Source organism: Algimonas arctica (assembly GCF_014652695.1).
GTDB lineage: Bacteria > Pseudomonadota > Alphaproteobacteria > Caulobacterales > Maricaulaceae > Litorimonas > Litorimonas arctica.
In genome coordinates, this window is the sequence record NZ_BMZH01000013.1 from 1 (window position 1) to 57,671 (window position 57,671).

The window sequence follows — 57,671 nt, forward strand, 5'->3', positions numbered from 1 at the left end:
ATATTTCGTAATCGCCGCTGTCAGCGTCGTCTTACCATGGTCAACGTGACCAATGGTGCCGATATTGGCATGTGGCTTATTACGCTCGAACTTTTCCTTAGCCATGAGTGGCTCCTCTTACTCTAAAATTGTTTAAATGACCGGGCGCGTGGTTACGCGCCACCTTGCTTTGAAATCACTTCGTCCATGACGGCTTGCGGTGTGGCTGAATAGTGATCGAAGGTCATTGTGAACTGTGCGCGACCTTGTGATTTGGACCGTAGATCATTGACGTAACCAAACATGTTAGCCAGCGGCACCATCGCGTTAATGACATTCGCATTACCGCGCATTTCAGTGCCTTCGATCATCCCACGGCGGGAGTTCAGATCGCCAATCACATCACCCATATACTCATCAGGCGTCACAACTTCGACCTTCATGATGGGTTCCAGCAGTTTGACTTTGCCTTCAGTTTTGATCTGACGGAACGCAGCACGGGCCGCGATCTCAAATGCCATCACAGAGGAGTCAACATCATGGTAAGCCCCATCATAAAGCTCAGCTTTAAAGTCGATAACCGGGAAACCAGCCAGAAGACCCGTTTCGGCCATCGTGCGGATACCCTTCTCAACACCAGGGATATATTCGCGAGGAACATTACCACCAACAATTGAGTTTTCGAACACGATGCCTGAACCCGGCTCCAACGGCTGGAACTTGATCTTCACGCGACCGAACTGGCCTGAACCACCGGACTGTTTCTTGTGCGTGTAATCAATGTCAACGTCATGCGCGAGCGCTTCACGGTAGGCCACTTGTGGCTGACCGATATTGGCTTCAACGCCAAATTCGCGACGCAAACGATCAACTAGGATGTCGAGGTGCAATTCGCCCATGCCCGCCATGATCGTTTGACCGGATTCGTGGTCAGTCGAGACGCGGAAAGAGGGATCCTCAGCCGCCAAGCGTTGCAGGCCAATGCCCAGCTTTTCTTGGTCAGTTTTGGTTTTAGGCTCAACAGCAATTTCAATCACGGGCTCTGGGAATTCCATCCGCTCGAGAATGACAGGCTTGGATGTATCGCAAAGCGTATCTCCTGTTGTCGTGCCTTTAAGGCCCGCAACCGCGATAATGTCGCCCGCGAAAGCTTCTTGAATGTCTTCACGATCATTCGAGTGCATCATCATCATCCGGCCGACACGCTCTTTACGCTCTTTGACAGAGTTCAAAAGCGTTGTGCCTGTTTCGAGCTTACCCGAATAGATGCGGCAGAATGTCAGCGTACCCACGAATTTGTCGTTCATGATCTTGAAGGCCAGCATCGCGAGCGGCTCTTCATCCGATGAGGGGCGCAAAACTTCTTCGCCAGTCTTGGCGTCGATACCTTTGATCGCTTTAATGTCGAGCGGGCTCGGCAGATAAGCAACAACGGCGTCGAGTAGAGGCTGAACACCTTTGTTCTTAAACGCAGTGCCACAGAAGACAGGAACAACCTTGTTCGCAATTGTCGCCGCACGAACGAGGCGTTGGATAGTCGCGACATCAGGCATTTCGCCTTCGAAGTACTTTTCCATGACCGCATCATCCATCTCAGCCACAGCTTCGATGAGCGCAGTGCGATATTCCGCGACTTTTTCTTTCATGTCCTCAGGGACAGGAACGGTCTCATAGCTCGCACCGAGGTCGGCTTCCGCTTCCCACATGTAAGCAACATTTTTAACCAGATCGACAACACCTTTGAACTGGTCTTCTGACCCGATCGGCAGTTGCATTTCCAGTGCGTTTCCGCCCAAGCGATCTTTCACAGATTGCACGGAGTTATAGAAGCTCGCGCCGATCTTATCCATTTTGTTGATGAAGATCATACGTGGAACTTGGTATTTGTCAGCCTGACGCCAGACAGTCTCTGTCTGTGGCTCAACACCCGCGTTGGCGTCGAGCAGCGCAACCGCACCATCAAGCACGCGCAAAGAACGCTCAACTTCAATCGTGAAGTCAACGTGTCCAGGCGTATCAATGATATTCAGACGCTTGCCGGCCCAGAAACACGTCGTCGCAGCGGACGTAATTGTGATGCCGCGCTCTTGCTCTTGCTCCATCCAATCCATCGTGGCTGCACCATCATGGACTTCGGCAATTTTGTGGTTCTTACCCGTATAGTACAAGATCCGCTCAGTGCAGGTAGTTTTACCCGCATCGATGTGGGCCATGATACCGAAGTTACGGTAGTCCTTCAGTTCGTAGTCGCGTGCCATCTCAGGCTCCAGTAATCAAAATGAATGGGTGAGATGGACCGAAAGATCCACCCCGCCAAAATAAACCGTCTATTACCAACGGTAGTGCGAGAACGCGCGGTTGGCTTCGGCCATCCGGTGTGTGTCTTCGCGCTTTTTAACGGCTGTGCCGCGATTGTTCGACGCATCGAGCAATTCACCCGCGAGACGCTCGCGCATAGTGTTCTCATTGCGGTTGCGCGACGCAGTAACCAACCAACGAATGGCCAGTGCCTGACGGCGTTCAACACGAACTTCGACGGGGACCTGATAGGTCGCACCACCGACACGACGGGAACGAACCTCGACGGACGGTTTGATGTTTTCCAACGCATCGTGGAAGATACGAATCGGCTCTGTCTTGGCCTTGTCTTCGACGATTTCCATCGCCCCATAGACAATGTTTTCGGCAGTGGATTTTTTACCATCAAGCATGATGGCGTTCATAAACTTAGTCAGCACGATATCGCCATATTTGGCGTCCGGCAGGACTTCGCGTTTCTCGGCTCTGTGACGACGGGACATGTTTCTCTACCCTCTTACTTCGGACGCTTCGCGCCGTATTTCGAACGACGCTGACGGCGATCTTTCACGCCTTGTGTATCTAGAACACCACGCAGAACGTGATAACGCACGCCTGGCAAATCTTTCACACGACCGCCACGGATCAGAACAACGGAGTGTTCTTGCAAATTGTGACCTTCACCCGGAATGTAGGATAAAACCTCAAAACCGTTGGTCAGGCGAACTTTCGCCACTTTCCGCAAAGCCGAGTTCGGCTTCTTTGGAGTTGTTGTATAAACGCGCGTACAAACGCCACGTTTTTGCGGACAAGCTTCCAATGCCGGAACCTTGTTGCGTCTGCGCTTATCTTTCCGCGGTTTGCGGATGAGCTGCTGAATTGTTGGCATCAAGCCGTCCTTGTTTTTCATCGCGCGGGAAAAGCCGCGGCTGTCGTTTATATTTATACCGCGCCGGATAAGCGGCGCATTCTCGCAGTATTTCCCACGTAAATGCGGAAAGGTCCTGCACAAAGCGCAGACAACCCACCCTTCCACTTTAGAAGAATCGGAGCCTGCTGAATAAAACTAACCCAGTAGCGTAAACCACCCGGCCAATTTGTGTCTCTAGTTCGTCTCGGTCGAGGTTTCTACGGGAACCCGCAGACAGCACGCCCACTGACGTGCGGGCCTATAGGGATGGCCCATTGCCCCGTCAACTCTCGAATGCGGTATATGCGCGGCCACGGCGTGTGTCGCCGGGGCCGTTCAGTCATGGGCGCGTCGCCGATAGTAACCTCGGCAAAAAGTGTCGAGGATCAGCTTACTTAGCGCCCGCCTCGACCGCTTCCAGCACCCGCAGCAAATTACCGCCCCAGATTTTACCGATCTCGGCTTCACTATAGCCGCGCTTAACCAACTCGGCTGTCACGTTCTCAGTCTCAGACGCATCTTTCCAACCATCAACGCCGCCACCGCCGTCAAAGTCAGACGCGATACCGACATGATCGATTCCCGCAACGCGAACCGCATGATCAATATGATCGACGAAATCAGAGACACTGGCTTCGGGCGCCATTGCCGTGATGATCGCCCGTCGCTTCATATAGGCGTCCTGCTTGGCTTGGGGCCAACCATTGCGATCCCCATATTCAGCGTCCAGCGCCTCCCGGGCTGTCAGTTGCGCCGCCGTTGGCAGCTTCACATAAGCGCCGAGCGCGACCATTTGCGCCACGCCATTGACATCGCGAATTTTACGCAGCTGCTCATCATCCAGATTGCGCGCCGTGTCCGCGACCGCTTTCACGCCGCTATGCGACGCTATGATCGGCGTGCGCGACAGGTCCGCCGCCTGCATCATGGTCAGTTTCCCCGTGTGGGACACATCGACCATAATGCCGAGATCATTGAGACGTCCGACCAGCGATTCGCCGAGTGGCGACAGACCGCCCCACGTGCCGACACCGCCGTCCCGCTCGGGATGCGGGTTAGAGCTATCGCCGAATTGATTATTGCCGAAATGGGTGATCCCAACATAGCGCACGCCGTGATCCGCCCAATGGTCCAACGTGGATAAGTCGGGGCCGAGCGGGAACGCATTTTCCATCCCAATAAGGACGGCATGTTTGCCCGCCCCAACGATTCGCCGCACATCATTCGCCGTGAGCGCCAACTCGAAATTATCCGAATGCGTGTCGGTCAGGGCTTCAATCGCCGTTACGCGCGTACGGGCAATATCGAGCGCCGCCGCGTAACCGGCCTCCGTCATGTCGCCTTGGGGCGTATAGACAATCCAAAAGCCGCTATCGAGCTTACCCGCGGCTAGCTTTGGCAGGTCGACCTGAAGCTCTGTCTGCGCCGACGGATCAATCTCGGTCATATAGGTCAGGGGGATATCAATATGCGTATCCAGCGTCAGCGTTCGGTCATGCACGGTTGAGACGTTGAGAATCTCCGGGGCTGTCGCACAGGCGGCAAGCAAACACGCAGACGAGAGGATGAGAGCAGAACGAAATGTCATGAGTGAGGGTCCTTTTGCATTTTATTGACATTGTTGTCGCACGGTGGCCGCGTGACTTCTACTATGAACATTGCCATTCCGAACATTCCGGCCGACGATGTGCGCACCACCTTCTTGAGCCACCTCGCGGGTGAACGTCGCTTGTCACCCAAAACGGTGGAGGCCTATGGTCGTGATATTCGCGATTTTCAGAGCTTCCTCTCCCGCCACCTCGGCGAGCCGGCCGGACTGCGCGCGCTGGCGGGACTCGTCCCGACCGACTTTCGCGCCTACCTCGCCCACCGGCGGGGCGCGGGGCTCGGCTCTGCCTCGGTGCAACGGTTGCTCTCCGCCCTACGGACATTCTTTCGCTATCTCGAACGTCGTTGGGACGTCGCCAATAGCGCCATCGCCCTGATTAAAGGGCCGCGCGCCAAGCGCCCCGTGCCGAAAGCCTTGTCGATTGAAGGCGCAAAGGATCTTGTCCACGCGGGCTCACAGTCGGATAATTGGGTCGACGCCCGCAATGGCGCCGTGCTCACCCTCGCCTATGGCGCAGGACTGCGGATCAGTGAAGCGCTCGGCCTGACCACTGACGCGCTGCCGCTCGGCGAGACGCTCATCATCGTCGGTAAGGGCGGCAAGTCCCGGCTTGTGCCGCTACTGCCCGCCGTTCGCGATGCCGTCGCCCATTATGTCCATCTCTGCCCGCATCCGCTTGATCCGGGCACGCCGCTGTTTCGCGGCGCCCGGGGCGGTGCCCTCGGCCCGCGAACCGTGCAAGGCGCAGTCCAGCATTTACGCGGCGCACTCGGCCTACCGGAAACCGCCACGCCCCACGCGCTGCGCCACAGTTTTGCCACCCATTTGCTCGCGGGCGGCGGTGATCTGCGCACGATCCAGCAACTGCTCGGCCATGCCAGCCTCTCGACCACGCAGCGCTATACCGATGTGGACGCCGAACGGCTGCGCGCCGTTCACGCGGCGGCGCATCCGCGGGCGCGGCGGGGATAGGCAATAAGTTTAGCGCAAAGCGGCGTCTAACACCTCAAACCGCGCCAAAAACAAAGCCTCCGCAGCGACAACCGGATAGGGATCAATCGTGACATGCACGCCCTTGGGCGGTGTGATAAACAGCTGATCCGCCTCCTCCACCGTGAAGCCCGCAATCTGCGTCGCCTCAAACCAGGCGCAAATCACGTCACACCGTTTGATGCGTTTTTTCAGGCGCGGCGGGGTCTTTGCGGGCAAGTCAAAGCGGCGGTTCACCGCCTCGTCCAAGCGCTGCTCGAACGCTTTATAGTCATAGCCCAGCGCCGCCTTAAACGGGCTGATCATATCGCCGATCACATATTCCGCCGCATCATGCAGCAAGGCCGTCATCCGCTCTTTGGCCGACGCGGTCGGATAAAGCTGCGCATATAAATTTTCGACCACGACACTATGTTCCGCCACTGAAAACGCATGATCACCCGACGTCTGCCCATTCCACCGCGCCACGCGCGCAAGGCCACGCGCGATGTCTTCAATTTCAATATCGAGCGGCGACGGGTCGAGCAGGTCAAGGCGGCGGCCTGACAGCATACGCTGCCACGCGCGCGGAGGTGTGGAGGTCGAGGGCATAGAGGTAGGTTAGCGGGTTCGGCGTGTGTTGGGAATGCGGCTCATAGCAATTGTGAATTTAATAAAAACCCATAGGCAATCAGGGCCTGCCCGCCAAAATAGAGCGCCCATAAAAGCGGGCTCGTCAATAATCGAATGCGGGCGTCCTCTTCGAATTTGAATACTTCCAACGCCACCAGCACATCGGATAAGATGAACATCGCCGCCCCCACTGCCACGAGCGGCGTTCCGATATCTAGCAGGGCCGCCGTCGCGCCCATAAACGCGATGACAGTCGTATAGGCCACGACCGGCCACCGCATGTCCCCGAGCGATTCCCAGAGATACAGAAGGAAGCCTCCGGTTAAGAGGAATACGGCACAGGCAATGGACAGAGTCACACCATCAAGGGGCGCATGGGGCGCCGTCATGAACAGCGCCAGATAGGCGAGGTGGCCGACGAAAAAGGCGAGTAAGCCGGGGAGCAACCACTTTTTCGGATCGCCGGACATGAAGCCGTCACCGAGGGTCCCAAAGGCCAAGGCCGCGACCAGCAACCAAGGCCCGCCGAGAACATAGGCCCAAAGCGTGAGCAAGGCCGTCGCCGCGACTTTAACCACCGTCTTGATGACGCTGGGTCGACGATAACACAATACGACCCCGTACAGAACAGACAAGAGTATGGAGGCGGAGAGAATATAGGTGGGCATGCAAGGGATTTAGAATGGGGCCGTCGATCAAACAAGGACATTACGAACGCAGACCTGATGTGTTCGCGATTGCGGTCGGGAATGGTCCTGTTTTCAGCTGCGGATGTGTCGCGCGCGGAGGAATGGGGGGGGATGGCCTGAATAGGTGCTTGCTATTTTTCACACGGGTTCGATACGCCTCGCATGATCAAACCCGCCCATAAAACGCACACACAAGTCTATATAAAATTTGCCCTGCTCTTGGCGCTCATGCTCGGGTATTTCATCTACCTCACACTGCAGTATGATTTGCTCACGGGCGGGATTGCCGCCTTACTGACGTGGAGTTTTTTCGTCTTTTGTACGCCGATCGCCGATGCGGGTTTCTTGTTGGATTTCCCGCTGCGACTCCTGTTCGGCATTCGCATGGTTGTTTCAGAAATCGCTGTCTGGACGGTGGCTGTTCTCATCAATGCGGGCACGATGACCTTTGCCAGTCACTATTATGACACCACGATCCTAACCAAGCTCTTGCAACAGATAATCACAACGCCTTACCCCTATTGGGGCATTATTCTGCTCTCAGGATTTGGGACATTTCTGTCCATTCGTTTTGGCGATGAGCTGTTAGATGTCTTTCACCATCGAGACCGAAATTTCTTTCACACACATCACTTTAAGCATGAGCTGATTTTATTCGGGTTTTTTATTCTGATTATATTCGGATATTACTATCTCATAAGCACTCTCGGCATTGACGTCAGCACGCAAGCTTAGTCAGCGCATCACGCCGTCGAATCCCCCCAACGCGGACGTTGACTCAGTGTCCTACTTTGAGCGATTTTAAGCCACTCAGAAGAATAGCAAATTCATCCCCATACGTACTAATATCAGGCGCGGTCTGAAGGCTGGCCTAAATAGAGGGTTATCAATAACGCCATAACTTATTTTACGGTTCAAGGCGTGGACGGGACTAAACAGCTATATTGGTCTTCAATCCGCGCCGTCTCCGGTGTGTTGCCTGTTTCTGCATTCACGAAGTCTAGTGAACATGCTCCAGACGCCGTCTCCACCAGCTTTATACGATAGCTCTCACCTGCAACTGGAGTGAACGTTACCCGTGAGCTACAAGTTGTTTTTTGGTCTGTTCTTATCTCATTTACCCCAGCCGAAACATTTTGATCAATCGTCAATGCCGCTATCGTTATCGCCTTCCCGGCTTCAATTTGCTTTGTTTTCGCCTCAGGTCCTATCCATGTGAAATTGGCAAGGAGCTTTGGTGCGTCGCAACTACCAGCATTGGCAGGCGTATTATATTGCTTTGACGTTGATCTACCCAAGCCCAAGCCATCAAAATCACCTTTTTCGAAAGTAACAAGCGCGGTGTCTATGCCTTGCCCGACTTGGTAACCTGTCGCACAAGCTGTAATGCTAAAAGCGGCAAAGCATAGAATAAAAATATGTCGCATTTGGATGTCTCTCACTTCTTATCATAAATCTACGACATAGGTAATATAGTAACCATACAACTTTCCTCAACATAATTCTTGGTCAACACATCATCGAGGTCCAATGCTTCAACACCTTGGCGAGTGGCCTTCTTTGAGCGTTTTAAGACTCCCTTCTATGGTCTGGTTTTGCCCCATAGCGGTCATATCCGGTCGCTCTCCGATTTACTGATAAAAACCAAATCAAACCAAAATAGATACAAAAGATATCAACTTCATCCACCCCAACCCCTCCATATATCACAACCCCCACATCAATCCCAACAACCCCACCCCCGCTGTCCAAAACGCCTGCACTTTACCCTCACCCGCTTCGGACACGAGAGAGGCATTGCTCTTATGCTGGCGGGGGTTTGGTGGGCTGGACGGTGGGCGAGGTAATGCGGCGCGCGCGGTTCCATCCGACAAAGCGATTGATGATGGATTGGGGGCTGTTTGGCATAATGGCGAAAGCCTGAATGTCAGAGGGACACCTAATTTATCGGTAGAGAGGACCAGACCGAAAGTCCGCCATCCTGTCTCACCGTCCCGGACGTGATGAAGATCTGCCGGGTCACAAGGCTTTGTTTGGATGCGCCCCCAAGCGCGCGGGCTCTGCCTTCGTGTAAATCGGTTCTCTATTGCTCTACCCGTCACGGGGGAGCGCCCGCGCTCGTGTCACTTTTCACGATTTGCGACTGTGCCGTTGCCTTGATGCACGGTGGGACGTGGGCGCGTGTTTTGGAGTCAGGTTGGGCCGCGCGGTCCGATGGGGAAATCGTGTCTCACAGAGAATTTGAGATTGACGGCAGCGTGAGGGTGACTATTTTGAGTGAGCTTCGCGGACGACCGCGTGTATCCAGCTTTCATAGGGACGACCCGAAAAATACGCGGAGTCGTTATGTCTTGGATTTTCTTACTGATTGCGAGCCTGTTTGAAATCGCGTGGGTTTACGCCCTCAAACGCGTGACGAGTGTGACCGATTTTTCGGCGATTTTTATCACCCTCAGCCTGCTCCTGCTCAGCATATTTTTCCTATCGCTGGCCGTGCGCACGATCCCGATTAGTGTCGCCTATGCGCTTTGGACCGGGATTGGGATCGTCGGGGCGCTGGTGATCGGCGTGTCGCTCTATAATGAGTCCGTCGACGCCACGCGGATATTTTGTATTGGTTTAATCCTCGCGGGCATCATCGGCATTCATTTGTCCGAGCTTAAGACTTAGTCCGATATCACCGATCCAGCAGACGGTAGGTTGGGGCGACGCGGGATTAAAACGCTTCGTTTTCCGGCAAGAAAATTTCGCGTTTGCCGCCACTGCGGGCCTCGCTGATCATGCCTTCTTGTTCCATCCGGTCGATCAGGTCGGCCGCGCGGTTATAGCCGATGGACAGGCGGCGCTGAATATAGCTGGTTGAGGCTTTGCGGTCATTGGCGACAATCGCCACGGCTTGGTCAAACAAAGACCCGCCGTCTGAGCCGCCCCCGGCGAGGGTGGAATCACTGGGCGCTTCTTCATCGCGCTCTTCCGTCACGGCGTCGAGGTAAGCCGGCGAGCCTTGGGCGCGAACGAAATTAGCGATGCGTTCGACTTCTGAGTCGGACACGAACGGGCCGTGATAGCGTTTCGGACCACTGGTCGAGAGGAACAACATATCGCCTTTGCCGAGCAATTGTTCGCCGCCCATTTCGCCGAGGATGACGCGGCTATCAATCTTGGAGCCGACGCGGAAACAGACTTTGGTGGGGAAGTTGGATTTGATCGTGCCAGTAATAACGTCGGTCGAGGGGCGCTGCGTCGCGACGATAAGGTGGATACCCGCCGCGCGCGCCATTTGTGCGAGACGCTGGATCGAGCCTTCAATATCTTTTTTGGCGACCATCATCAGGTCCGCCATCTCGTCAATAATCACGACGATATAGGGCATGGCTTCGAATTCAAATTCCTGCGTCTCGAACACAGGTTCGCCGGTTTCGTGGTCAAACCCTGTCTGCACGGTCTTGGACAGCGTTTTGCCGGAAGCTTTGGATTCCGCGACTTTTTTGTTGAACGCTTCCATGCCGCGCACATTCACTTGGCTCATTTTGCGGTAGCGGTCTTCCATCTCGCGCACGGCCCATTTCAACGCGACGACAGCCTTGCCCGGCTCCGTCACAACAGGAGCGAGCAAGTGCGGCGCGCCGTCATAAACCGACAGCTCGAGCATTTTCGGATCGATCATAATGAACTTGCACTCATCCGGTGTCAGCTTGGACATCAAGGACAGGATCATGGCATTGACGGCGACGGATTTACCCGACCCGGTCGTGCCCGCAACCAACATATGTGGCATCGCCGCCAGATCTGTGACAAACGGAATGCCGCCAATATCTTCACCCATGATCAACGGCAGACGCGCATCAGAATTTTGGAACTCGTCAGACTCCAGCATTTCGCGCAACCACACGGTCTCGCGCTTGCGGTTCGGCATTTCGACGCCCAGCAAATTACGTCCCGGAACGACGGCGATCCGCGCCGATTGCGCCGACATATTGCGGGCAATATCAGACGCGAGATTGATCACGCGCGACGATTTCACGCCCGGTGCGGGCTCAAATTCAAACATGGTGACAACAGGACCAGGGCGCACATTCCCCATTTCGCCTTCGACGCCATAGTCGCCCATAACGCGATGCAACTGGTCGCTCTGACGCGCCAACATTGCATCATCGCGAATCGTACTGCGCGGCGGTGGCGCGGTGAGTAGATCCGGGGGAGGCAAAACAAATCCGGTCGCATTTGAGAAATCAAACTCAGGCTGTCCCCGTTTCGGACTTGCGACCTTCCGCGCCGCCGCCTGAGGGGCCGCTTTGGGCTTAGGTTTCGGAGCCGGCGTGATGATTTTTGGCGTCGATACAACAACGGGCGCCGGGGCCATAACCGGCGCGGGCGGAACCGCAACATGACCCAACGGCGCGTCTGGAATCGTGCGGATCCCAACATCCTGCGACGCAATGTCCGCATCGTAACTCCGGCGAAAAATTCGCACCAGCCACGCCGCAAGCGTATCGACGGCGACACGAATATACGCCCAGACCAATCCGACCGCGTCGACAATATCAACAACATCGCGGCGCACTATCCCGAAGTGGCGAGCCAAACACGCGCCAAGCCCGATAAAGGTTACGAGCGCGACAAGACCGCCTGACAGCGGAATATTAAAATGATCCAGCCAGTCCTTCAGCCCCAAGTGCATCAAATCGCCAAACCAGCCCCCCAAACCAGAGGCCATTGGCCAATTTTGTGGAATCGGAAACGCTGACAGGGTCGCAGCCCCCAGAAGAACGGCCCCTGTGAATATCAAAGCGCGGCCTGCCCGATCCCCTTTGGATTGCACAAACACTGTTTTGCGGATCAAGCGCCGCAATCCGGAAAAGACGATCAAGGCGCTGGCCAGCAGGCCCCCGAGACCCAATGTCTGCATCGATATATTGGCCATCCATGCGCCAGGGCGGCCGAGCCAATTGGCCAATCCGCCGACGCCCGCCGTATCCATCGTGGCATCAAAAGGAGAATAGCTTATCTGTGCCATCAGCAACATTGCGCCCAGCCCAATCATGGCGATCGCGGCGACGGCACGCTTCCACGCGCTCGCTTGTTCTTGCGTCACAGCATCCATCATCGCCTGAATTGCTTCGGGCGAATATTCCTCATATTGGGCAGTGGCGGCAGGCGGCGGGCTCATTTGGGGTCCGAAAGCTGGGAAACGGGTTAAGGAAGTGTGACGCAGAGGCGTAAAGGCGGGGTTAAAACGAAAGGTCCAGCTGTGGACGAAATGCCGTCTTTCAAAGCCGGCCTCGCAGGATTATGAACGCCATTATGAGTGAACACACACAAATCGCCGTCATTGGCGCAGGTCTATCAGGTTTGCTGGCTGCCCTCACCCTATCCGATAAGACGCAGGGTCCGGGCTGCGAGGTGACGCTGATTGATGCGGGTCAGATCAACAGCACATCAAAAGATGGTCGTGTCACGGCCCTGACGCCGTCGGCCATGCGGATGCTGGCACGGCTTGGTATAGACGGGATCGACGCCACACCCATGACCGGAATGCGCGTCGGTGAAGGATCCGCGGACACGCCGTGGCAGTTCGAGCTACCAGACACTGGCGACGAACCCTTGGCCTATAATGTCGAAAACGAAGCCCTGCGCGCGGCTCTGTTGAAACGCCTTAAAAATAGCGCAGTGGTGCTGCGGGATGAGGTTCGGGTTGACGGCCTTGATCAAGACAGCTTGGCAACTTTGTCGCTCAGTGATGGCACGCAATTGACTGCCGCTTTGGTGGTGGCGGCTGACGGTCGCAATAGCGCGGTGCGCCGGATGGCGGGCCTCTCTGTGACGACGCACGATTTTAAACAACAAGCCTTGGTGACGACAATTATTCACGCGGAACCGCATGACGGTATGGCCTTACAACGATTCCAATCCGTCGGAGCGGTGGCCTCACTCCCGCTCGCGACGACATCTGTGGGTCATCGCTCGCAGATTGTTTGGTCCGACCGGACGGAGGCTGTGAAAGCGGCCCGGTTATTGTCTGAAGACGCGCTAATCGCGCTCATTGATGATCGGCTTTGGCAGGCCTTAGGTGTCACCGGTCTAGACGCGCCAGTTCAGAGCTACCCCCTTATTGCGCAACGCTGCGAAGCCTTGAGCAAAGGCCGTGTCGCCTTGGTCGGTGATGCGGCTCGGGTGATCCATCCCCTCGCGGGCCAAGGATTGAACTTGGGCATTCGCGATATTGCCGCGCTCGCGCAAACGATTGGCGATGCGGTGGCGACTGGCCAAGACATCGGCACAGCCGGATTGATCGGTTATGAGCGGTGGCGTCAGACGGATGAAGCCAGTTTAGGCACGATGACGACGGCCTTCTCGGCAGCCCCATCGCGTGGACCTTTGTCCGTTTTGGGCCATGCCCGCCGGATTGCGTTTGCCATGGTTGATGACCTACCATCCTTACATGGACTCATTCGGCGGGAAGCCGCAGGCGAAACAGGCGAGAGACCCATCCTCCTAAAATAGGGACTAAATCTGACAACCCACAGTGAGCTTCACACCGTAGGCCGTGGATTTCGCACCGTAGGCTAAGGACTCACCTGTTAGTGATGTGGGCTGCTCTGTTGGTGAGTTGAAACGAACCCCATATAGGGTACGTTCATTTTGACGTCGCTAATGCCCGCGCAAAGCAGAATGACCCAACAAAATTGAATATCGGACCCGGACAATGCGCCCCGTTTCGGTTCCGATGCTCCGTCCTTGCTCCGGCAAGGACGGAGCGCTTTTCATTCAGATCGGCTGACCACACTATTGCCAACCTCAAACCATTGCGCCCGGTCGGCAAAATCAGTGAACAGCGCCCGGTCCGTTCCGGTCATAAAGACTTGCAAACCCAAATCGATTAATTCGTCCGATAGCGCTTGGCGGCGTTCCGCATCTAAATGCGCGGCGACCTCATCAAGCAGTAAAATTGGTGAGCGCGTCACCTGAGCGCGAGCATGGGCTAAAATCAGCCCGATCAATAAGGCCTTTTGTTCCCCGGTTGAGCACAGACCCGCGGGCATGGCTTTGCCGTGATGAATGACTTTAATCTCTGAACGGTGCGGTCCCGTCAGCGAGCGCCCTGCCCGCCGATCCATCGCGCGTGTTTCGGCCAAGCGTTCCCGAAAATCATTCTCAGCGTCATCAAGATAGACACCCTCAATAAGCAGTGCCTCAACCGTGCCTTCAATCGAAATTTCGGCTTGCGGGAACGCCGATGTGTCGCGCTCCGCAATCGCTTCACGGAGCCGCTCGATGGTGTCGACGCGGGTTTTAGCAACCTTTGCGCCACACGTGGCCATATCCATTTCCAATGCGTCATACCAAGATACGTCTGAAATTCCGTCAGAGAGCAAACGATTGCGTTCTGCGCGCGCTTTTTCATACCGTATACTGGACACGCCATGCGACGGATCAAACGCGAGCGCGAGACGATCTAAAAATTTACGGCGGTCGCCTTCGGGTCCAGTGAACAAACGATCCTGAGCGGGGGTCAACCATTGGACCGTTAGCAATTCCGCCAATTGCGCCGCGGTGGCATTGGTCCGATTAATACGCACGACCCGACGGCGCGGACTATCTGGCACCTGCCCAACCGAGACGCGAGTTTCATCATCGAGTTCAGCGTTTACGCCCCACGCGGGCGCGGTCTGCCCCGCATTCACGCGGGCAAGCGCATCAATCCCGGCACCGCGCAGCCCCCGCCCCGGCGACAGCAGCGAGATCGCTTCCATGAGGTTGGTTTTGCCGGCCCCGTTCGCCCCGAACAACACAATGGGCCCGGGCGACAAGTCCAAATCAAGCCGGTCATAAGACCGGAAGTCCGTTAATCTGAGCGAAGTGAGCGAGGCCACTGATGGGTCGCGACGCGCCTTTTAGACGCGAAGCGGCATCAACACGAACAGCGCTTGATCATCATCTGAATCTGTCACCAGCGCGGGCGAAGAAGCGGATTCAAGCATAAACGTCGCGTCTTGGCCTTCAATTTGGCCTGCGACATCGAGGAGATATTTGGCATTAAACCCAATTTCGAGCGCTTCATCATCATAATTGACGGGCAAGTCTTCACGCGCCTGTCCGCTCTCGGGGTTATTGACCGAGAGCGCGAGGTTACTGTCGGTTAGCGAGAGTTTGACCGAGCGTGATTTTTCTGCCGAGATCGTCTGGACGCGGTCAACGGCGGATGCAAAAACCTTATTATCCAGCACCAACTCTTTGGTGTTCGTGCGGGGGATCACGCGTTCATAGTCCGGGAATGTCCCATCGATCAGTTTGGACGTCAGCACGACAGTTCCCGTCGTGAACCGGATCTTTGATTCGGATACAGCCACCGACACATCGGCGTTTGTCCCGTCGATGAGCTTGCGTAGCTCGGCAATTGTTTTGCGCGGGATGATCACACCGGGCATGCCGTCAGACCCAGCCGGAAGCGTTTGTTCAGCCAAGGCCAAACGGTGTCCGTCAGTCGCAACCGCCCGCAGCAAACCGTCTTTGGAATGTAAATAAATGCCGTTGAGGTAGTAGCGCGTTTCCTCGGTCGATATCGCAAAGCGTGTTTTGTCGATCAGGCGCGAAAGCTCAGAGGCAGGCAAGGTAAAATCATGAGTAAACCCATCCGCTGTCATTTTTGGGAAGTCACCAGACGGCAGCAAAGGCAGGGTGAAATGCGCAGGCCCCGCATCAATGTCGAGCCGATCATCATCATTAATCGTCAATTGCACTTGTGCGCCATCGGGCAATTTGCGGACAATATCATAGAGTGTGTGCGCGGGGGCCGTCACTTGACCCGGCGCGTCCACGCTGGCGTCGACCGACTCAGACACTTCAATATCCAGATCGGTCGCGACTAAGGTCAGACGACCGCCATCTGCGCCCATGAGGACGTTTGACAAGATCGGGATCGTGTTACGCCGCTCCACAACGGATTGGACATGGGACAGGCCGGTCAGGAGTGCGCTGCGTTCGAGAGTGAGTTTCATCAGGTTTCAGCCGTAATTAATGACTTTGATAGCCGCTTTTATAGAAAAGCAAGCATTATGGAAGCGCTCAGAGAGGAAAAGCCGAGAATGGTTTGTTGTCCTACTCTTCCACCCGCGTCCAGCGCTGAGTCTGGCAGAGAAAGGCGATACAGCCTTTGACCTTTAGCACACCAGGGTCATCGTCAAGCTGGATTGAGGATTTATAGCTTTTGCCGTCTTCTGGGTTATAGATTCGGCCTTTTTTCCATTTATCGCCGCTCTGCTCAAACCCATCGAGCATAGTCAGCCCAATAATGGGTTCATTTCGCTTGGCCGGATCGGCGTTGTTAACATCGGTCGCCGGTTCGCCGTCAGGAATTTCGGCGGTTTCAATGATGCCGCACGGTGTTCCATCCCCGCAATCTGCGACACGGACCGTGCCGGTCCCGGCCTCGGTCAACCAAAGACCATGCACAGAATCAGACGCAAATGCCGGAGCCGAAGCGGCGGATAGAGCAAAGGCAATTACCAAAAGTTTCATAGCTATCTTGTCCAATGTCGAGACGGTAGCGTCAATTGCTCTTCGCATTGATAGTGGTTTACACTATCCAAATAATATTGGTCTACGAATACGACAGGTGCTTGACCGCGCAGGGTGGCTCGCCTATCTAATAACTAACAGCCGTCCGGCTGCACCGTGTGAGCCCGCCTCTTTATGGCCCTCACACGATCGAAGGCTTTGCCTCTCCCATTTAGACTAATAGCCGCTCGGGGTCCTCTCGTGCGCGCTCTACCAAAGATTATACCATGACTGTCGATACACCGATTGACCAACTCGAAACCATCTCGCTGGATGATTTGAAAGCGATGAAACCCGGCGAACTCAACCAGTTTGCTGAAACTGTCGGGATTGAAAACCCCGGATCCATGCGCAAGCAGGATATTTTTTACCAAACACTCAAAGACTTAGCCGAGCGGGGCGTCCTCGTACGCGGACGCGGCGTGTTGGAAGTGCTGCAGGATGGCTTCGGCTTTCTTCGCGCACCAGAAGCCAATTATCTCGCGGGACCTGACGACATTTATGTCAGCCATACGGACATCCGAAAACACGGTCTACGGACCGGCGATACTATCTCTGGCTTGCTTGATGCGCCAAAGAATGACGAACGTTATTTCGCGCTCAATAAAGCGGAAGAAATCAACTATTCGACGCCGGAACAGGCGCGGATGAAAGCCCACTTTGACAACCTCACGCCGCTTTATCCGGATGAGCGTTTCAAAATGGAAATCGAAGATCCAACGTTGAAAGACACATCGGGTCGCGTCATCGATATTGTTGCGCCGATTGGTAAAGGCCAGCGCGCCTTGATCGTGGCCCCACCGCGCACAGGTAAAACAGTGCTGCTGCAAAACATCGCGCACTCTATCGAGCGCAACCACCCAGAATGTTACGTGCTTGTCCTGCTGATCGACGAACGTCCGGAAGAAGTGACCGACATGCAGCGCTCCGTGAAGGGCGAGGTTGTGTCCTCAACCTTTGACGAACCCGCCACACGCCACGTCCAAGTCGCCGAAATGGTGATCCAAAAAGCTAAACGTTTGGTCGAAAGCGGCAAAGATGTCGTCATCTTGCTCGACTCGATCACCAGACTCGGCCGCGCCTATAACACGGTTGTACCAAGCTCTGGTAAAGTGCTGACCGGTGGTGTGGACGCCAACGCGCTACAACGCCCGAAGCGTTTCTTTGGTGCGGCACGGAATATCGAAGATGGCGGCTCGCTGACCATCATCGCCACGGCGCTGATCGATACCGGCTCCAAAATGGACGAAGTTATCTTTGAGGAATTCAAAGGCACGGGTAACTCAGAAATCATTCTTGACCGGAAAGTCGCCGACAAGCGCATCTTCCCCGCGATTGATGTGACCAAGTCCGGCACACGGAAAGAGGAACTCCTCGTCCCGCCATCCGAGCTTACTAAGACCTACATCCTGCGCCGCATCCTCAACCCGATGGGCACGATGGATGCGATTGAATTCCTGCTTGGCAAGTTGAAAGACACGAAGAGCAATAGCGATTTCTTCGACAGCATGAACACGTAAGCGGTTCAATCAATTCAGATAAAAGGCCGCTCATTGAGCGGCCTTTTTTATAGCGACCCGTCGATCAGTTTCATGACGCCCGAAAAGTCCAAACCACCCTCCCCTGCAGCCTCCATCAGCGCGTACATCGCTTCGGCTTGCGCGCCTAACGGTGTCGCCGCCCGCGCGGTGCTCGCCGCTTCTTTCGCGAGCCGCAAATCCTTGAGCATCATCGCGGCGGCAAAACCCGGCTGATAGCCCCTATTACTCGGTGCGCTCGCAACAGGTCCCGGCGCGGGGCAGTAGCTTGTCATCGACCAGTTTTGACCGGACGCGGTGCTGCTGATGTCGTAAAATGTCTGCGCGTCGAGGCCGAGTTTATCCGCCAGGTTAAACGCTTCACACGTCCCGATCATATGGATGCCGAGCAGCATGTTGTTGCAGATCTTGGCGACTTGCCCATTGCCCGCTGCGCCCGCATGGAAGACGTTCTTTCCCATGATGTCGAGCAGGGGTTTGGCACGCGCGTAGGCCTCGTCTGTCCCGCCGCACATGAAAGTCAGCGTGCCGTCGGCCGCGCCTTTGGTGCCGCCGGACACAGGCGCGTCGATCATGTCAAAGCCCGCTTCCGTCGCCTGCGCAATCACGGCGCGGGCGCTGTCCACATCCACCGTCGAACAATCAATCATCAACGTGCCCGGCGCAGCGTGGTTAAACACATCAGCATAGACCGAGCGGACATGCGCGCCCGCCGGAAGCATGGTGACAACTGCGTCGGCGCCAATGACCGCTGCGGCCACTGTATCCGCTTTGGAGCAACCGGATTGCACAGCTTTCGTGAGCGCGACTTCCGACAAATCAAACGCTTTGACGGCATTATCCCTCGCCAAATTCGCGGCCATTCCACCGCCCATATTTCCGAGCCCGATAAACGCAATAATCATGTTAAAAACTCCAAACGGGGGTCGGCGGCCTGTCGAAACATACGCTCAACCTGCTCTACCGTTACACTCTCCACGCCATCATGCGACCAGCCCGGATTGCGGTCTTTGTCGATCAGTTGTGCGCGGATTCCTTCGTAAAAATCCTGAATGGTCAGGAAGTTAAGTGAGAGGTCGAGTTCGGCGCTCATAGCCGCGCGAAAATCGAGGTCCGCGCCCCGGCGCATCGCTTCCAACGTCGTTGCCATGGCCAGCGGGCTTTTGCGACGGATAAGCTTAGCCTGATGTGCGGTCCAGTCTGATCCATCAGAATCCAGAGCGGCGAGAATGTCAGCAACCCGAGTTGCATCAAACATATTCACTGCATCCGGAATATCCTCACATTCGGGTGGCGCTTCGTTGAAATGCTCCAGAACAGCCGCAACATCGTCCGCACCTGATAGGGCCTCGATCATCGCGCCGTGGGTCTGAGTGGGCACGAAATGCGTCGCGACTCCGAGCCCCACAGATTGCGTTGGGCCCAACCGCGCGCCGGTTAAACCCAGCCAATTCCCAACCGCCATGCCCAGTCTCGGCAGAAAGTAAGTCCCGCCCACATCCGGGAAATAACCGATGCCGGTTTCGGGCATTGCAAAGAGGGTCGTATTGCCCGCGACGCGGTACTGTCCATGCACGGACAGGCCAACACCGCCGCCCATGACGATGCCATCGATCAGCGCGATATAGGGCTTGGAATAGCTTTGGATCAGTTCATTGAGCGCATATTCCACGCGCCAGAATGTTTCCGCCCGGCTGTCTTTGGCTTTGCCGCTGTCATGTAACATAATGACGTCGCCGCCCGCGCAAAACGCGCGGTCGCCTTCCCCATCGACAAGCACGGCTTTGACCGTGTCGTCATCCTGCCAGGTAATAAGTGCCTGCGTGATCGCAACGCACATCTCTTCTGTCAGCGCATTGAGCGCCTTGGGGCGATTCAGCGTGATCCGGCCGAGTGAGCCTTCGATCCGAGCGATAATCGTGTCGGTCATAGTCATTCCAAATTCTTCCGTTTATCGACGGGGATGGATCGGTGTTATTGGCGCAACATGCCGCGCGAGATAATCACGCGCATAATGTCGTTCGTGCCTTCGAGGATCTGATGGACGCGTAAATCGCGCACGATCCGTTCGACTTGATAGTCCGCCAGATAGCCATACCCGCCGTGAACCTGCAACGCGTCGTTCGCAATTTTGGAGCAGAGGTCCGTCGCGAACCGTTTGCCCATCGCGCAATACATGCCAGCATTCGGCGCTTTATTATCGATGGCATCCGCACCCCGGTAAATCATCAATCGGGAAGCTTCCAACTCTGTCGCCATATCGGCGAGACGGAATTGTGTGTTTTGGAAATCTGCAATCGCTTTGCCAAATTGCTTGCGTTCTTTCGCATAATCCGTCGCCAGCTTTAGCGCAGCCGACGCCCCGCCGAGCGAACAGGCGCCGATATTAATCCGCCCGCCATCGAGCCCCGCCATGGCAAATTTAAAACCGTCGCCTTCTGCGCCGACTCGGTTTGCGGCGGGAATACGACAATCCTCAAAGATCACTTGCGCGGTCGGTTGGGCATGCCAGCCCATCTTGCGCTCATTCGGACCAAAGGACAGGCCGGGCGCGTCTTTGTCGATGACGAAACAGGAGACACCTTTCGCCCCATCATCCGACGTACGTGCCATCACGACATAGACATCCGACCAACCTGCGCCGGAAATAAACTGCTTGCTCCCGTTGAGGACATAATCATCGCCGTCTCGCACCGCCTTGGTCGATAGCGACGCCGCGTCCGAGCCTGCGCCCGGCTCAGTCAAACAGTATGACGCAATCAGCTCGCCCGCGACCAGCTTAGGAACATAACGCGATTTGAGAGTCGCGTCGCCAAAACGCGAGATCATCCATGTCGCCATATTATGGATTGTCATCATGGCCGTGTGCGACACGTCGCCCGCCGCCAGCTGTTCAAACACCATGGCCGAAGCGAGCCGGGTTAGCCCTGTGCCGCCATCCTCTTCGGGAATATAAATGCCGAGAAACCCGAGGTCGGCCGCCTTCGTGAAAACCGAACGGTCGAGCGCTTTTTCTCGGTCCCAGCGTTCGGCATGGGGCGCGAGCTCAGTTTTGGCGAATTGGGCCGCCATGTCCTGAATCATCGTCAGGTCTTCGGTGAGTTGGAATTGCATGCGCATGATATGCCGCCCACGCGCATGAAATACAACGGGCGAAGATAGCGCAGGGTAGGATGGACATCGCCCGTTCGAGGCTCATTGGGCCATTGACGGGAAACATATTGCGCGCGACCCAATTTGAGCCGGGCGCCGGCTCAAATCATGGCACGCCCCGTAAAGACCCTCCTCAGTCGACGCAGAGCCCGGGACCCGCTTGACCATTCACGACTTCGGAGAAACACCCGAACGGATTGTCATTGGCCTGACAGACGCCACTGACGGAGGCTCCCATTTCGCTGGATAGATCGCCGCGACATTGCCCCTGACACTGGTTTGAATCCGTGCAGACAAGGCCGCCGTCACTAAAGGGGGTCGTACAGCGCTCAGCGCCGAGCATCCCCGCCCGTTCCACATACCCACCGCGTTGCACACAAGCGAGCTTATCGGCTTGGCTTAACGTGCCATTTGGGACGGGGGGAATCGGCGTGTGCGGCTCAGCTGACACTGTCGTCAACGTCTGAAACGGACGCAAATAGTCTCCGCCCACAGCAATCCGAGAGCGTTTAGCGCGCGGTTCCAACGTCACGAACGTGTGGCGCGACGCATCATACAGATAGAGACTGTGCTCATCATAGCCGACGACTTGGAGATGAAACGCCTCACCATTTTCGGTGTTTTGCTCCCAAACCACGTCTGACACCTGCATAAATTGTCCGCCCACATATGTCGCGGACATCAGGTCTTTTGGCAATGGGGCCGACGGATTGACAACCGGAGGCGTCACCACAGGCGGATGTGCAACAGGGGGAGCGACCACAGGAGGTTGAACGACCGGCGGCTGAGTGCCGGGCGTTTGAATGAAGACCATCTGTTCGATCTTCGTGATCGTGTAGATTGGTTTCGGTGCTTGGCCGGGCCATTGCCCTTTGATAATTTTATTCGTCAAATCGACGAATAATTTCACTTGGCCATTGGGCCCTGTCAGTTCAATTGACTGCGCCGTGGACGCCGTTTCAAAGAATTCGTAATTGATGACGCCATTATTTCGCTTTTCAAACCAACGGCCATATTGCTCCGTGCTTTGCACGAGGCGGCCACCGCGAAAATGGATCACGGCGATATCGGTGTTGGGTCTTTGGACCGAAACCTCTGCGCCAGCCGATTGAGCGTAGGTTGCGGACAGGACAAAGCCCATCATGATCAGGGTAAAAAGCCCTATAAATATGCGGATGAATTTCATGGTTGCGTCCTTGTGCTGGAGGCGGTGCACCCCATCGACCCTTTACAATTGGTCGTCCTTCCTAGCACAATAATCTTTCTCAAAATGAACCGGCTTAATTACAAACCGGATGATGACGTCTCCTGCGTTCCGTCAGCGCCTGACGGATGATAGGCTTTACCCTATGCAAAACTTGTTCCAAACGCCCGTAGACATCGAAGACTACCTCATCACGCTCGACGATTTCATTGATGAACAGATCAAACCGTTAGAAAATCAAGACGATAACATCCGTTTCTTTGATCACCGACGAGAGAACGCTCGGACCGATTGGGATCAAGGCGGATTACCCAGCAAAGACTGGGAAGCGCTCCTGACAGTGGCCCGAAAGCGCGCCGATGCTGCAGGTCATTTTCGGTTTCAGCTGCCAAAGGAGTTTGGCGGGCAAAACGGCGGTAATCTCGCCATGGCCCGCATTCGTGAGCATTTCGCCGCCAAAGGGCTCGGCCTGCACAATGATCTTCAAAATGAACATTCCATCGTTGGTAATCTCGTCCAGCCCCTCATGGTGCGCGACTTCGGGACTGAGGCGCAAAAACAATTCATCGAGCCGATGTGCCGGGGGGAAATGTTATGGAGCTTCGGGCTGACGGAAGAAGACCACGGCTCTGACGCCACATGGATGGAAACACGCGCCGTTCGCCACACACAAGACGGCGTTAAAGGCTGGCGTATCAATGGCCATAAAATGTGGACCACCGGCTTGCATGTCGCGACCCATGTCATGTGCTTTGCGCGGCACTCCGGCGAAGACGGAAGCGCCCGCGGGATCGGCTGTTTTGTTGTCGATACACAGGCCCAAGGGTTTGAGGTTGGCGAGTATCTGTGGACGTTCAACATGCCGACTGATCATCCGAAGTGCAGCTTTCATGACGTCTTCGTCCCCGACGATATGGTGCTTGGCGATCTCGATTTCGGCCTCGCCTGCGCGCAGCATTTCGTTCACGAAAACCGGATTCGTCAGGCCGCCAGTTCGCTCGGCGCGGCGCAATATTGTATTGATGAGAGTGTGCGCTACGCCAAGGAACGTGCGCCATTCGGCAAACCCCTCTGGCTCAATCAAGCGATCCAATTCCCACTTGTCGAGCTTCAAACCGAAGCTGAAATGCTGCGCTTACTGATCTATAAAACGGCCCATGAAATGGACGGAATGAGTAAGGTTGAGGTAGCCAAGCGACTGACGGATAAGGTCAGCATGTGTAACTACCGCGCCAACCGCCTTGTCTGTCAGGCGGCGGACCGCGCCATGCAAGTCCATGGCGGCATGGGCTATTCCCGGCACAAACCGTTCGAGCATATTTATCGCCATCACCGCCGCTACCGCATCACCGAAGGGTCTGAGGAAATTCAAATCCGCAAAGTCGCGGCGGTCTTGTTTGGAAAAATCAAGACGACTTAATCAAGACTGACAATAACGGCTGTCGCAGATCGCTCCGCCCTCGCTCGTGCAGCCTCAATCGTCTCTCCGCGCGCCAACGCGACCCCTAATCGGCGCGTCCCCGCTAAGGACGGTTTGCCAAACACGCGGAGCTGCGTGTCAGACTCTGCAAGCGCCGCGTCCACGCCGTCAAAGGCAGGGTTGTTGGACGTGCCATGACCCAGTATAACATGCGACGCGCTCGGTCCAAATTGACGGATGGCGGGGATCGGCAAGCCGAGGATAGCCCGGACGTGCAGCGCAAATTCTGACAGATCTTGGCTGATCAGCGTCACGAGCCCAGTATCATGCGGACGGGGTGAGGCTTCGGAAAAAATAACCACATCACCCTTGATGAACATTTCGACCCCGAACACGCCCCAACCCGGACGATCTCCAACAAGAGCCGCGCAGGCCCGTTCGGCCATCTGTGTGGCCGCCCGGAGTGCGGTATCGCTCATTCGCTGGGGCTGCCAACTTTCGCGGTAATCGCCATCAACTTGGCGATGACCAATCGGCGCGCACACGGTCGTGCGTGTCCCGCCGTGTCCGTCAGAATGGCGAACGGTCAGCAGGGTAATTTCATAATCAAAATCGACAAACCCTTCGACAATAATGCGCGACGCCCCCGTTCGACCGCCGTCTTGGCTATAGCGCCACACATCAGCCATATCAGCGGCGTTCTTGGCTACACTCTGCCCCTTACCTGATGAGCTCATGACCGGTTTAATCACGACAGGGTAGCCAATCGCGTCCGCGGCCTTGCGCGCCTCATCCTCACTATCGGCAAAGCGATAGGGCGATGTCAGCAAACCCAGCTCTTCAGCGGCCATCCGGCGGATGCCTTCACGGTCCATGGTCAATTTCGCGGCCCGCGCCGTTGGTACGACGTGTAAGCCTTCGGCCTCCAGCGTGACCAATAGGTCCGTCGCAATCGCTTCGATCTCAGGGACAACAAGATCGGGACGTTCACGGGCGATCACACCGCGCAAAGCGCGTTCGTCCAGCATATCAATGACATGGCTCCGATGGGCGACCTGCATCGCGGGCGCATTCGCATAACGGTCCACGGCGATGACCTCGACCCCAAGCCGTTGCAGTTCAATCGCGACTTCTTTGCCTAGCTCCCCACTTCCCAGCAGCATCACCCGTGTAGCCCCCCGCGTTTTTGCCGTTCCCAATCTCACCGTCTCTGTCCCCATCTGCTAATCTCCTTCACTTTGCCCTCTAACACCGCATTGCGCGTTTGCCAGTCGCGCGCGCTCCGCTATGGCCCATGTATGAATATTTGTGACCTGCTTATCATTGGCGGCGGCATTAACGGCACGGCGATTGCGCGGGACGCATCAGGCCGTGGCCTGTCTGTTGTATTATGCGAAAAAGATGACCTGGCGCGCCATACGAGCTCCGCGTCGACCAAACTCATTCATGGCGGGCTCCGTTATCTTGAATATTATGAATTTCGATTGGTGCGTGAAGCCCTGATCGAGCGCGAAGTCTTATTGCGCGCTGCGCCGCATATCATTTGGCCCCTTCGGTTTGTGCTTCCCTATGATGAAGGACAGCGCCCGGCATGGATGTTGCGCCTCGGTCTGTTTCTTTATGACAATCTTGGCGGACGGGAACTCTTACCCGGAACCAAGACCGTCGACCTTCGTAAAGCCCCGCATAATAGCGTGCTGGAAAAGCGGCTGAAGACCGGGTTTGAATATAGCGACTGTTGGGTCGAGGATGCGCGGTTGGTCGTGTTGAACGCTGTCGACGCCCAGAATAGAGGCGCTGATATACGTGTCGGCACCGAAGTCATCGCCATCGAAGCCCACCCGGCAGGATATGAGGCGACGCTGTCCGATGGATCAACGATCATAACACGCGGGGTCGTGAATGCCGCTGGCCCGTGGGTTGATGAGGTTCTCTTCAAGATCAAGAAAGATAAAAATGAAGCGGGTCTGCGCTTGATCAAGGGCAGCCATATCGTGACCAAACGGCTATTCCCTGGCGACCACGCCTATATGTTCCAAAACGCCGATAACCGGATCATTTTTGCGATCCCGTATGAGCGTGACTTCACCCTCATCGGCACGACCGATGTGCCGTGGGATGCTGCGCCGGGTCCGATGGAGATTAGCCCTGAGGAAATTGATTATCTCTGTGCCGCAGCGTCAGAATATTTCGTGCATGATATAACGGCCGATGATGTCGTCTGGTCCTATGCCGGCGTCCGGCCGCTCTATGACGATAAAAGCGAAAATGCGTCCGCTGTGACTCGCGATTATGTGTTGGATATTGATGAGCTGTCCGCAGAGCGACCGCTCCTATCGATTTATGGCGGCAAGATCACGACGTCCCGGAAACTCGCGGAGCACGCGTTAGAAAAGCTCGAGAAATATTACGGTGAAGCCGGGGATGACTGGACGGCAGACGCCCAGCTTCCGGGTGGCGATTTTCCAGCCGACGATTTCAAGGGGTTTCTGAAGACGCAATCAGACCGCTACCCCGACGTGCCAAACGATGTGCTATTACACCTCTGTCGCGCCTATGGAACGCGGATCACGCTGGTCTTGGGATCCGGTCCTGATGTTGATCTGGGCCGCTATTTCGGATCGCATCTGTTTGAAGCCGAAGCCCGCTATTTGCGCGCCCATGAATGGGCCCGGACTGCGGAAGATGTTTTGTACCGCCGGACCAAGCTTGGCTTGCACCTGAGTGAGGCCGAACGAGACGCCTTCACGGAGTGGTTTAAAGAAATGTAATGAAACCCAACTGGGCCTTTTTGGAACAACTTTCAGTGTCGTGTCGTTAATTAGGCACAACGCAAATAGAAAGGCCTTTCAAATGGATATCACAAATACACCCACACCCCTCGCCCTAACCAAAGAAGATACAATCGAGGAGCTGAACGATGTGACGCGCCTTATGATTGATAGTTTTAAAGGCTATAAAGATGCCGCCGATGAAGCGGATGATAGCTGGGCTTTGAAAGCCGATTTCGATCAACGCGCAACAGTACGTTCACGACATATTGCCGCCATCCAGAATTATGTCCGCGAGCTTGGGGGTGAACCCTCAACACACGGAACGATGCGTGGTGCTGTCCATCGTGGCTGGATGAATTTTGCCAATGTCTTCCGGGACGATGAAAAAGGCGCCATCGAGTCCGTCGAAAACGGTGAGACGTTCTTAGCCCACCGCATTGAAGACTGTATCGAAGACGGCCAGCTCGACGCTGTCGGCACACAATTACTTAAGCAAGCGCATCAAGACGTTTGCTCATCAGCACGACACTTTGATCGTTTAGACGGCTAATCCGTTTGACACACTCATGACTTTGCCCGCCCGCGCATTCCGCGAGGCGGGCTTTTTTATGGCTTGAATTAAAAGAGTCCGGGCCGAAGAACGCGCACTTCGGACACATTGAGCACGCCAATCCTGCGGTCGAGCATTTTATGCAAACGCTCCAAAGCGGGCTCCAGCACTTCTGCATCACCGATACAAATCACAACGACCATATCTGTGCTTTCGCTGATATCCGTACCGCGCGACCAACGAGTCTTTCCGCCAAAGCCCGCCATTGCAGGAATGACCGTCCATCCCGTGACGCCGCAATCCAGCAATACATCCTCCGCGCGACGCAAAGCTGGGCTTTCGATAATCAGTTCAAGGCGGAGTTTCTTATGATCTTCAGTCATGATCCTATCCTGAAATCAACGAGGCAACGGCGATATAGAGCGGGATACCAATCGCAATATTAAACGGAAAGGTCACGCCGAGCGACAAGGTCAAATAGACCGACGGATCGCTTTCGGGGAGCGCCAGACGCATGGCGGCGGGCACAGCGATATAAGAGGCTGAAGCTGACAGAACCATTAGCAGGGCTAAATCACCGGGACCAATGCCAATGAGTACCCCACAGAGCGCCCCTATCGACGCGCCAATCAGGGGCATATAAAGACCAAAAGCAATCGGTGCGACACCGAGCTTACGCCAACCGCGCCGCAGACCCCGACCTGCATTCAATCCCATATCAAGCATAAACAAGCACAGTACGCCTTGGAACGGCGCTTTGAAGAAAGGGGATAATCGCTCAAAACCATCTTCGCCCGCGATAGCGCCAATGACCAAGGCCCCAAGCAAGACGACGATGGAGGCATTCAACAGAACTTCGCGCGCTAACTCACCCCGATCATGATGGGAGTCCTCATCTGAATTCGCTTTGTTCCCCCGCATCGCGAGCCAAAGCGCCGAAATGATCGCAGGCGTTTCCATGACCGCCGCGACAGCAACGAGATAGCCTGAACTCGGTACACCGGCCATGCGCAGCGCCTCAATCGCAGCGACAAAGGTAACAATCGAGATTGAGCCATAATGTCCGGCCGTCGCCGCCGCATCGACCTTCGACAGGCCGCTCGTGATCCGAAGCGCCGCATAAGCGACAAAGGGCAAGCCAAAGGATAGCAGCGTCGCCGCACCGAAAACGGCGAATACTTGTCCGTCCAATGCGGTTTTGGACATTTCCACTCCGCCTTTGAGGCCGATCGCCATCATTAAATAGATGGCCAAGCCTTTGGCGAAGCTTTGCGGCACGCTCATCGGTGAGCGTAATATCGCCGCAAAGAGGCCGAGTGCGAAAAACAAGACAACGGGCGACAGTAAGGTCGACAGAGCGTTCATACTTCTCCCTCTTCAGTTGCCGAGGCCAGTCGCAAGGCAACGAGGTCGTTCGGTTCACCAACCAATGCAACAATATCGCCGTTTTGGATAACGTTATCAGCCGTTGCGATTCTGGTTTTACCGCCGCGTTCGATCAAGGCCACAACGACATCGCCGAGTCCGATCAAATCCCCAATCGGTTTGCCGATCTGAGCCTTCAGGCGCGGCAGTGTCTCCACCGCAACATGAAGAAAATGGTCATCGCGAACGAGCACGTCATTCAGTTCAGCTTCGCTGCGTGCCGACAGCCAGCGCGGCTCAAACCCTTCGCCTTGAACGATTTCTGCCAAATGTCCGGCAATCCGCATATCCAGACCGGCGGGTTTTAACGGTGACAGGAGAACCATCAACGTATGCAACCCTTCGGAATCCTCTAAGTTCATGTCCAAACGAGATGATGGACCGAAGCGAAAGATGAATAATTCCGGCTCTTTCACCCGCGCATCAACATAGCGTGCCAAACGAACACCATCACTGATCGGGCGGAAAACCGGTGTTTCGGACGCCAATATTTTCCGGGTTACTGTGGGGTCGATACCGTAACGGCTCTCCCCTTCGATCGTCATCAAATCAACCAACAACTCGAAATCATACCGCCCATAGCGGAAGTCAGTCACGAGCGAACGGGCGATCACGGCCTCGTACGAAAGGTTTTCAGCCTGGGTGCGGTCATTGATGATCGTCATCAATTCATGCTCCAGCCCTTCATATGCGTTACGCCCAAGGCGCTCATGAACGTGGAAAATCGCCCCGCGACGGTTCACCCGGCGGCTGGCATAGACATTGTACCAAACGATACAGCCGATCACCATCATACCGGTAAAGGCAATCGCCATCGTCCCCATTTCAATGATAAGCCAGAAACCAATGATGATGCCCGCAATCGGCATCCACGGATATAGCGGCACTTTGAAGCCGGGCTTATACGTCGGAATACGGGACTCCCGCATCACCATCACGGCCGCACAAACCAGCATAAACAAAAGCAGCTGAAAGGCAGAGGCGAGCTTGGCCACTGAGGCAACATCGAAGATATAAATAACCCCGATCATCACAGCCACGGTTAACATGATCGAGAGCGTCGGTGTCTTGAACTTGCCAAGCTCAGCCAACCTTTCCGGTACGAGGCGATCCTTCGCCATGGCATAGGGATAGCGCGAGGCGCTCATAATTCCGGCGTTCCCTGTCGACGCGAACGCGGCGATGGCGGCAACAACGATAAGGATCACGCCGATATCAAATGGCCAATCACCGGCAAAGACGCGGGCGGCATCAGCAATCGGTGTAAGGCTGCCAAATAAGGCTTCGCCGGGCAGGAGCTTGATCAGCACGACCGTGCCGAGTGTGTAAAGGACAGTCGCCGTTGCCAGCGACAGGGTCATCCCAAGCGGGATATTGCGATCCGGATTTTGTACTTCTTCGGCTACAGATGCGACCTTAGTTAGGCCCGCATAAGACACAAAAACAAGGCCGATGGTCGAAACAAAACCGACGAGTCCGCCCTTAAAGAACGCCCCGTATTCTGGATTAAATACGATCAGGGACCCATTTTTTTCTAATGCCGCCTTTAGACCCAAGAGTGTAAAACCGACTAGAATCACAACAAGTGTCACGACCAAGACGCGCTGCAATGTGGTTGTTTCTTTCGCGCCGAAAATGTTGATAGCCCCGAAGGCAATGGCCAAAATAATCGCGGTAATTTCAAATGGTAAATCCAAGTAAATCCCAAGATATGCTCCCATGCCGACAAGCGCGAAGGCCGACTTGAACACAACAGCGATCCATGATCCCAGCCCCCCAATCGTCCCCATGAGCGGACCCATCGCCCTATCGAGGAAATAATAGGTTCCACCCGCTTTGGGCATCGCAGTCGACAATTCCGCCATGCAATACATGGCGGGCATGATCAAAAACCCGGCGAAGAAATAAGCCAAGAAAACCGAGTTCCCCGTCGACGCCGCGGCAATACCCGGCAGAAGGAACAAACCCGACGAAAACATCGCCCCGGTCGACATCGCATAGACATCGAACAAGGTCAGGTCTTTGGCCAGTTTCTTATCGTCAGGGCCGGATGAACCCGCCGCATGGGTGACAGTGTCGGTCATATTCGCTCCAGATCGCTTATACCGTATCGAAAAGGTGAGTGTCGTCTTCGATGTCAGTTTCCGTCTGGGCGTCCGTCTTACAAAAGACGCGAAGCAACATGTAGCCCAACACACCCGAGGCAATTGATCCCATAATCACGCCTAGTCTGACGCCATTTAACTGGGACGCATCACTAAACGCCAACGTGCCAATAAAGAGCGACATGGTGAAGCCAACACCGGTCAAACACGCGACCGCATAAACTTGCAGCCAATTCGCCCCTTCGGGAAGTTTGGCCCATCCGGACTTAACCGCAATCCAGCAGAGGCTGAACACACCGATTTGTTTACCGACGAACAAGCCCAGCGCGATACCAAGAGGCACAGGCGAGAGCAGATCAGACACGGCCAGCCCGTTGAGCGACACGCCCGCATTGGCAAACGCGAAGAGCGGTAAGATTAAGAACGCGACCCAGATATGCAGTCCATGTTCGGCGCGACGCAGCGGCGACGGCGTATGTGCATCAGGGCGCGCCAAGGGTATGGCCAAGGCCGTGATCACACCCGCCAATGTGGCATGCACGCCCGATTTCAGCACGGCCGCCCAGACAAAAATCCCCACCAAGGCATAAGGCAGAATCCGCATCACCCTGAAGCGGTTCATGAGGAACAAAATTACTGTGCCGCCCCCAGCCCAGCCCAACGCGATGAGGCTTAGGTCTTGGGTATAGAAAAACGCGATGATGATAATCGCTGCCAGATCATCAATAATGGCAACGGCCAGCAAGAAAATCTTCAAGGATGCCGGAACTCGCGGCCCTAAGAGCGCCAAAATCCCGAGTGCAAACGCAATATCGGTCGCCGCGGGGATCGCCCAACCGCCGGCTGTTGCCGGATTAGTATAGTTGAAGGATAGATATACCATCGCCGGAACGATGATCCCGCCAATGGCGGCAAATATCGGCAGGGCGGCTTTGTCGAGCGATGATAATTCCCCCTCTAATACTTCGCGTTTAATCTCCAAACCCACAAGAAAGAAGAAGATCGCCATCAACCCATCATTGATCCACAGCAAGAAGGGCTTCGAGATGATAAAGGCCCCAAACTGCACCGTTACGGTGGTGTCGAAAATGCCTGTATAACTGGACGCCATCAGGGAATTATTTGCGACGAGCGCCAACAAAGCCGTGAACATCAAGACCAAGCCGCCCGAGGCTTCGAGATGGATAAAATCCAGGGCGCGCTTTCGAATAGTGCGCGCCGGAGACCGAAGGATCAGACTGTCAGACATAAGAGAACTCTATATTTTTAATGGTTCATCAAATCGGCTAATCCAATCTCACTCGCGGGAGACAGTTTTCGATGATGTTTATATCGGCTTTAGATATGAGCGTTTTAGGCGCGCACGCCGATCAGCACGACAAGGCCAATCAACGCCAATTCTGAATGACCCGTCGAGCGGACCCTATTTTAACGATGGCGAGTTGCCGCATGATAGGACTGTTCAACCGTGTCGACCAAGACCGGGATTCTCACCCTTGCAAGGGGGGGACGTGCGAAAAACAAGGCTATCTTGCGGACCATTTCACTTTGGCTTAGATCTTGGATTATACGGAACATCGTCGAACTTTCCTTAAGTTGAAGGTCCAACTATTTTACGCTCTAACTTAGGGGTAGGATAAGTGTTGAATATATTTCATAGGGAAAAACTATAGTTCACCCCATGAGTCCGCCCCAATGAAACCGACGCTACGACAACTGCAATATCTTGTCGCGATTGATGAAGCCGGAACATTTTCTGGCGCAGCAAAATTGTCTAACGTGTCGCAACCCAGTCTTTCGACCCAACTACGGGATATGGAAGACGTCCTTGGCGCAACACTGGTTGAACGCGGTCGTGGCGGCGCGCCTTTAACACCAATCGGACTAGAGCTCGCGGGTCGAGCCCGTATCATTTTGCGCGATATGGATGCGTTTAGAACGACGGCACGAGAAGCCGGACAAACGCTAGTGGGACGCATCCGGCTCGGCACTCTACCGTCGATCGGACCTTACCTGCTGCCCCTTGCGGTTCGGCGCCTGCATAAGCTTTATCCCGGCCTGCGGATTGTTGTCCGCGAAGAACGCACAGTCGACTTACAAGCCCACCTAGAGGACGGGCGGCTGGACGTAATTATCTCTACGCCTGAGGATCACCCCGCAATGCGGCACGTGACCTTGTTTCATGAGCAGCTCTATATTGGCGTCGCCCCTGACGACCCCTTGGCCCAAAATGATGGCCCCGTGTCGATCGCCGAATTGGGCGGCCGCGACCTGCTAACCCTTGGCTATGGCCACAAGCTCTCTGTTCTTGTCGCTCGGTTAGCAGAACTCGCTGGCGCGCAGATAAGTAGCGAATATGAAGGCACGAGCCTTGATGCTGTCCGACAAATGGCTGCGATGGGCGGATCCGTTGCTGTAATGCCCAGCCTCTATATGCGGTCTGAAGCGCGGGAGGACCCGGGTATTGTCGTCCGTCCCATTAATGCCCCGATTGCGGAACGTGATATTGCTTTGGTCTGGCGACCAACGTCCCCGCTCTCAACCAAGTTTCAAACTGTCGGCGACGTCTTGGCACAAGCCGCGCAAGACCTCCTAAACGACGAAACGCCGGAAACAAACTGACGCGAAAGCCACGAACATCGTCCTTTCCCTTGATGACGCTCTAACAATTCCAAACATTTTGGCTACCCACAGGCTGGGGCGTCAGCTTTATGGATGTACTCATACGCGCCTATGAGGACAAATCGTTAGAAAGTTTCTTGAGCAAAGACGGTTAAATCCTAATTTAACCGCCTTTGTTCATAGGAGGGTTATTATGACGGCCCGCCGCATCATCATTGCCTGTTTTTTAGGCCTTATCAGCGCCCAATCCGCACGGGCTGAAACGGCATGTGGCACGCTTAGTCACATGATCGAGAGCCTATCTTTGGTTCGCCAGATACAGAATGATCCCGGCGGTCCGGCTTATGAGGCTCAGATTGCGCGGCTCAATACTGTTACAAGCCAGATTTCACTCCCTGGCTTAATCCCAGCCGACCCCTCCGCGACCCGGAAAACCGAACGGGACGCCTTGATACGATATGTGTCAGGGCTGCGCGAAGCCGTATCCGGTGCCGCATCCGGGCACGACATTTACGCCCGTCAAGCCCTCGAAACAATTGTGACGCCCGCCGTTTTTGACGGACTTTCGTCCCTAGAGGGTCATTGGAAATGCAGCGAAGAAAACAACGAACAAGAAAGTGAGCTTGACGGCGAAACTGACACGCCCGCGTTCTCAACCGCTGAAGGACGTAATGCAGAAAACGATGTGAAACGTCCCTCAAACCCGACAGAATCATCGTCTCCGACGCGTAATCGGCCCACAGAGACAGGATCTGGGAACGGACCTTCTTTGGGGCGCGACGCTGTTGTCACAGGCAACACCATGACCTTCTTCATCATGCTGTTAGTAATGGCGCTTATCGGGGCGTTTTTCTACGCGCAAAAACGCGCGCGTCGGAAAACTGTTCGCGAAACGCGGCGCGCCTTGAATGTTCCAGTTGATACTGAATTGGACGGAGAGAGCCTTCGAATGCGTCTGGTTGATATTTCGATGAACGGATTTAAAATCCGCCACTCCGGACAAATTGATGGTCAAGAAGAGATCACCATCGCTATCGGTGGGGCTTGGTATGAAGGACATATTCGCTGGGCCAATCCGCATTATGCGGGCGTAAAGTTCAAACGGGCCATTGACCCAGAAACGCTTGCCTCTGTCCTCGATCATCCGTCCGACACTCCGCCCTCGGACACCAACACCTAAGCGCAGGGACGCGCATCTACACAACGATTAGCCAGAAACGGCCTTCGACCCTTCCCTTGTGACGATTGCTGACAATAGCGGTCGGCGATCCTTTTTTACGTGCTAGTTTCGGTCTTCACCTTGGAGACTTTTATGAAGCTTGCTATGTTATGCCGTAATCCAAGGCTCTACTCGCACAAACGGTTGGTTGAAGCCGCTGAAGCGCGCGGTCACACGATGGATGTGATTGATCACCTCCGTTGCTTGATCGATATATCATCCGGACAATCTAAACTCGTCTATAAATCGGAGGAACTGCCGCTCTATGATGCTGTGATCCCCAGAATTGGGGCGTCCGTGACGTTCTATGGAACAGCTGTTCTCCGTCAGCTTGAAGTGATGGGGGTTTATCCCGTTAATGAATCCGTGGCGATTACGCGGTCACGTGACAAACTACGCAGTCTCCAGCTTTTAAGTAAACGCGGCATTGGCCTGCCCCGAACAATTTTTGCGCATAAGACCAATGATCCTAGCGAAGTCATTTCCCGCGCCGGTGGCGCGCCTGTCGTGATTAAGCTGATTGAAGGCACGCAAGGCATTGGGGTCATGCTCAGCGAAACCGACCGCGCCGCTGAAAGTATTGTCGAAGCCTTTGGCGGCGTTGATACAAACATCTTGGTGCAAGAGTTTATTGCCGAAGCTGGCGGCGAAGATGTTCGCTGTTTAGTCATCGACGGCAAAGTCATTGCGACGATGCTGCGTAAAGGCAAGGAGGGCGAATTCCGCTCTAACCTTCACCGCGGTGGCTCTGCGAAATCCATCAAAATTACTCCGGAAGAACGCGCGGCGGCGGTTGGCTCCGCCAAAGCAATGGGGTTAAATGTCTGCGGCGTTGATTTGCTCCGCTCGTCGCGTGGTCCCGTTGTCATGGAAGTGAATTCCTCGCCGGGATTAGAAGGCATTGAGAACGCAACGGGCATTGACGTTGCGGGGAAAATTATCGAGTTTATCGAGAAAAGTGCAAAGCCTGGGAAAACAACAACACGCGGCAAGGGATAACATGCGCGAGCCCTTCATCATCGGGGCTCATTCAATTGAGCCCGGCACCTCACAGACAATCTATCTCCCGCTGAGCCGACTCGCCGACCACACGGATATGATGCTGCGTCTGCAGGTCATCCATGGCAAAAAGCCGGGGCCGACATTATTTGTGAGCGCTGCCATTCATGGCGATGAAATAATCGGCGTCGAGATCATCCGGCGAGTTTCTCAGATGAAAGTGTTATCGCGCGTCGCGGGCACATTAATCCTCATCCCCATTGTCAACGGGTACGGCTTTCTTGGCATGTCGCGCTATTTGCCGGACCGTCGCGATTTGAACCGGGTTTTTCCGGGACATAAGGACGGGTCGCCCGCGGGACAGCTGGCGCATACGTTTATGACGGAGATCGTCTCTAAATCGCAGTTTGGTATCGACTTGCATTCCGGCGCGATTCATCGCGAAAACCTGCCGCAAATTCGCGCCGATTTGGATGACCCTGTCGTCAAAGAAATGGCGATAGCGTTTGGGGCGTCGGTCATGCTCAATTCCAACCTGCGTGATGGCTCGCTCCGTGAGGCCGCCCGCGCAATCGGCTGCAACATGTTGCTCTATGAAGCGGGTGAAGCTTTGCGATTTAACGAAACCGCCATTCGCATCGGCGTCAAAGGCGTGCTGAGTGTTATCCGACATGTCGGGATGTTGCCAAAACTGAAGCCTCGAAAATTGACCCATGATCCTGTGCAACCCGCATCCAGCCATTGGTTGCGCGCACCCATGTCCGGCCTGATGCGGGCCGCCTATAGTCTCGGTGATGTGGTTGAAAAAGGCGCGGTCATTGCCAGCGTCGCCGGACCTTTGGGCGAAGTCGAAGAAGACGTGATCGCCAAACATTCCGGCGTCATTATTGGTCGCACAAACCTGCCTATCGTCAACCGAGGTGATGCGCTCTTTCATGTCGCCAGGGTTGATGACCTGGAAGACGCAGAATCAACGATTGAATCGCGTGTTGAGAGAGCTGACAGCGACCCTCTGTTTGATGGCATTGAGATCGTCTGAAGACACTCAGAGCGCGATAAAGTTTAATTTAAAACGAATTCGCGCTTTCGTTTAAACGCCCCTAGATCTGGCTACGCATATGAAATCCCGGTGCATAGGCTAAGCGGACCGATGTGACGGATTGATCTTTGTTCCAAGTCGTTCGATCGATAATAAAGATGGCCTGCTCGGCCTCACATTGCAGGATTTTTGCTTCTTTTTTCGTCGCATTCGCCGCCGAAAACCGAATATCGCCGCGTGAGAATAAGGCGTGTTCGATAAGCCATTCATTGGCATTGATTTCGGAAAAAATTTCATCCTGTATTTCAGGCACCGCAGCCGTATTGATCCAACGGTCTTCATATAAAAACGGTTTTCCGTCCGCGAAGTGCAAGGCCGGAAGATGCAGGAGTTGTGTTGTTTGTGAAACATCCATGGCCTCACAAATCGAGTCCGGTGGACAACATATTTCGCGGTTAAGCAAAGTATGACGGTAGGGAACGCCGCGCCCTTCTATTTCGAGCCGCGTAACAGGAATATCAAGCGTTGCTTTCCGAACGGGATAACGCGCAACGCGCGTTCCGCCTTTGCGGCGGCGATCTAACAGTCCCGCCTCAGCCAATTGACGCAAGGCCCGGTTCACCGTGGCCCGCGCGCATCCAAACTCTTGCGCCAGATCGACCTCACCCGGAATAAGTTCACCCGGCGCCCAAACTCTTTCTGATATCCGCCGCATGACTTCCGCTTCGATACCCTGCCATGTCGCTGATTTTTTCAGGTCTATAGTCCTTCTGTCAGCGAGGCGATGGTCTGGCGGAATCGCGCCAGAATTTGATCGCGATGCTTATGCCGCCCGTTCGTGACCATGTGCCGACCCGCAGACCAGACATCCGTCACCAGAGAATCATCGCCTGCGAAAATATAACTATCCAAGATCATGTCCCCATTCTTGCCCATCAGGTTTATATCGGACCGATCAAGTGCCATCATATCAGCCAGTTTTCCGGGCTCCAAAACGCCAGAGTTTCGGCCCGAGGCTAAGGCCCCGCCAAAGGCTGCGCCTTCAAATATGACGCGACCCGCTGAGCGGGTTTCCGTGGCTAAGACAGCTCGGCCCAAATATTTCAAGCGTTGTGAATATTCCAAAGCGCGCAATTCTTCCGACACGGAAATACGAATGTTGGAATCAGATCCAATACCAAAACGCCCGCCGTGTTTTAAATATCGCACACCATCGAAAATACCGTCGCCGAGATTGGCTTCGGTTATAGGACAAAGCCCCGCAACGGCCCCAGATTTCGCCATGGCGATGGTTTCATGCGCATGCATTTGCGTTGCGTGAATAAGGCACCACCTGTCGTCCACGGGATGGTTTTCGAACAGCCACTCCGTCGGACGTTGTCCGTAGGCGGTGACAATCTCTTCAACTTCCCCGACTTGTTCCGCGAGGTGAATATGGATCGGCCCCGTTGTATGAAGTGTGGTTACGGCGGCAAGGCTCTCTCGGCTCACAGCCCGTAGAGAATGCGGCGCAACGCCAATTCGACAATCGTTTGGCAGTGACTTTAACCCCGCCCTTGCTCCCTCGTAAAGTTTTGCAAATCGGTCGAGATTATTCCCAAATCGAATTTGTCCGGCACCAAGCGCCCGCCCATCACATCCGCCTTGCTCATAAAGAACGGGGAGTAATGTAAGCCCCATGCCAGAAATTTGAGCAGCGGCGGCGATCCGGTCCGAGAGCTCAGCAATATTGTCGTAAGGCGTCCCATCTGCTTGATGGTGCAGATAATGGAATTCAACGGACGCACCATATCCGGCCTCCAGCATTTCCATCTGCACAAAGGCGGTAATGGCCTCGATATGATCTGGCGTGAGCTGATCCAAAAACCTGTACATGAGCTTTCGCCAAGACCAAAAATTGTCGGACGGATCACTGCCGCGTCGCTCCGTCATTCCCGCCATCGCCCGTTGAAACGCATGGCTGTGGAGGTTTGTCGGCGCCGGAAGCATCACGCCAAAACATTCGCCTTCGGGCTGAACCTCTGCCTCGATCGATAGGATACACCCGTCATCACCCAAGGTGATCCATACATCGGACTGCCAGCCATCTGAGGTGAGCGCGTGTTTGGCCCATACAGTTTTCATCATCGACGTCCCGTCTTGACAGTTATTATGTGCAGACATAAAAACTTGTATCAATGACGTCAATCCGCAATGAGGGCCCCTTGCAACAGTCTGTTTTAGTCAACGCGCAGATCGCCACCATGGGCCCGTCCGCAACGCCATATGGGCTTATTGAGGGTGGCGCGGTCGCGATTGAAAATAACAAAGTCACGTGGTGCGGGCCGCTTGCTGATATGCCCCAGCCGTTTGAACCGTGGCGACAGCGAAACCTTGAGGGCCGCCTCGTCACCCCAGCCTTAGTCGACTGCCACACACATATCGTGCATGCTGGGAACCGGGCCAAAGAGTTTGAAATGCGTCTAAATGGGGCAACCTACGAAGACATCGCCCGCGCTGGCGGCGGCATTGTCTCAACCGTCACCGCGACCCGCGCCGCCTCTGAAGATGAATTGTTCGCCAGCGCCGCACCGCGTGTGGAAGATTTGATCGCGGAAGGCGTTTGCACGCTTGAGATAAAATCAGGGTACGGCTTGGACTTTGAAACAGAGCTTAAAATGCTGCGAGTCGCGCGCCGAATTGGCGCGCATTATCCCATTCGCGTTCGAACGACGTTCTTAGGCGCTCACGCCACGCCTGAGGCCTATAAGGGCTATGATGATCGCTACATCGATGAGGTCTGCATTCCGGCCCTAGAGGCCGCGCAGGCTGAAGGATTAGTCGATGCTGTCGACGGGTTCTGCGAATCCATTGGGTTCACGCCGGACCAGATCAAACGGGTTTTTAGCAAGGCGAAAGACTTAGGCTTGCCCGTCAAACTCCATGCGGAACAATTATCAAATCTCGGCGGAGCGGCATTGGCCGCACACTATAACGCTCTTTCAGCGGACCACCTTGAATATTTGGACGACGCGGGAGTGTCGGCCATGGCCCGTTCCGGGACGATCCCTGTCCTCTTACCGAGCGCCTACTATTTTCTACGCGACACGCAGCCACCGCCCATTCAGAGTTTCAGAGACGCGGGTTTGCCCATGGCCATTGCCACTGATTGCAATCCGGGGTCTTCGCCTATGACCTCGCTCTTACTCGCCATGAATATGGCCTGCACATTATTTCGAATGACGCCAGAAGAGGCGCTTGCCGGGACAACACGAAACGCGGCAGCCGCTCTCGGACTTAAAGATACGGGCATCATTGCCCCCGGTTTCCGAGCGGACCTCGCGATTTGGAACGCGCAGCATCCGGCAGAGCTCAGCTACGGCATCGGGATAAACTGCTTGCATGACCGCATCTTTGGAGGTGCCGTATGATTATTCTTACACCGGGCTGCACGACGCTCAAAACTCTGGAGGCAATCTACCGCTCCGGCTGCTCCGTCAGTCTCGACCGGGCCGCAAAAGCCTCTGTCGAAGACGCGGCCGCCCTTATTCAACAGGCAGTCAAGGGCGGCGCGGCGGTGTATGGCGTGAACACAGGTTTTGGCAAACTCGCGAGCGTTAAGATTGCCGCCAAGGATACTGCGACGCTGCAACGCAACCTTATTCTCTCGCATTGCTGCGGCGTCGGTGAGGCCACCGAAAAACCCATCGCGCGTTTGATGATGACGTTAAAGCTCCTCTCGCTCGGCCGGGGGGCGTCTGGGGTACGCTGGGAGATTATCGAGCTGATCGAAGGGTTGTTGGACAGACATGTCACGCCCGTCATTCCGGCCCAAGGCTCCGTCGGAGCGTCCGGCGATCTTGCGCCGCTGGCGCATATGGCCGCCACCCTCATCGGACACGGTGAGGCCGAATTTGAAGGTACGGTCATGCCCTCCCGCCAAGCGTTAAACTTGGCCGGATTAGAGCCGGTTATTTTGGACGCGAAGGAAGGCCTCGCCCTAATCAACGGCACACAATTTTCAACCGCCTATGCCCTCGTCGGACTGTTTGAAGCGTGGCGGAATGCTGAGGCGGTGATTGTCACGTCGGCGCTGTCAACCGATGCCATTATGGGGTCAACCGCGCCGCTTCTCCCCGAAATACACGCGCTTCGTGGGCACCGCGGTCAAATCGAAGTAGCCGCCGCCATGCGCTCAATTTTAGACGGATCAGAAATCCGGGACAGCCACCGCGAAGACGACACGCGTGTTCAAGATCCCTACTGTATCCGGTGCCAACCCCAAGTGACAGGCGCATGCATTGATTTATTGCGCATGGCCGCCAAAACCCTCGAAATCGAAGCCAACGCCGTGACCGATAATCCTCTCGTGCTACGCGACACGGGACTAATCGTCTCTGGCGGTAATTTTCACGCGGAACCTGTCGCCTTTGCCGCAGATCAAATCGCGCTCGCCATTGCCGAGATCGGGTCCATTTCCCAACGACGCACCGCGCTCATGGTCGACCCGACTTTAAGCCACGATCTCCCGCCATTTCTAACGCCCGAACCCGGCTTAAACTCCGGCTATATGATTGCCGAAGTGACGACGGCCGCCTTGATGAGCGAGAATAAACATCTCGCCAATCCTTGCTCGACAGACTCCACACCAACAAGCGCCAATCAAGAAGACCATGTGTCTATGGCGGCCCATGCGGCCCGGCGGCTCACACGCATGAATGCGAACCTCTCCGGCATTATCGCCGTGGAATTACTGTGCGCCGCGCAGGGTATTGAGTTTCGAGCCCCACTAACGACAAGTCCGTCTTTGCAAGACGTTCTGATTGCGCTTCGGCGCAAGGTCGCGACACTCGGGGATGACCGCTATCTCGCCCCGGACATCAAGGCCGCGACCAAGTTGATCACGGATCGCACAATTATAGCGGCGGCCGCTGCACCCGGTCTGGATTTGGCGACTTAATTGACCCCTGTAGAGATTATAAAGGGCAAAAGCCCGATTATCTTGGCCATGCCGCATACCGGGACATGTGTGCCGGAGACTATTTTCGACAGCCTCAACACTCGTGGCCATGCGCTCGAAGATACAGATTGGCACATCGACAAACTTTACGCCGACCTTCTGCCGGACGCGACGCAGGTTCGGGCGGTGTTCCACCGCTATGTGATCGACCCCAATCGGGACCCGTCCGGCCAAAGCCTGTATCCCGGTCAAAATACGACCGGGCTTTGTCCAATAATCGATTTTGACGACAATCCACTTTACCGTAACGGGCGTGAACCAAACAAAACCGAGATCGAACAGCGACGGCTAAGTTTTCACGCGCCCTATCATGCGGCGCTCGGCGCCGAAATCGCGCGGGTAAAAGCGCGTCACGGCCTTGCCATTTTATATGATTGCCACTCGATCCAAAGCCGGAAGCCTTTTCTGTTTGACGGTAAATTGCCAAATTTCAATATCGGCACCAATAACGGGATAACCTGCGACAATCGGCTTCAGCAAGCGGTCACAGATATTTGTAGAAACGCCGACGGATATACTCACGTCGTCAATGGCCGTTTCAAAGGGGGCTGGACGACCCGTCATTACGGACGCCCTAAGATCGGTGTTCACGCCATCCAGATGGAGCTGACGCAATCGAGCTACATGGATGAAACCGCGCCTTGGGCCTATCGACCCGACAAAGCGGATAGACTTCGTCCGCACCTCAAAGACATTCTCCAGACCCTCGAACAGCTAGCCACAGAGATGACCTCATGACGGACCCCCGTAAAAATAGCCGTGATATTTACCCTGCGACGGGATCTGAGATCACGGCTAAATCTTGGCTCACCGAAGCGCCGATGCGGATGTTAATGAATAATCTTCATCCCGACGTGGCCGAAAATCCGCACGAGTTAGTGGTATACGGGGGCATCGGTCGCGCAGCGCGAACATGGCAGGATTTCGACCGCATTGTTGAGAGTTTGAAGGCGTTAGAGGATGACGAAACACTCCTCGTGCAATCGGGCAAACCCGTTGGCGTGTTCCGGACTCACACGGATGCCCCGCGTGTGCTCATTGCTAATTCCAACCTCGTTCCCAAATGGGCGAATTGGGACCATTTTAACGAGCTCGATAAAAAAGGTCTGGCCATGTACGGCCAAATGACGGCCGGGTCATGGATCTACATCGGGACGCAAGGCATTGTTCAAGGCACCTACGAGACATTCGTTGAAGCCGGACGGCAACATTATGATGGCGATCTGACCGGGAAATGGATTTTGACCGGCGGACTCGGCGGCATGGGCGGCGCACAACCGTTGGCTGCTGTGATGGCCGGCGCGTCTTGCTTGGCCGTCGAGTGCGATCAAACCCGCATCGATTTCCGTCTGCGTACCGGATATGTTGACGAAAAAGCGAGCAGCTTAGACGAAGCCCTCGCGATGATTGAAAAATGGACCGCGGCAGGCGAAGCCAAATCTGTCGGCCTTTTAGGCAATGCCGCTGACATCTTTCCCGAACTCGTTCGTCGGGGTGTGCGGCCTGACATCGTGACAGATCAAACCTCAGCCCATGATCCGCTCAACGGATATCTGCCGCAAGGCTGGACAATGTCGCAATGGGCCGCGGCCAGAGAAACCGATCCGAAGTCTGTTGAGACAGCCGCGCGGGCGTCCATGCGCAACCAAGTCGAAGCGATGGTCGCGTTTTGGAACCGCGGCATCCCCACGCTCGACTACGGCAATAATATTCGTCAAGTCGCCAAAGATGAGGGTTTAGAGGATGCGTTCGCGTTTCCAGGCTTTGTTCCCGCCTATATTCGTCCGCTATTCTGTCGCGGCATCGGCCCGTTTCGGTGGGTTGCCCTGTCCGGTGATCCGGAAGATATCTATAAGACGGATGCGAAGGTCAAAGAATTGATCCCGGATGATAAGCACTTGCATCATTGGTTGGATATGGCGCGAGAGCGGATTTCTTTCCAAGGTCTGCCCGCCCGCATCTGTTGGGTCGGTCTTGGGGTGCGCCACAAGCTTGGATTAGCCTTTAACGAAATGGTCCGAACAGGTGTGCTGAGCGCCCCGGTGGTCATTGGACGCGATCATTTGGACAGCGGCTCTGTCGCCTCCCCCAACCGCGAAACCGAGTCGATGAAAGATGGCTCTGATGCCGTGTCAGACTGGCCGCTCCTCAACGCTCTGTTGAACACAGCGTCTGGCGCAACATGGGTCTCACTCCATCATGGCGGCGGTGTGGGGATGGGCTATTCCCAACATTCCGGCATGGTCATCGTGGCGGATGGAACCGACGATGCGGCGCGTCGCTTAGAACGGGTCCTCTGGAATGATCCAGCCACGGGCGTCATGCGCCATGCCGATGCCGGCTACGAAAGCGCAATAGAGTGCGCGACAGAAAACAATTTGAACTTGCCCGGGATATTGACGAAATAAACGAACGAATGTCGCATAAATATCGGTTTAACGGTGTTAAAGCGGGTTTTTTGACCCGTTTAAACCACCGCCAAGCGCGATAAATAGCGACACGGCATTCTGATCTTCCATACGGCGCGCATCTAACAGGCTTTGTCTCGCAATGAAGAGGTTGCGCTCCGCATCCAAAACTTCAAGATAACTGGCTGTCCCTTCATCATAACGCCTTTGCGCTAAAAAGCCGATGCGCTGTTGAACCGTGACCGTCCGCGTTCGCGCGTGAACTAGCTCAGCCAGCCAACGTCGCCCCGCCAACGCGTCAGACACTTCACGAAACGCCGTCTGCACGACCTTGTCATAATTGGCGACAGATTCCATCTCCTGCGCCTTCGCAAGACCCAAGTCAGCTTCGCGTGCGCCCCAATCGAAAATGGGTAAATCAATCGACGGTCCGAAGCGCCACGTGAGACTATCTGAACTAAACAAGTCACCCAGATCACTGGACGACAGTCCCGTACGACCCGTCAGTGAAATGGTTGGGAAAAAAGCGGCGCGGGCAACAGCAATGTTGGCATTCGCGGCTTTTAGGCTCTGTTCGGCAGCAATAATATCCGGTCTGACCAGCAGTAAATCGGACGGTAGACCCGCATCCAACCCAGCGATAAATGTTTGCTCTCCCAACGACAGCCCTTCGGGCAGTGACTTGGGAAGCCGTCCGCCAATGAGGACCGTGAGCTGGTTACGTATCGTGGCCGCCGATAATTGTTGCGTACTGAGAGCTTGTTGGGCTTGCGTCAACAGCGCCTCGGCTTGATGAAAATCAAGCGCCGACGTCACGCCCGCGTCAAGCCGAAGACGGGCCAATTTGAGGCTCTTCTCGCGTGTTGCTATCGTCTCTGCGGCAAGGGTGATTTGCTCTTCAGTTTCGATCAGATCGAAATAGGTCGAAGCAACATCTCCGACCAAGGAAAGATAAAAAGCCCGTTGCGCCGACACGGTCGCCAAATATTGTGACCGGGCGACTTCGGTTAAATTTTTAACCCGCCCCCAAAAATCAAGCTCATATGATGCAATGCCAACCCCAACATCAAAGCTGTTAAAGGTCACAGCAACCGGATTATTGTTACTATCAACACTCGGTGTGCGAGCGCGCACTGCACTGCCGTCAGCGCCGACTGTGGGTAAGCGCCGACTGTCTTGTATGCGGAACTGAGCCCGGGCTTGTTCAACCCGCGCCGTCGCTGCGAGAAGATCTCGATTATTGTTCAGTGCGGATTCAATAAGGGCGTGAAGCTTGGGGTCATTGAAGTAGTCTTGATAACTCAACTCACTGGCAACAATGGTGCCATCAGGACGGTAATCTGCGTCAAAGCTTTGGGCGGTTGGGAGTTCAGTCGTCGTAAGGCTCGGTGTTATGTGCGCACAACCGGCCAACATCAAAACAGATGCAGCACTTATGGTGAAGATCGGCTTCATGTTATCGGCCCACTTTTCGTATCGTCCATAGGCCCGCTCCCTTGCGGAGACTTGCGGCTCAGCCGGTTCCGGATTGTGGCGTAAAGTAGCGGGACGATAAAGATGCCCAAGACCGTCGCTGAAACCATTCCGCCCATAACGCCTGTGCCAACAGCGATACGGCTATTGGCGCCTGCCCCGTCCGCGATAACAAGCGGCAGCATCGCCAGAATAAAGGCCAAGGACGTCATGATAATGGGCCGCAAACGTAATCGCGCTGCACTCTTCACCGCTTCAATTGGCGACTTCCCGTGCTTTTCTTCCTCAATCGCAAATTCAACGATGAGAATGGCATTTTTAGCCGCTAACCCAATAATCGTGATTAATCCGACGTTGAAATAAACATCGGCCGAGAGGCCGCGCCACATTGAAAACAAGACAGCGCCTAACACGCCAATCGGCACAATAAGGAGCACTGCCAATGGCACGGCCCAGCTTTCATAAAGAGCGGAGAGCAATAAAAACACCACAAGCACGGATAGGCCGAGAAGAGCGCCAATTTGGCCCGCAGATCTCTTTTCTTCGAAACTAATCCCGGTCCATTCAGAATCGATCCCTTGCGGAAGCATAGCAACCAAGCGTTCAACCTCAGCCAATGCCGCGCCGGACGATTGTCCGGAGGCGGCTTGGCCCGATATGGTCATAGCGGGATAGCCATTGTAGCGCGCCAGACTTGGCGGCCCAGCCGTCCAGCTTGCACTGGCAAAGGCGCTGAACGGTACCAAATCACCCGATTGATTGGGCAATCGTAAGTCGAGCACATCTTCTGCCGTCATGCGGTAAGGGGCGTCGGCTTGCATATAAACTTGCAGAGACCGCCCGCCCATGATGAATTCATTGACGAAGGCCGAGCCGAAATTGATGGCCAATGTGTTGTTCACGTCCGATATTGATAGGCCCAAAGACCGCGCGAGAGGCCGATCAATATTAACCCGCAATTGCGGACTGGCCTGCTGATCTTCCGGCCGAACCCCTGTGAGAATGGCACTTTGAGACATGAGGCCCAGCAATTGATTTTGCGCGGACACCAAGGCCTCGCGACCGAGGCCGCCGCGATCTTCCAGTTTGAGCGAAAAGCCACTGGCATTGCCGAGTGAGCGTATTGCAGGGGGTTGAATGACGAAAACATTTCCGTTTTCAATTTGTGAAAACTGCCCCATGGCTTTGCCAAGCAGTGCGCCTGCTGAGCTTCCCTCGGCTTTACGGTCTTTCCAATCGGTCAAAGGACCAAACATAATCGCATTATTCTGGCCTTGACCAAAAAAGCTAAACCCTCTGACAATGACCAAGTTTTCTAGTTCGGGTTGAGCCATCCAAAATTCTGAAACAGGCTGGATAGCGGCTTCCGTGCGTTCTTGCGTGGCACCGGGAGGCGCTTGAACGACCGTGATCAAAAACCCCTGATCCTCAACGGGTAGAAACGCTGTTGGAAGGCGCACGAATAAAAAGCCCGCCAGCACGACAAGCATCACAAACACGGCCAAACCTCGTATAGGTCTTGCAAGGATGCCGTCAGTTGCGCGGCCATATCGCTCCGTCAGCCTTTCAAACCAACGATTAAACCCTGCAAATAGCCCCGTACCAAATCGAAAGACGCGTCCGAGGCCTTTGGCCTCTTTCTTGTCTACCGCGTCGTCTGGAACGATCGGCTTGAGAAATGTCGCACATAAAGCGGGCGTCAGCGTCAAAGCCATCAGGGCAGAAAATAAAATTGAGATTGAGAGCGTGACCGAGAACTGTTTGTAAATCCCGCCAGTTGAACCCGGAAAAAATGCCATCGGGAGGAACACAGCAACGAGAACCAAAGTGATCCCGATAATGGCCCCTGTAATTTGGTCCATCGCTTTACGGGTCGCTTCTTTTGGCGGCAGCCCTTCTTCGCGCATGATCCGTTCGACATTTTCAATCACGATAATGGCGTCATCAACCAGGATGCCAATCGCCAGCACCATGCCAAACAAGGTCAGCACATTGATCGAAAAGCCAAAGACCCAAAGACCGAGACAAGCCCCCGCCAGCGCAATGGGCACAACGATGGTGGGGATAAGCGTGGCCCGCCAGCTTTGTAAGAAAAGGAACATGACAAGAAACACGAGCGCCATGGCCTCAAGCAGTGTCTTAATGACCTCTTCAACGGAAATTCGGACAAAGGGCGTCGTGTCATAGGGAATGGCCCATGCGACATCATCCGGCAGGCCTTTTTGTAATTCCATCATGCGGGCTTTAACCCCGTCGGCGGTCGCTAATGCATTTGCGCTTGTCGCCAGTTGAATCGCCATCCCCGCCATGGGTTGTCCATTCAGCGTTGTCGTCGTCGCATAGCTCTGGGCCCCGATTTCAACGCGCGCCACGTCTTTCAGTCTGACTGTCGCGCCACCAGTCTCTGCCAAGAGAATAATTTGCTCGAATTGTTTTATGGTAGAGAAGCGATTTTGCGTAATAATTGTCGCCGTGATTTGCGTATCAGACAGATTGGGCAAAGCGCCGAGCGACCCGCCCGCAGTTTGGCTGTTCTGCTCACGCACCGCCGCCAACACAGAGGCTGGGGATAGGCCGTAGGACGCAACCTTTTCAGGGTTGAGCCAAATTCGCATCGCATATTCGGACCCGAAGAGCGTCACGTCGCCAACGCCGGGCACACGCCTTAGCTCGTCAATGACTTGAATAGAGGCAATATTCCCTAAATCTGTCGAGTTGAGTTCGCCGCTTTTTGAGGTGAGGGCGATGATCTGTAGAAACCCTGAATTGGCCTGCCGTACCTGAATACCTTGGCGACTAACGTCCTCAGGCAGCCGCGCTTCAACGGTGCTCAGGCGATTTTGCACCTCTGTCTGAGCGATGTCGATATCCGTGCCGGATTCGAATGTCAGCGTGATCGAGCCCGTCCCGTTCGACTGGCTTGACGAACTCATATAGAGGAAGCCCTCAACTCCGTTCAGCTGTTGCTCTATGATCTGAATGACGTTCTGTTCTAACGTCTCAGCGTCAGCGCCCGGATAGACTACCGAGATGCTGAGAGACGGAGGGGCGACTTCCGGATATTGCTCAACAGGCAAACCACGCAGAGCAATAAAGCCCGACAGCAGAATGCAAAGCGCAATGACCCAAGCAAAGATTGGGCGGTCAATAAAATATCGCGGCACTGTTTAGCCTGCCTTTAGTGAAATTGGGAAAGTCATTGCCCCGGCTTCATGTCAGAGCCGCCACTGGTTTGACCCGCAACGGCGGCATTGTCTTTGACCGACACGCCGGGCCGCAGCTTTTGCAAATTACTGGTGATGACTTTCTCGCCAACCGCTAGACCGCTATTGATGATCCAGTGATCTCCGGCCATTGGCCCTAATTCAACAGGCTTCACGGCAACTTTTCCTTGACCATCAATGACAAAGACACTCGCCCCTGTCGCAGAAACTTGGACAGCCCGCTGCGGCACAGAAATGCCGTCTAAACGCGTTCCGACAAAAAACTCTGCGTGCACAAATTCTCCCGGCAAGAGAATTTGATCGGGATTAGGAAATTCCGCTCTGAGATTGACGGTTCCGGTTGTTTCATTGACCGAGAAGTCAAGGAAATCGACATATCCGCTTTCGGAATAAGGCGTGCCATCCCCGAAGTAGAGCTGAACCTTGGTTTTACCATTTTCATCCAAGTCGATCGTTCCGTCCGCAATGGCGCGGCGAACCTTTAGGACGTCTGATGACGCTTGCGCCACAGTGACATAAACGGGATCCAGCTGCTCGATGCGCGTCATTAGCGTTGCGCCACTCGCACTGACCAACGCTCCTTCCGTAACCTGCGCCCGTCTAGCCCGGCCTGAAATGGGCGCGCGCACAACGGTATATCCGAGCTGAAGGTTTGCGGCTTCGATTTGGGCTTCAATTTGAGCAATATTCGCATCTGCTTCGCGGGACGCGGCAATTGCTGAGTCATATTCTTGGCCGCTGATCGCCTGCTCTGCAACCAATGGACGATATCGGTCCACAATGGCGCGGGCATTCGCGGCGGTCGCTTCCGCACGCTGAAGACTTGCCTTCACCTGTGCCAAACTTGCACGGAGTTCGCGGGGATCAATGCTGAAAAGGGGTTGCCCCTCTTTAACGTCGGTCCCTTCTTCATAGAGACGTTTTTGGACAATGCCGTTGACGCGTGCGCGGACTTCGGCTTGACGCACAGGTTCCACCCGACCGGGCAATTCGATAATATTTGGGACTTTCACTTCACGCACCGTAACGGTCTCAACCGCCATCACGGCTGTCCCTAAGGATGGCTGGGATTCCGACGTGGATGTCCCAGAATCAGTACAACTGATAAGTAAAAGACACGCAGACCATACTAAATGGTGTTTCATTTTCATTTCGTATCCATTGAGGGAGTGTGTTCTAAACTTCACCAGTTTTCTATAACGATACACTGCGCATGTTCGTGGTTATGCAAAACAAGACAGCGAGAGCCTGAGCTAAGGAAAGTTCACTCACGACGTTTGCGGGGAGTTGGTGATAGCCCTGCGCTATTACAACCGTTCATTCCTGTAGATTTTCATGCATTTATGTTGGCGCGATCGCATTCGAACTCGACGGGCCGGTGCCTGTCAGAGTGCACCGCGTTTAATCCGGTGAGTGAGGGCTACAATCTTTTTCATTACACATTTCGGTCATTTAAAACACGTCGTAACCTGATCCGATTGGCCGTGACTATGTATGTCCTCGGCCCGTCGTCATTAGCGAGACTTCGATCAATATGGCGAACTGTTCGGGATATGGGTCCAATGTAAACCCCCTCGTTTGCTTCAAATGTCTCAAAAGCCCCAGCGCAAAACGCCTCGGCCTCAAATCGATAAAAAGCATATTTCTTTGTTGCAAATGAGTTGCAATAAAGAAATGACCATATTACGGATGACACTCATTTGCAACTGGAGCCATCGTGTCGTCTCAATCTCTTCCTCGTATTCTCGCGCTTACAAGCTGCGCAGCATGCCTGTCTCTTCCCGCTTTTGCTGTGGCTCAGCCCAGTCTGATTGAAAATGAGGCTCAACCCGAAACTTATATTGATCCAATTGATGAGATTGTGGTCACCGCAGCCGGCTTTGAACAAAATTTGAGCCAAGCGCCGGCAAGTGTCACTCTGATTCCCCGCGCAGAACTTGAACTCATGCGCGTCAACAGCCTTGCCGAAGCCCTGTCTTCCGTTCCTGGCGTGGATATTGGAGATGGTGTCGGTAAAACCGGCGGGGCAGAAATTTCTATCCGAGGTATGCCCAGTGATTACACGTTGGTCCTTGTTGATGGGCGCCGTCAAAATGCAGCGGGCAATGTTACGCCCAACGGTTTCGGCGGGACGTCGTCTGGTTTCGTGCCTCCCGTTTCGGCCATTGAACGGATCGAGGTCGTTCGCGGACCGATGTCCACGCTTTATGGATCCGACGCCATTGGCGGTGTGATTAACATCATCACCCGCACGGCCACAGACCGCCTACGCGGTGAAGTCGGAATTGACGCAACAATTCAAGGCGACAGCGAATTTGGCAATGCCTATAATTCCACGTTATATTTGGACGGCCCTGTGGCTGGCGATTTGGTGACTTTCGCGGCACGGGGTCGTTACTACCACCGTGACGCTTCGGATCTTACATTTGTCGATACAGATGGAAACGAGATCGAAATATCCAAACGCGGTCCAAGCCCTGTCGAAGCTAAAGTTTGGTCAGTTGGTGGTCGATTAAACATCCTCCCCAATGACAATCACAAAATCTGGGTTGATGTTGATTTGGCGCGGCAATCTTATGACAATTCTGACGGTCAACTCGGGACGCTTGGCACGCGGGGATATGCACCAGAGCTTGCGTTTAATCGCGATCAATATGTTATCGCCCATACTTCCAATATGCTCGGCGGAACGGTGGATTCCGATATTACAATTAATACGACGGAGACGATCGGACGCGTCCTGCCTGATGATGTGGCGGGCACACCGCGGCAGCAAGGCGACCCGCGTGAACTAAAAACCAGCAATACCATTTTTAATTCACGATATTTCAGAGAACTTGGCCAGCATACATTCACGATTGGCGGCCAATTCTGGCACGCGGAAATGAAAGATGGTGTGGCGGCTCAAACGTTTGAACACGACCAGTGGGCGGCCTTTGCGGAAGACTTATGGCAATTCACGCCCAATTTATCGGCGACGGCCGGAATTCGTTACGACAACCATAGCGTCTTTGGCGATCATGTTAGCCCGCGTGGCTACCTTGTCTGGAATGCGACCGAGGCACTCACGCTAAAAGGGGGGGTTAGCAAAGGATTCAAAACCCCACGGCTGGAGCAAATTGCTAACGGAATTGTTGGCTTTCGCGGGCAAGGCACCATTCCATTTTTAGGAACGCCGTCCCTACAGCCGGAAACCAGCACGACCTATGAAGCCGGCGCCTATATTCGCGGCGCGCAAGGTTTGCAGGCCAATGTCACGGTATTTTACAATCAATTTAATGACAAAATCGCGTCCGGACCGACAACACCAAACTGCGCCTTTGACTTAACACAAGCAGACTATGATGCGCTGTCTCCGAGTTCAGATTGCCTTGATTATGGCTACTGGCCTCGCGCGGCAACCAATTCTCAGGACATCAATGTTGACGAAGCCGAAACACGCGGCGTTGAAGCGTCCTTGCGGCGCAACCTTTCTGACGACGTCGATATTTCGGTCAATTACACATACACGGAAAGCGAACAGTTAAGCGGTCCAAACGTTGGGGAGCCGCTGGTCAACACACCCGATCACCAACTTAACGCCCGCTTATCATGGCAGGTCAATGACCGCCTGAGTAGCTGGCTGCGTGGCGAGTATAGCTCACCCCGATATCGCGGTGCGGGCGAAGCGCAGGAGCAGTTAGGCGACTATAAAAGCTACGCACTCGTTCACCTCGGCGGCGCCTATGACGTGTCTGACACCATCACGTTTAGCGCGACGATTTATAATTTGTTGGATGATAATTTCGTCGAGTACGTCCCCTACACGTCAAGGGGGTCTGAGGCTTATTCCAACCGTTACGCCATCAATCAGGAACCTCGTCGCCTTTGGATGTCGATGAATGCCAGCTTCTAGGTAACCAATGTCATTTCGTAAAATTATGTTCTGGAGCCATCTGGTCGCGGGAGTGGCAGCCGGCGTCTTTATCCTGCTCATGTCCGTGACCGGCGTCCTGCTGACCTACGAAAAAAATATGGTCAACATGGCGCGAAATTCGGTCAACATCGCCGTGCGAAACGATGCTCAGCGGCTAAGCTTTGATAGCTTAGCCGATCGGGCGCGAACGTTGGACCGCGCGGGGGCATCGCTGATAGTCAGCCGTAATCCGGATGCGCCCGTTCTTATCCAACAACGCGGTCAGGATCCGATCCTTCTAAACCCCTACACGGGGGATCAGATCACTGACCCGAGTCATAAACTCGATGCGTTTTTCGGAACCGTTACGCAATTACATCGCTGGCTCGCCATGACAGGGGAAAGCCGCAATACCGGACGCGCCATAACGGGAGCGGCCAATCTAGTCTTTCTGTTTATTGTCATCAGTGGTCTCTATTTGTGGCTGCCCAAAATTTGGCGCTGGTCCTTTATTCGGCTTAATTTGTTTTTCCGAAGTAAACTTCCGACGTCGAAAGCCCGTGATTATAACTGGCACCACGTCTTTGGGATCTGGGCGCTTATTCCGCTATTCTTCATTGTTATTTCGGGCGTGGTGATTTCCTACTCCTGGGCTGGAAACCTCGTTTATAAAGTCGTTGGCGAAGATGTTCCTCAGCGCGGCGGACGCCCCGGAGCGAGCCCAATTGACGATACGGCGGCAACAGGAGACGTGAAGCCAATTTCCGCTTCACTGCAGGACGCCTATGAGGCCGCCGTGGCGGACGCCGATACCCGATGGACATCGACCCGCATCACAATCCCGCGCAAGGCGGATGACAGTGACGCCAGCATCGCCTTTTACTACGGCTCAGGGGTCGTCGCTAATCACAGCATTAGCTACACGTTTGATCGTAAAGCGTCGACTATCACGGAAACAAAAACGTCTAGAGATGCAAGCCGGGGCAGTAAAATACGGCGCTGGCTCCGCTTTATTCATACGGGCGAACAATACGGTATCATCGGCCAGACGATCGCGGGCCTGTCCACCCTCGCGGCTTGCTTTCTGGTTTACACGGGCCTGGCCCTTAGCTTCAGGCGGCTCATACTTCCCCTCTTTCGTCGCCGCCATATTGCCGCACGCCCTAAGCAGGAGACCCGAAAATACAGGTGATCAAGTTCAAATTCTAAAAGGTAGGATGAAGCGCTTTAGCCAACATTGCGCATAGCCAGCACGAACCAAATCCTCCTTTCAGTCATTCACATTATGAATACTGAGTATTTCATCATTCAATTTCAAAATAATAAGGCGTTCCCCTAAGTGCTATTCAACGGAACACGGCGTTCCAATTATGAATGACTCAGGAGATTACAATGGTGAAATATGCAAAATGGGCCGGGTACGTTTTAGGCCTCTTTATGGTCGCGATGGGCGCGATGAAGTTCTTCGGCGATGTTCCGATCTTCATGTTATTGGAAAACAATTTGGCCTCCAAATATGGCTTAGAGCTCAGCTTCATTGACCCCGGTTTTAAATACCTCACAGGCGCGCTCGAGCTAATCGCAGGCGGCCTTTTGCTCTTCGGGCAACGGTTGATTGGCGGACTTCTCTCGATTGCCGTCATTGGCGGCGCGATCCTGTCTCATCTCTTTGTCCTTGGGGTATCGACGCCCATGTCCGCCGAAGCAGGCGCAGAAAAAAGCCCGATGCTTTTCATTATGGCGGTCATGTTTTTCATGGTTTCTCTTTGGGTCACCTGGGGCGCTAAACAGGCCGGCACGAAGTAGACATAACCGTAAACTTCAAACCCTACTCCGTCAGAGGGCGAGACGAGGCGCATGATTGCCCCTCGCCGTCTGACGTCTCACAAATTTTCTAGTCAGGTGAACCGTCATGGCCGCTCAAGCAAAGCCGAAAATTCGCCGTGGAATAATTGCGCTATTGTGGTGCGGGATCGTCATAGTCATTGGCGTTCTCTTATTCTTGATCCTCAGCGCGTTCGGCGCATTGCGGTTCTGGCAGGCGGAAAAACAGCCCCAAGGCGTGACAGATCTTCGCTTTTCTGCCGCTGACCTCCCGTTTGTCCACGCAGCTGATCTCGAAAACTCGCTACCATTTCTCGCCAGCGCTGCGCTTGATCTTGACGGGGACGGACAGGATGAGCTGTTCTTAGGTGGCGGTGATCGCCAAGCCGATCAATTCTTTGCGTTTCAAGATGGTCGGTTTGTGCCGCTCAACATCACGGTCGATAAAGGTGACATTGACGCCACGCACGGTGCCGTCACTTTGGATATGGATAATGACGGGGATACCGACATGCTCGTCGCGCGGGAAAGCGGCGTTTGGTATCACGAAAACCAAGGCGGAACTTTCAGCAGCGTAAACTTAAATCTGCCACTCGCAGACAATACGACGCCATTGTCCATCGGTCTGGCGGACATCAACCAAGACGGTCTCGCCGACATGTATGTTTCGGGCTACATCAAGATTGAACGCACCGAAGGCGAAACCAATTTCTCCAACGGGTATGGCGGTTACAGCTATCTCTTCCTCAACGAAGGGAGTGGACAGTGGACAGACATTTCGAAAACCGCTGGGGTTTGGCGTCAGCACAACACGTTCATCGGCCTGTTTGCAGATCTCGATAACGACCGCGATAGCGATCTGATTATTGCGCAAGATACGGGCAAGGTCGAAATGTATAGTAACAATGGCGACCTCACGTTTAGCCCGATTGCGAACCCATCCGACTATTCCTATCCCATGGGCATCGCCGCGGGCGACTATGATAATGACGGCCTGATTGATCTTTATTTTTCTAATGTCGGCTATACCTTGCCGCCGGCCTTACTGCGCGGAAACCTGTCAGACGACGATGTGTTTAATCCGTCTTACATGCTGTTCCACAATGATGGGGCGCTGAAATTTTCCGACACGTCCGTGTCCATGAATGCGGCGCGTTACGGTTTCGGGTGGGGGACGGTCTTCGCAGACATGAACCTAGATGGGCGAGAGGATATGCTCGCCGCACAAAATTATGCGCGCTTCCCAGCCAATAAATTATTGGAACATTACCCCGGTAAAATATTGCAAAATTATGGGGACACGTTTCAACCTGTCGAAAAAGTTGCGGGGGCCGAAAATAAGCTATTCGGGATTTCCCCAATCGTGTCCGATTTCAACGGTGACGGCTGGCCAGACCTCGTCTGGGCCAACCTTAATGGCGAGTCCCTCGCCTACATCAATGAAGGTAGTCATGATAATTGGATCACGGTGAGGCTGCCCAATCAGGCCCGCTCGATCAATGCGCGTGTCACTGTGGAGGATGAACAAGGCCAAAAACAAATTAAACAGTTCATCACGTCACAAGGCCTTGGCTCGGACCAATCCCATGACCTGATGTTTGGGCTCGGCACATCGGCGGCCGTGAATTCCATCACCGTTGAATTTCAAGATGGAACCACCCGCCAGATCGAAACGCCTAGCATGGCCAGCGTGGTGACAATTGATGGCCCATAACCCTTCAGAAACACATTGGATCCGGCTCGCGGGTTGGGCCGGACTTCTCGGCGCCTTGTTGGTGGGTGTCGGCGAATTTTCGATGCAGTTCACACCCCGTGGCGGTATCGAGGATATGACGTCCTATCTCTACTTCAATGATATCAGCGCGACGCGGTTAAGCTTTGGACATTTTACTGCCGTGCTATCTGCGCCGCTCTATCTTTTGGGCTATTACTTTTTGTCCAAGCAATTGGAACCGGCTGGACGCCTACAATCCAAGCTGTTTTTCCTGATCGGCGCCTATGCCTTTGCCCTTGGAACCGCGTGGATTGGTCAAAGATTTTTCATTGCCTCGACCGTGCATGAAATTGCCAATGGGCAAGCTCTGAGCGGACTATTATCTCTTTTCTCCGAGCACAACGAACCGTTCGTCAATGTGCTCCGGCTGGCCATGCTTCTGGTTTCAGGGCTCTGGATCAAACTCATCCTGACCGGGCGCACGCATCTGCCAAAATGGATGGCTGTGTTTAGCCCTATCGTTTTGCTGGCCGTCATGGCCGGCCTGTATTTCTTTAAAACCAAGATCGGGCTTTACGTGTTCCCCGTGGCGATGAACGCGACCCATTTCATTGTCTTTGGTTTAGCCTTACTGACGACGCGTCCACCAAAAGCACTGACCTGATTTTGGAAAAGGTGGCACGATACGCACTGCTATTGCTGGCCCTTGTCGGTCTATTCGCGGGCGGACAATTATCGCTTCAACATGTCAATTTTGGGAAGGCCTGTCCCATGTTGGGGCCTATTCCCGCCTGCTTCATCGTATTTTCGGGGTATTTATCCATCGGGGTCAGCGCCGTGATTGGCGCCACCCCAAAGGCAAAAATGTTGTTTTACCTCGGATGGATTCCTGTAGCCGGACTGGCATTTTTCGGCGTTTCTTCAGAGTTACTCGGCCATGACATCTGCCCGCTGGGCGGCTTCGGTGTTCCCCAATGTGTCTATTCATTTGTGATGGCTATGACGGGCTTAGGGCTTTTTTTGCTGCATCGCCGTTTTGCCGCTCAGCTTAAAATGTCGGAGGAGTTTTAGAATGTCTCTTGCAAGGCTGTTTGCTTTTTGGGTGGGCCTCGCTAGCTTATCGGCCTGCTCAACGACCTATTATCTGCCAAAGCCCCCTAATATTTACACGGCCGACGCCCCTTACCCGCATTCGGCCATTCAAGCGGACCGTCAATCCGCTGAAAACACAATTATCTATGTTACAGACCGAACACCGATCACAGACGACGGTCAGGTGGACTTTGGATCCGAACGCTCCGGGATACTCCGATTTGGAACGGCCAATATTACGATAGGCAAGAATAAAAGCTGGGGTAATCTGGTTGATGCAGCCCGGTCTGATGTCCCGAGGATAAAGCTTGAAGCGGACCTGTCCTCGGTCACACCGAAAGGGTCGTTC

The 57,671-nt window shown here is 54.6% G+C and carries 49 protein-coding genes (1 of these 49 running past the window's edge); 23 read left to right on the top strand and 26 right to left on the bottom strand.

Features of this window, described 5'->3' with window-relative positions:
• The 5 genes from IE105_RS12785 to IE105_RS12805 form a co-directional block, all read right to left on the bottom strand.
• The coding region (locus IE105_RS12785; RefSeq protein WP_233354145.1) for a GTP-binding protein at nucleotides 1–105 on the bottom strand (105 nt) is incomplete at its 3' end.
• Between the two features lie 47 nt (nucleotides 106–152).
• Nucleotides 153–2,237: an elongation factor G gene (gene fusA, locus IE105_RS12790; protein ID WP_189499091.1), complete on the bottom strand. Its 2,085-nt coding sequence runs from the start codon at nucleotides 2,235–2,237 to the stop codon at nucleotides 153–155.
• Between the two features lie 72 nt (nucleotides 2,238–2,309).
• Nucleotides 2,310–2,780, bottom strand: coding sequence for a 30S ribosomal protein S7 (gene rpsG, locus IE105_RS12795; protein WP_189499093.1), 471 nt, complete (start codon nucleotides 2,778–2,780; stop codon nucleotides 2,310–2,312).
• 14 nt (nucleotides 2,781–2,794) lie between these two features.
• The gene (gene rpsL, locus IE105_RS12800) at nucleotides 2,795–3,166 is read right to left on the bottom strand and encodes a 30S ribosomal protein S12 (protein ID WP_189499194.1); all 372 of its coding nucleotides are present in this window, start codon (nucleotides 3,164–3,166) and stop codon (nucleotides 2,795–2,797) included.
• A gap of 412 nt (nucleotides 3,167–3,578) precedes the next feature.
• Nucleotides 3,579–4,775 (bottom strand): dipeptidase, encoded by a 1,197-nt coding sequence (locus IE105_RS12805; RefSeq protein ID WP_189499095.1) that lies wholly within the window; start codon nucleotides 4,773–4,775, stop codon nucleotides 3,579–3,581.
• A 63-nt stretch (nucleotides 4,776–4,838) separates the two neighbouring features.
• Between IE105_RS12805 and IE105_RS12810 the strand changes: the two genes are divergently transcribed.
• A complete protein-coding gene (locus tag IE105_RS12810) occupies nucleotides 4,839–5,768 on the top strand; it encodes a tyrosine recombinase XerC (RefSeq protein ID WP_189499098.1) in 930 nt (309 codons plus the stop codon).
• 9 nt (nucleotides 5,769–5,777) lie between these two features.
• Here the strand turns inward: IE105_RS12810 and IE105_RS12815 are convergent, their stop codons facing one another.
• Nucleotides 5,778–6,377 (bottom strand): HD domain-containing protein, encoded by a 600-nt coding sequence (locus IE105_RS12815; RefSeq protein ID WP_233354146.1) that lies wholly within the window; start codon nucleotides 6,375–6,377, stop codon nucleotides 5,778–5,780.
• A 41-nt stretch (nucleotides 6,378–6,418) separates the two neighbouring features.
• The gene (locus tag IE105_RS12820; RefSeq protein ID WP_189499100.1) at nucleotides 6,419–7,066 is read right to left on the bottom strand and encodes a lysoplasmalogenase; all 648 of its coding nucleotides are present in this window, start codon (nucleotides 7,064–7,066) and stop codon (nucleotides 6,419–6,421) included.
• Nucleotides 7,067–7,249: 183 nt separating this feature from the next.
• Between IE105_RS12820 and IE105_RS12825 the strand changes: the two genes are divergently transcribed.
• On the top strand, nucleotides 7,250–7,822 hold the full coding sequence (locus tag IE105_RS12825; RefSeq protein ID WP_189499102.1) for a hypothetical protein: 573 nt from the start codon (nucleotides 7,250–7,252) through the stop codon (nucleotides 7,820–7,822).
• Nucleotides 7,823–8,001: 179 nt separating this feature from the next.
• Here IE105_RS12825 and IE105_RS12830 read toward each other — a convergent pair whose 3' ends face one another.
• A complete protein-coding gene (locus IE105_RS12830) occupies nucleotides 8,002–8,514 on the bottom strand; it encodes a hypothetical protein (RefSeq protein WP_189499104.1) in 513 nt (170 codons plus the stop codon).
• A 919-nt stretch (nucleotides 8,515–9,433) separates the two neighbouring features.
• Here IE105_RS12830 and IE105_RS12835 point away from each other — a divergent pair.
• A complete protein-coding gene (locus IE105_RS12835; RefSeq protein ID WP_189499106.1) occupies nucleotides 9,434–9,757 on the top strand; it encodes a DMT family transporter in 324 nt (107 codons plus the stop codon).
• A gap of 46 nt (nucleotides 9,758–9,803) precedes the next feature.
• On the opposite strand, the gene IE105_RS12840 is transcribed toward IE105_RS12835, so the two are convergent.
• On the bottom strand, nucleotides 9,804–12,257 hold the full coding sequence (locus tag IE105_RS12840; protein ID WP_189499108.1) for a DNA translocase FtsK: 2,454 nt from the start codon (nucleotides 12,255–12,257) through the stop codon (nucleotides 9,804–9,806).
• 134 nt (nucleotides 12,258–12,391) lie between these two features.
• Between IE105_RS12840 and IE105_RS12845 the strand changes: the two genes are divergently transcribed.
• The gene (locus tag IE105_RS12845; RefSeq protein WP_189499110.1) at nucleotides 12,392–13,591 is read left to right on the top strand and encodes an FAD-dependent monooxygenase; all 1,200 of its coding nucleotides are present in this window, start codon (nucleotides 12,392–12,394) and stop codon (nucleotides 13,589–13,591) included.
• Between the two features lie 260 nt (nucleotides 13,592–13,851).
• Here IE105_RS12845 and recF read toward each other — a convergent pair whose 3' ends face one another.
• From recF to IE105_RS12860, 3 genes are all read right to left on the bottom strand, one after another.
• Nucleotides 13,852–14,961, bottom strand: a complete 1,110-nt coding sequence (gene recF / locus IE105_RS12850; protein ID WP_189499112.1) for a DNA replication/repair protein RecF — start codon at nucleotides 14,959–14,961, stop codon at nucleotides 13,852–13,854.
• A 21-nt stretch (nucleotides 14,962–14,982) separates the two neighbouring features.
• On the bottom strand, nucleotides 14,983–16,086 hold the full coding sequence (gene dnaN, locus IE105_RS12855; protein WP_189499114.1) for a DNA polymerase III subunit beta: 1,104 nt from the start codon (nucleotides 16,084–16,086) through the stop codon (nucleotides 14,983–14,985).
• Nucleotides 16,087–16,186: 100 nt separating this feature from the next.
• A complete protein-coding gene (locus IE105_RS12860) occupies nucleotides 16,187–16,606 on the bottom strand; it encodes a DUF2147 domain-containing protein (RefSeq protein WP_189499115.1) in 420 nt (139 codons plus the stop codon).
• A 266-nt stretch (nucleotides 16,607–16,872) separates the two neighbouring features.
• Between IE105_RS12860 and rho the strand changes: the two genes are divergently transcribed.
• A complete protein-coding gene (gene rho / locus IE105_RS12865) occupies nucleotides 16,873–18,165 on the top strand; it encodes a transcription termination factor Rho (RefSeq protein ID WP_189499117.1) in 1,293 nt (430 codons plus the stop codon).
• Nucleotides 18,166–18,212: 47 nt separating this feature from the next.
• Here rho and mmsB read toward each other — a convergent pair whose 3' ends face one another.
• The 4 genes from mmsB to IE105_RS12885 form a co-directional block, all read right to left on the bottom strand.
• Nucleotides 18,213–19,088, bottom strand: coding sequence for a 3-hydroxyisobutyrate dehydrogenase (gene mmsB, locus IE105_RS12870; RefSeq protein ID WP_189499119.1), 876 nt, complete (start codon nucleotides 19,086–19,088; stop codon nucleotides 18,213–18,215).
• On the bottom strand, nucleotides 19,085–20,113 hold the full coding sequence (locus IE105_RS12875; RefSeq protein WP_233354147.1) for an enoyl-CoA hydratase/isomerase family protein: 1,029 nt from the start codon (nucleotides 20,111–20,113) through the stop codon (nucleotides 19,085–19,087). The genes mmsB and IE105_RS12875 overlap by 4 nt, the downstream gene beginning before the upstream one ends.
• Nucleotides 20,114–20,157: 44 nt before the next feature.
• Nucleotides 20,158–21,297 carry an acyl-CoA dehydrogenase family protein gene (locus IE105_RS12880; RefSeq protein ID WP_189499198.1) on the bottom strand — a complete coding sequence of 380 codons (1,140 nt, stop codon included), beginning with the start codon at nucleotides 21,295–21,297 and terminating at the stop codon, nucleotides 20,158–20,160.
• Nucleotides 21,298–21,469: 172 nt separating this feature from the next.
• Nucleotides 21,470–22,522 carry a hypothetical protein gene (locus tag IE105_RS12885; RefSeq protein ID WP_189499207.1) on the bottom strand — a complete coding sequence of 351 codons (1,053 nt, stop codon included), beginning with the start codon at nucleotides 22,520–22,522 and terminating at the stop codon, nucleotides 21,470–21,472.
• Nucleotides 22,523–22,685: 163 nt separating this feature from the next.
• Between IE105_RS12885 and IE105_RS12890 the strand changes: the two genes are divergently transcribed.
• On the top strand, nucleotides 22,686–23,960 hold the full coding sequence (locus IE105_RS12890) for an acyl-CoA dehydrogenase family protein (protein ID WP_189499200.1): 1,275 nt from the start codon (nucleotides 22,686–22,688) through the stop codon (nucleotides 23,958–23,960).
• Here IE105_RS12890 and purT read toward each other — a convergent pair.
• On the bottom strand, nucleotides 23,957–25,180 hold the full coding sequence (gene purT, locus IE105_RS12895) for a formate-dependent phosphoribosylglycinamide formyltransferase (RefSeq protein WP_189499123.1): 1,224 nt from the start codon (nucleotides 25,178–25,180) through the stop codon (nucleotides 23,957–23,959). The two genes, IE105_RS12890 and purT, sit on opposite strands and share 4 nt — an antisense overlap.
• 78 nt (nucleotides 25,181–25,258) lie before the next feature.
• Between purT and IE105_RS12900 the strand changes: the two genes are divergently transcribed.
• Complete coding sequence (locus IE105_RS12900; RefSeq protein ID WP_189499125.1) at nucleotides 25,259–26,731, top strand: glycerol-3-phosphate dehydrogenase; 1,473 nt, start codon at nucleotides 25,259–25,261, stop codon at nucleotides 26,729–26,731.
• An 82-nt stretch (nucleotides 26,732–26,813) separates the two neighbouring features.
• The gene (locus IE105_RS12905) at nucleotides 26,814–27,284 is read left to right on the top strand and encodes a ferritin-like domain-containing protein (protein ID WP_189499126.1); all 471 of its coding nucleotides are present in this window, start codon (nucleotides 26,814–26,816) and stop codon (nucleotides 27,282–27,284) included.
• Nucleotides 27,285–27,352: 68 nt separating this feature from the next.
• Here the strand turns inward: IE105_RS12905 and IE105_RS12910 are convergent, their stop codons facing one another.
• From IE105_RS12910 to nhaA, 4 genes are read right to left on the bottom strand one after another with little or no spacing between them, the layout of a single operon-like run.
• Nucleotides 27,353–27,667 carry a DUF190 domain-containing protein gene (locus IE105_RS12910; protein WP_189499128.1) on the bottom strand — a complete coding sequence of 105 codons (315 nt, stop codon included), beginning with the start codon at nucleotides 27,665–27,667 and terminating at the stop codon, nucleotides 27,353–27,355.
• 4 nt (nucleotides 27,668–27,671) lie between these two features.
• Complete coding sequence (locus IE105_RS12915; RefSeq protein ID WP_189499130.1) at nucleotides 27,672–28,649, bottom strand: sodium-dependent bicarbonate transport family permease; 978 nt, start codon at nucleotides 28,647–28,649, stop codon at nucleotides 27,672–27,674.
• Nucleotides 28,646–30,793, bottom strand: coding sequence for an amino acid permease (locus tag IE105_RS12920; protein ID WP_189499131.1), 2,148 nt, complete (start codon nucleotides 30,791–30,793; stop codon nucleotides 28,646–28,648). Before IE105_RS12920 ends, IE105_RS12915 begins: the two co-directional genes overlap by 4 nt.
• Nucleotides 30,794–30,809: 16 nt before the next feature.
• Nucleotides 30,810–32,063: a Na+/H+ antiporter NhaA gene (nhaA, locus tag IE105_RS12925; protein ID WP_189499133.1), complete on the bottom strand. Its 1,254-nt coding sequence runs from the start codon at nucleotides 32,061–32,063 to the stop codon at nucleotides 30,810–30,812.
• 446 nt (nucleotides 32,064–32,509) lie between these two features.
• On the opposite strand from nhaA, the gene IE105_RS12930 reads away from it, so the two are divergent.
• The 4 genes from IE105_RS12930 (at nucleotide 32,510) to IE105_RS12945 (ending at nucleotide 36,693) form a co-directional block, all read left to right on the top strand.
• On the top strand, nucleotides 32,510–33,436 hold the full coding sequence (locus IE105_RS12930) for a hydrogen peroxide-inducible genes activator (protein WP_189499135.1): 927 nt from the start codon (nucleotides 32,510–32,512) through the stop codon (nucleotides 33,434–33,436).
• 193 nt (nucleotides 33,437–33,629) lie between these two features.
• Nucleotides 33,630–34,616, top strand: a complete 987-nt coding sequence (locus tag IE105_RS12935) for a PilZ domain-containing protein (RefSeq protein ID WP_189499137.1) — start codon at nucleotides 33,630–33,632, stop codon at nucleotides 34,614–34,616.
• Nucleotides 34,617–34,748: 132 nt separating this feature from the next.
• Nucleotides 34,749–35,654, top strand: coding sequence for a 30S ribosomal protein S6--L-glutamate ligase (gene rimK / locus IE105_RS12940; protein WP_189499139.1), 906 nt, complete (start codon nucleotides 34,749–34,751; stop codon nucleotides 35,652–35,654).
• A 1-nt stretch (nucleotide 35,655) separates the two neighbouring features.
• Nucleotides 35,656–36,693: a succinylglutamate desuccinylase/aspartoacylase family protein gene (locus IE105_RS12945; protein ID WP_189499141.1), complete on the top strand. Its 1,038-nt coding sequence runs from the start codon at nucleotides 35,656–35,658 to the stop codon at nucleotides 36,691–36,693.
• Nucleotides 36,694–36,754: 61 nt separating this feature from the next.
• On the opposite strand, the gene hutC is transcribed toward IE105_RS12945, so the two are convergent.
• Both hutC and IE105_RS12955 read right to left on the bottom strand, forming a co-directional pair.
• A complete protein-coding gene (hutC, locus tag IE105_RS12950) occupies nucleotides 36,755–37,492 on the bottom strand; it encodes a histidine utilization transcriptional repressor HutC (RefSeq protein ID WP_308429112.1) in 738 nt (245 codons plus the stop codon).
• Nucleotides 37,453–38,817: a formimidoylglutamate deiminase gene (locus tag IE105_RS12955; RefSeq protein WP_189499204.1), complete on the bottom strand. Its 1,365-nt coding sequence runs from the start codon at nucleotides 38,815–38,817 to the stop codon at nucleotides 37,453–37,455. Before IE105_RS12955 ends, hutC begins: the two co-directional genes overlap by 40 nt.
• 80 nt (nucleotides 38,818–38,897) lie before the next feature.
• Between IE105_RS12955 and hutI the strand changes: the two genes are divergently transcribed.
• Genes hutI through hutU form a run of 4 tightly spaced genes read left to right on the top strand, consistent with a single transcriptional unit; the run spans nucleotide 38,898 to nucleotide 44,100 of the window.
• On the top strand, nucleotides 38,898–40,103 hold the full coding sequence (hutI, locus tag IE105_RS12960) for an imidazolonepropionase (protein WP_233354152.1): 1,206 nt from the start codon (nucleotides 38,898–38,900) through the stop codon (nucleotides 40,101–40,103).
• Complete coding sequence (hutH, locus tag IE105_RS12965; protein ID WP_189499145.1) at nucleotides 40,100–41,632, top strand: histidine ammonia-lyase; 1,533 nt, start codon at nucleotides 40,100–40,102, stop codon at nucleotides 41,630–41,632. The genes hutI and hutH overlap by 4 nt, the downstream gene beginning before the upstream one ends.
• The gene (hutG, locus tag IE105_RS12970; RefSeq protein WP_189499147.1) at nucleotides 41,633–42,430 is read left to right on the top strand and encodes an N-formylglutamate deformylase; all 798 of its coding nucleotides are present in this window, start codon (nucleotides 41,633–41,635) and stop codon (nucleotides 42,428–42,430) included.
• Nucleotides 42,427–44,100 carry a urocanate hydratase gene (hutU, locus tag IE105_RS12975; RefSeq protein WP_189499149.1) on the top strand — a complete coding sequence of 558 codons (1,674 nt, stop codon included), beginning with the start codon at nucleotides 42,427–42,429 and terminating at the stop codon, nucleotides 44,098–44,100. The genes hutG and hutU overlap by 4 nt, the downstream gene beginning before the upstream one ends.
• Before the next feature lie 36 nt (nucleotides 44,101–44,136).
• Here hutU and IE105_RS12980 read toward each other — a convergent pair whose 3' ends face one another.
• From IE105_RS12980 to IE105_RS12990, 3 genes are read right to left on the bottom strand one after another with little or no spacing between them, the layout of a single operon-like run.
• Nucleotides 44,137–45,555, bottom strand: a complete 1,419-nt coding sequence (locus IE105_RS12980; RefSeq protein ID WP_189499151.1) for an efflux transporter outer membrane subunit — start codon at nucleotides 45,553–45,555, stop codon at nucleotides 44,137–44,139.
• The gene (locus IE105_RS12985; RefSeq protein WP_189499153.1) at nucleotides 45,552–48,737 is read right to left on the bottom strand and encodes a multidrug efflux RND transporter permease subunit; all 3,186 of its coding nucleotides are present in this window, start codon (nucleotides 48,735–48,737) and stop codon (nucleotides 45,552–45,554) included. Before IE105_RS12985 ends, IE105_RS12980 begins: the two co-directional genes overlap by 4 nt.
• A 32-nt stretch (nucleotides 48,738–48,769) precedes the next feature.
• Nucleotides 48,770–49,840 carry an efflux RND transporter periplasmic adaptor subunit gene (locus IE105_RS12990; protein WP_233354153.1) on the bottom strand — a complete coding sequence of 357 codons (1,071 nt, stop codon included), beginning with the start codon at nucleotides 49,838–49,840 and terminating at the stop codon, nucleotides 48,770–48,772.
• A 674-nt stretch (nucleotides 49,841–50,514) separates the two neighbouring features.
• Between IE105_RS12990 and IE105_RS12995 the strand changes: the two genes are divergently transcribed.
• The 7 genes from IE105_RS12995 to IE105_RS13025 all read left to right on the top strand — a co-directional run.
• Complete coding sequence (locus IE105_RS12995) at nucleotides 50,515–52,692, top strand: TonB-dependent receptor domain-containing protein (RefSeq protein ID WP_233354154.1); 2,178 nt, start codon at nucleotides 50,515–50,517, stop codon at nucleotides 52,690–52,692.
• 7 nt (nucleotides 52,693–52,699) lie between these two features.
• Nucleotides 52,700–53,884, top strand: a complete 1,185-nt coding sequence (locus IE105_RS13000; protein WP_189499157.1) for a PepSY-associated TM helix domain-containing protein — start codon at nucleotides 52,700–52,702, stop codon at nucleotides 53,882–53,884.
• A gap of 200 nt (nucleotides 53,885–54,084) precedes the next feature.
• Complete coding sequence (locus tag IE105_RS13005; protein WP_189499158.1) at nucleotides 54,085–54,498, top strand: hypothetical protein; 414 nt, start codon at nucleotides 54,085–54,087, stop codon at nucleotides 54,496–54,498.
• Nucleotides 54,499–54,604: 106 nt separating this feature from the next.
• Entirely contained in the window at nucleotides 54,605–56,230 is a 1,626-nt protein-coding gene (locus tag IE105_RS13010) for a CRTAC1 family protein (protein WP_189499160.1), read from the top strand.
• Nucleotides 56,220–56,894, top strand: a complete 675-nt coding sequence (locus IE105_RS13015; protein WP_189499163.1) for a DUF6796 family protein — start codon at nucleotides 56,220–56,222, stop codon at nucleotides 56,892–56,894. The genes IE105_RS13010 and IE105_RS13015 overlap by 11 nt, the downstream gene beginning before the upstream one ends.
• Nucleotides 56,895–57,001: 107 nt before the next feature.
• Nucleotides 57,002–57,301, top strand: coding sequence for a hypothetical protein (locus tag IE105_RS13020; protein WP_189499165.1), 300 nt, complete (start codon nucleotides 57,002–57,004; stop codon nucleotides 57,299–57,301).
• A 1-nt stretch (nucleotide 57,302) separates the two neighbouring features.
• Nucleotides 57,303–57,671, top strand: the start of a protein-coding gene (locus IE105_RS13025; protein ID WP_189499167.1) for an alpha/beta hydrolase. It continues 927 nt past the right edge of the window; 369 of the gene's 1,296 nt are visible here — the first part of the coding sequence; it begins with the start codon at nucleotides 57,303–57,305; its stop codon lies off the right edge, out of view.

Bases quoted from the DNA above. Each gene is read 5' to 3' on its own strand.
- mmsB (WP_189499119.1), bottom strand. From the start codon at position 19,088: ATGATTATTGCGTTTATCGGGCTCGGAAATATGGGCGGTGGAATGGCC.
- IE105_RS12830 (WP_189499104.1), bottom strand. From the start codon at position 8,514: ATGCGACATATTTTTATTCTATGCTTTGCCGCTTTTAGCATTACAGCT.
- rimK (WP_189499139.1), top strand. From the start codon at position 34,749: ATGAAGCTTGCTATGTTATGCCGTAATCCAAGGCTCTACTCGCACAAA.
- IE105_RS12905 (WP_189499126.1), top strand. From the start codon at position 26,814: ATGGATATCACAAATACACCCACACCCCTCGCCCTAACCAAAGAAGAT.
- IE105_RS12900 (WP_189499125.1), top strand. From the start codon at position 25,259: ATGAATATTTGTGACCTGCTTATCATTGGCGGCGGCATTAACGGCACG.
- IE105_RS12825 (WP_189499102.1), top strand. From the start codon at position 7,250: ATGATCAAACCCGCCCATAAAACGCACACACAAGTCTATATAAAATTT.
- IE105_RS13015 (WP_189499163.1), top strand. From the start codon at position 56,220: ATGGCCCATAACCCTTCAGAAACACATTGGATCCGGCTCGCGGGTTGG.
- IE105_RS12880 (WP_189499198.1), bottom strand. From the start codon at position 21,297: ATGCAATTCCAACTCACCGAAGACCTGACGATGATTCAGGACATGGCG.
- IE105_RS12920 (WP_189499131.1), bottom strand. From the start codon at position 30,793: ATGACCGACACTGTCACCCATGCGGCGGGTTCATCCGGCCCTGACGAT.
- rpsG (WP_189499093.1), bottom strand. From the start codon at position 2,780: ATGTCCCGTCGTCACAGAGCCGAGAAACGCGAAGTCCTGCCGGACGCC.
- fusA (WP_189499091.1), bottom strand. From the start codon at position 2,237: ATGGCACGCGACTACGAACTGAAGGACTACCGTAACTTCGGTATCATG.
- IE105_RS12845 (WP_189499110.1), top strand. From the start codon at position 12,392: ATGAGTGAACACACACAAATCGCCGTCATTGGCGCAGGTCTATCAGGT.
- nhaA (WP_189499133.1), bottom strand. From the start codon at position 32,063: ATGTCTGACAGTCTGATCCTTCGGTCTCCGGCGCGCACTATTCGAAAG.
- IE105_RS12890 (WP_189499200.1), top strand. From the start codon at position 22,686: ATGCAAAACTTGTTCCAAACGCCCGTAGACATCGAAGACTACCTCATC.
- IE105_RS12980 (WP_189499151.1), bottom strand. From the start codon at position 45,555: ATGAAGCCGATCTTCACCATAAGTGCTGCATCTGTTTTGATGTTGGCC.
- IE105_RS12860 (WP_189499115.1), bottom strand. From the start codon at position 16,606: ATGAAACTTTTGGTAATTGCCTTTGCTCTATCCGCCGCTTCGGCTCCG.
- IE105_RS12820 (WP_189499100.1), bottom strand. From the start codon at position 7,066: ATGCCCACCTATATTCTCTCCGCCTCCATACTCTTGTCTGTTCTGTAC.
- IE105_RS13010 (WP_189499160.1), top strand. From the start codon at position 54,605: ATGGCCGCTCAAGCAAAGCCGAAAATTCGCCGTGGAATAATTGCGCTA.
- IE105_RS12840 (WP_189499108.1), bottom strand. From the start codon at position 12,257: ATGAGCCCGCCGCCTGCCGCCACTGCCCAATATGAGGAATATTCGCCC.
- IE105_RS13000 (WP_189499157.1), top strand. From the start codon at position 52,700: ATGTCATTTCGTAAAATTATGTTCTGGAGCCATCTGGTCGCGGGAGTG.
- dnaN (WP_189499114.1), bottom strand. From the start codon at position 16,086: ATGAAACTCACTCTCGAACGCAGCGCACTCCTGACCGGCCTGTCCCAT.
- IE105_RS12955 (WP_189499204.1), bottom strand. From the start codon at position 38,817: ATGAAAACTGTATGGGCCAAACACGCGCTCACCTCAGATGGCTGGCAG.
- IE105_RS12805 (WP_189499095.1), bottom strand. From the start codon at position 4,775: ATGACATTTCGTTCTGCTCTCATCCTCTCGTCTGCGTGTTTGCTTGCC.
- rpsL (WP_189499194.1), bottom strand. From the start codon at position 3,166: ATGCCAACAATTCAGCAGCTCATCCGCAAACCGCGGAAAGATAAGCGC.
- hutH (WP_189499145.1), top strand. From the start codon at position 40,100: ATGATTATTCTTACACCGGGCTGCACGACGCTCAAAACTCTGGAGGCA.
- hutU (WP_189499149.1), top strand. From the start codon at position 42,427: ATGACGGACCCCCGTAAAAATAGCCGTGATATTTACCCTGCGACGGGA.
- IE105_RS12815 (WP_233354146.1), bottom strand. From the start codon at position 6,377: ATGCCCTCGACCTCCACACCTCCGCGCGCGTGGCAGCGTATGCTGTCA.
- IE105_RS12885 (WP_189499207.1), bottom strand. From the start codon at position 22,522: ATGAAATTCATCCGCATATTTATAGGGCTTTTTACCCTGATCATGATG.
- IE105_RS12875 (WP_233354147.1), bottom strand. From the start codon at position 20,113: ATGACCGACACGATTATCGCTCGGATCGAAGGCTCACTCGGCCGGATC.
- IE105_RS13005 (WP_189499158.1), top strand. From the start codon at position 54,085: ATGGTGAAATATGCAAAATGGGCCGGGTACGTTTTAGGCCTCTTTATG.
- IE105_RS12990 (WP_233354153.1), bottom strand. From the start codon at position 49,840: ATGGCGGTTGAGACCGTTACGGTGCGTGAAGTGAAAGTCCCAAATATT.
- IE105_RS13020 (WP_189499165.1), top strand. From the start codon at position 57,002: ATGTTGGGGCCTATTCCCGCCTGCTTCATCGTATTTTCGGGGTATTTA.
- IE105_RS12835 (WP_189499106.1), top strand. From the start codon at position 9,434: ATGTCTTGGATTTTCTTACTGATTGCGAGCCTGTTTGAAATCGCGTGG.
- purT (WP_189499123.1), bottom strand. From the start codon at position 25,180: ATGGGGACAGAGACGGTGAGATTGGGAACGGCAAAAACGCGGGGGGCT.
- IE105_RS12810 (WP_189499098.1), top strand. From the start codon at position 4,839: ATGAACATTGCCATTCCGAACATTCCGGCCGACGATGTGCGCACCACC.
- IE105_RS12935 (WP_189499137.1), top strand. From the start codon at position 33,630: ATGACGGCCCGCCGCATCATCATTGCCTGTTTTTTAGGCCTTATCAGC.
- IE105_RS12910 (WP_189499128.1), bottom strand. From the start codon at position 27,667: ATGACTGAAGATCATAAGAAACTCCGCCTTGAACTGATTATCGAAAGC.
- IE105_RS12945 (WP_189499141.1), top strand. From the start codon at position 35,656: ATGCGCGAGCCCTTCATCATCGGGGCTCATTCAATTGAGCCCGGCACC.
- IE105_RS12930 (WP_189499135.1), top strand. From the start codon at position 32,510: ATGAAACCGACGCTACGACAACTGCAATATCTTGTCGCGATTGATGAA.
- IE105_RS12915 (WP_189499130.1), bottom strand. From the start codon at position 28,649: ATGAACGCTCTGTCGACCTTACTGTCGCCCGTTGTCTTGTTTTTCGCA.
- rho (WP_189499117.1), top strand. From the start codon at position 16,873: ATGACTGTCGATACACCGATTGACCAACTCGAAACCATCTCGCTGGAT.